General features: G+C 44.7%; 57 protein-coding genes and 5 tRNA genes. 7 read left to right on the top strand and 55 right to left on the bottom strand.

Annotated elements, in window-relative coordinates; translation table 11 throughout:
* Window positions 1-69: 69 nt before the first annotated feature.
* The 13 genes from FFM77_RS11465 to FFM77_RS11405 all read right to left on the bottom strand — a co-directional run bounded on the left by FFM77_RS11465 (window position 70) and on the right by FFM77_RS11405 (window position 11,390).
* The gene (locus tag FFM77_RS11465; RefSeq protein WP_379893460.1) at window positions 70-927 is read right to left on the bottom strand and encodes an alpha/beta hydrolase; all 858 of its coding nucleotides are present in this window, start codon (window positions 925-927) and stop codon (window positions 70-72) included.
* A 53-nt stretch (window positions 928-980) separates the two neighbouring features.
* Window positions 981-1,529, bottom strand: a complete 549-nt coding sequence (nusG, locus tag FFM77_RS11460) for a transcription termination/antitermination protein NusG (RefSeq protein WP_137635899.1) — start codon at window positions 1,527-1,529, stop codon at window positions 981-983.
* Between the two features lie 106 nt (window positions 1,530-1,635).
* Window positions 1,636-1,821, bottom strand: a complete 186-nt coding sequence (gene secE / locus FFM77_RS11455) for a preprotein translocase subunit SecE (RefSeq protein WP_137635898.1) — start codon at window positions 1,819-1,821, stop codon at window positions 1,636-1,638.
* Between the two features lie 11 nt (window positions 1,822-1,832).
* Window positions 1,833-1,982, bottom strand: coding sequence for a 50S ribosomal protein L33 (gene rpmG, locus FFM77_RS11450; RefSeq protein WP_137635897.1), 150 nt, complete (start codon window positions 1,980-1,982; stop codon window positions 1,833-1,835).
* Between the two features lie 68 nt (window positions 1,983-2,050).
* On the bottom strand, window positions 2,051-2,608 hold the full coding sequence (locus FFM77_RS11445) for a sigma factor (protein ID WP_137639495.1): 558 nt from the start codon (window positions 2,606-2,608) through the stop codon (window positions 2,051-2,053).
* 190 nt (window positions 2,609-2,798) lie between these two features.
* Entirely contained in the window at window positions 2,799-3,350 is a 552-nt protein-coding gene (locus tag FFM77_RS11440) for a YacP-like NYN domain-containing protein (protein WP_137635895.1), read from the bottom strand.
* A gap of 2 nt (window positions 3,351-3,352) precedes the next feature.
* Window positions 3,353-4,138 (bottom strand): 23S rRNA (guanosine(2251)-2'-O)-methyltransferase RlmB, encoded by a 786-nt coding sequence (rlmB, locus tag FFM77_RS11435; protein WP_137635894.1) that lies wholly within the window; start codon window positions 4,136-4,138, stop codon window positions 3,353-3,355.
* Window positions 4,128-4,538 (bottom strand): Mini-ribonuclease 3, encoded by a 411-nt coding sequence (locus FFM77_RS11430; protein WP_137635893.1) that lies wholly within the window; start codon window positions 4,536-4,538, stop codon window positions 4,128-4,130. The genes rlmB and FFM77_RS11430 overlap by 11 nt, the downstream gene beginning before the upstream one ends.
* Before the next feature lies 1 nt (window position 4,539).
* Entirely contained in the window at window positions 4,540-5,952 is a 1,413-nt protein-coding gene (cysS, locus tag FFM77_RS11425) for a cysteine--tRNA ligase (protein WP_137635892.1), read from the bottom strand.
* 457 nt (window positions 5,953-6,409) lie between these two features.
* Window positions 6,410-7,900, bottom strand: coding sequence for a glutamate--tRNA ligase (gene gltX / locus FFM77_RS11420; RefSeq protein WP_137635905.1), 1,491 nt, complete (start codon window positions 7,898-7,900; stop codon window positions 6,410-6,412).
* A gap of 246 nt (window positions 7,901-8,146) precedes the next feature.
* Window positions 8,147-9,343 carry a PIN/TRAM domain-containing protein gene (locus FFM77_RS11415; RefSeq protein WP_137635891.1) on the bottom strand — a complete coding sequence of 399 codons (1,197 nt, stop codon included), beginning with the start codon at window positions 9,341-9,343 and terminating at the stop codon, window positions 8,147-8,149.
* A gap of 20 nt (window positions 9,344-9,363) precedes the next feature.
* Window positions 9,364-10,740 (bottom strand): DNA repair protein RadA, encoded by a 1,377-nt coding sequence (radA, locus tag FFM77_RS11410; RefSeq protein ID WP_137635890.1) that lies wholly within the window; start codon window positions 10,738-10,740, stop codon window positions 9,364-9,366.
* A 113-nt stretch (window positions 10,741-10,853) separates the two neighbouring features.
* Window positions 10,854-11,390, bottom strand: a complete 537-nt coding sequence (locus FFM77_RS11405; protein ID WP_137635889.1) for a dCTP deaminase/dUTPase family protein — start codon at window positions 11,388-11,390, stop codon at window positions 10,854-10,856.
* 265 nt (window positions 11,391-11,655) lie between these two features.
* Between FFM77_RS11405 and FFM77_RS11400 the strand changes: the two genes are divergently transcribed.
* The 3 genes from FFM77_RS11400 (at window position 11,656) to FFM77_RS11390 (ending at window position 14,041) form a co-directional block, all read left to right on the top strand.
* Window positions 11,656-11,937: a GNAT family N-acetyltransferase gene (locus FFM77_RS11400; RefSeq protein WP_137635888.1), complete on the top strand. Its 282-nt coding sequence runs from the start codon at window positions 11,656-11,658 to the stop codon at window positions 11,935-11,937.
* A gap of 20 nt (window positions 11,938-11,957) precedes the next feature.
* Window positions 11,958-12,641, top strand: coding sequence for a ribose-5-phosphate isomerase RpiA (rpiA, locus tag FFM77_RS11395; protein WP_137635887.1), 684 nt, complete (start codon window positions 11,958-11,960; stop codon window positions 12,639-12,641).
* 68 nt (window positions 12,642-12,709) lie between these two features.
* A complete protein-coding gene (locus FFM77_RS11390; protein ID WP_137635886.1) occupies window positions 12,710-14,041 on the top strand; it encodes a C1 family peptidase in 1,332 nt (443 codons plus the stop codon).
* A gap of 146 nt (window positions 14,042-14,187) precedes the next feature.
* Here the strand turns inward: FFM77_RS11390 and FFM77_RS11385 are convergent, their stop codons facing one another.
* From FFM77_RS11385 to FFM77_RS11365, 5 genes are all read right to left on the bottom strand, one after another.
* A complete protein-coding gene (locus FFM77_RS11385; RefSeq protein ID WP_137635885.1) occupies window positions 14,188-15,654 on the bottom strand; it encodes a multicopper oxidase family protein in 1,467 nt (488 codons plus the stop codon).
* A gap of 184 nt (window positions 15,655-15,838) precedes the next feature.
* Window positions 15,839-16,150, bottom strand: a complete 312-nt coding sequence (locus FFM77_RS11380) for a hypothetical protein (protein WP_137635884.1) — start codon at window positions 16,148-16,150, stop codon at window positions 15,839-15,841.
* A gap of 100 nt (window positions 16,151-16,250) precedes the next feature.
* Window positions 16,251-16,928, bottom strand: coding sequence for a 2,3-bisphosphoglycerate-dependent phosphoglycerate mutase (locus FFM77_RS11375; protein ID WP_137635883.1), 678 nt, complete (start codon window positions 16,926-16,928; stop codon window positions 16,251-16,253).
* 163 nt (window positions 16,929-17,091) lie between these two features.
* Complete coding sequence (locus tag FFM77_RS11370; RefSeq protein WP_137635882.1) at window positions 17,092-18,120, bottom strand: DMT family transporter; 1,029 nt, start codon at window positions 18,118-18,120, stop codon at window positions 17,092-17,094.
* Between the two features lie 80 nt (window positions 18,121-18,200).
* Window positions 18,201-19,154: an AEC family transporter gene (locus FFM77_RS11365; RefSeq protein ID WP_137635881.1), complete on the bottom strand. Its 954-nt coding sequence runs from the start codon at window positions 19,152-19,154 to the stop codon at window positions 18,201-18,203.
* A 278-nt stretch (window positions 19,155-19,432) separates the two neighbouring features.
* On the opposite strand from FFM77_RS11365, the gene FFM77_RS11360 reads away from it, so the two are divergent.
* Window positions 19,433-20,590 (top strand): LCP family protein, encoded by a 1,158-nt coding sequence (locus tag FFM77_RS11360; RefSeq protein ID WP_137635880.1) that lies wholly within the window; start codon window positions 19,433-19,435, stop codon window positions 20,588-20,590.
* Window positions 20,591-20,981: 391 nt separating this feature from the next.
* On the opposite strand, the gene accA is transcribed toward FFM77_RS11360, so the two are convergent.
* From accA to FFM77_RS11230, 26 genes are all read right to left on the bottom strand, one after another.
* Entirely contained in the window at window positions 20,982-21,755 is a 774-nt protein-coding gene (accA, locus tag FFM77_RS11355; protein ID WP_137635879.1) for a carboxyltransferase subunit alpha, read from the bottom strand.
* Window positions 21,748-22,554 carry an acetyl-CoA carboxylase carboxyltransferase subunit beta gene (locus FFM77_RS11350; RefSeq protein WP_137635878.1) on the bottom strand — a complete coding sequence of 269 codons (807 nt, stop codon included), beginning with the start codon at window positions 22,552-22,554 and terminating at the stop codon, window positions 21,748-21,750. The genes accA and FFM77_RS11350 overlap by 8 nt, the downstream gene beginning before the upstream one ends.
* Window positions 22,551-23,873 carry an acetyl-CoA carboxylase biotin carboxylase subunit gene (locus tag FFM77_RS11345; RefSeq protein WP_137635877.1) on the bottom strand — a complete coding sequence of 441 codons (1,323 nt, stop codon included), beginning with the start codon at window positions 23,871-23,873 and terminating at the stop codon, window positions 22,551-22,553. Before FFM77_RS11345 ends, FFM77_RS11350 begins: the two co-directional genes overlap by 4 nt.
* 2 nt (window positions 23,874-23,875) lie before the next feature.
* Window positions 23,876-24,262, bottom strand: a complete 387-nt coding sequence (locus FFM77_RS11340; protein WP_137635876.1) for an acetyl-CoA carboxylase biotin carboxyl carrier protein — start codon at window positions 24,260-24,262, stop codon at window positions 23,876-23,878.
* A gap of 10 nt (window positions 24,263-24,272) precedes the next feature.
* Window positions 24,273-25,244 carry a beta-ketoacyl-ACP synthase III gene (locus tag FFM77_RS11335; RefSeq protein ID WP_137635875.1) on the bottom strand — a complete coding sequence of 324 codons (972 nt, stop codon included), beginning with the start codon at window positions 25,242-25,244 and terminating at the stop codon, window positions 24,273-24,275.
* 215 nt (window positions 25,245-25,459) lie between these two features.
* A complete protein-coding gene (locus tag FFM77_RS11330) occupies window positions 25,460-25,621 on the bottom strand; it encodes a cyclodeaminase/cyclohydrolase family protein (protein ID WP_137635874.1) in 162 nt (53 codons plus the stop codon).
* A gap of 2 nt (window positions 25,622-25,623) precedes the next feature.
* Window positions 25,624-26,211 carry a hypothetical protein gene (locus tag FFM77_RS11325; protein ID WP_137635873.1) on the bottom strand — a complete coding sequence of 196 codons (588 nt, stop codon included), beginning with the start codon at window positions 26,209-26,211 and terminating at the stop codon, window positions 25,624-25,626.
* A 204-nt stretch (window positions 26,212-26,415) separates the two neighbouring features.
* Window positions 26,416-26,922 (bottom strand): PTS sugar transporter subunit IIB, encoded by a 507-nt coding sequence (locus FFM77_RS11320; RefSeq protein ID WP_137635872.1) that lies wholly within the window; start codon window positions 26,920-26,922, stop codon window positions 26,416-26,418.
* Window positions 26,919-27,338 carry a PTS sugar transporter subunit IIA gene (locus tag FFM77_RS11315; protein ID WP_137635871.1) on the bottom strand — a complete coding sequence of 140 codons (420 nt, stop codon included), beginning with the start codon at window positions 27,336-27,338 and terminating at the stop codon, window positions 26,919-26,921. Before FFM77_RS11315 ends, FFM77_RS11320 begins: the two co-directional genes overlap by 4 nt.
* A gap of 62 nt (window positions 27,339-27,400) precedes the next feature.
* The gene (locus FFM77_RS11310; RefSeq protein ID WP_137635870.1) at window positions 27,401-30,280 is read right to left on the bottom strand and encodes a sigma-54-dependent transcriptional regulator; all 2,880 of its coding nucleotides are present in this window, start codon (window positions 30,278-30,280) and stop codon (window positions 27,401-27,403) included.
* Between the two features lie 170 nt (window positions 30,281-30,450).
* Window positions 30,451-30,834 carry a DUF956 family protein gene (locus tag FFM77_RS11305; protein ID WP_137635869.1) on the bottom strand — a complete coding sequence of 128 codons (384 nt, stop codon included), beginning with the start codon at window positions 30,832-30,834 and terminating at the stop codon, window positions 30,451-30,453.
* A gap of 149 nt (window positions 30,835-30,983) precedes the next feature.
* Window positions 30,984-31,898: a PTS system mannose/fructose/sorbose family transporter subunit IID gene (locus tag FFM77_RS11300; RefSeq protein WP_137635868.1), complete on the bottom strand. Its 915-nt coding sequence runs from the start codon at window positions 31,896-31,898 to the stop codon at window positions 30,984-30,986.
* A gap of 18 nt (window positions 31,899-31,916) precedes the next feature.
* Entirely contained in the window at window positions 31,917-32,726 is an 810-nt protein-coding gene (locus tag FFM77_RS11295; protein WP_137635867.1) for a PTS mannose/fructose/sorbose transporter subunit IIC, read from the bottom strand.
* 32 nt (window positions 32,727-32,758) lie between these two features.
* Window positions 32,759-33,736, bottom strand: a complete 978-nt coding sequence (locus tag FFM77_RS11290) for a mannose/fructose/sorbose PTS transporter subunit IIA (protein WP_137635866.1) — start codon at window positions 33,734-33,736, stop codon at window positions 32,759-32,761.
* A gap of 293 nt (window positions 33,737-34,029) precedes the next feature.
* Window positions 34,030-34,866, bottom strand: a complete 837-nt coding sequence (locus FFM77_RS11285) for a C39 family peptidase (RefSeq protein ID WP_137635865.1) — start codon at window positions 34,864-34,866, stop codon at window positions 34,030-34,032.
* Window positions 34,867-35,097: 231 nt separating this feature from the next.
* Entirely contained in the window at window positions 35,098-35,484 is a 387-nt protein-coding gene (locus FFM77_RS11280; RefSeq protein WP_223876828.1) for a type II toxin-antitoxin system PemK/MazF family toxin, read from the bottom strand.
* Complete coding sequence (locus FFM77_RS11275) at window positions 35,459-35,728, bottom strand: AbrB/MazE/SpoVT family DNA-binding domain-containing protein (RefSeq protein WP_137635864.1); 270 nt, start codon at window positions 35,726-35,728, stop codon at window positions 35,459-35,461. The genes FFM77_RS11280 and FFM77_RS11275 overlap by 26 nt, the downstream gene beginning before the upstream one ends.
* Window positions 35,729-36,145: 417 nt before the next feature.
* Window positions 36,146-36,230, bottom strand: a tRNA-Leu gene (locus FFM77_RS11270).
* Window positions 36,231-36,285: 55 nt separating this feature from the next.
* Window positions 36,286-37,161 (bottom strand): homoserine kinase, encoded by an 876-nt coding sequence (gene thrB / locus FFM77_RS11265; RefSeq protein ID WP_137635863.1) that lies wholly within the window; start codon window positions 37,159-37,161, stop codon window positions 36,286-36,288.
* Between the two features lie 9 nt (window positions 37,162-37,170).
* Window positions 37,171-38,457 carry a homoserine dehydrogenase gene (locus FFM77_RS11260; protein WP_137635862.1) on the bottom strand — a complete coding sequence of 429 codons (1,287 nt, stop codon included), beginning with the start codon at window positions 38,455-38,457 and terminating at the stop codon, window positions 37,171-37,173.
* Window positions 38,458-38,527: 70 nt separating this feature from the next.
* Complete coding sequence (locus tag FFM77_RS11255) at window positions 38,528-38,977, bottom strand: SprT family protein (protein ID WP_137635861.1); 450 nt, start codon at window positions 38,975-38,977, stop codon at window positions 38,528-38,530.
* Window positions 38,970-41,147, bottom strand: a complete 2,178-nt coding sequence (locus tag FFM77_RS11250; RefSeq protein ID WP_137635860.1) for a Tex family protein — start codon at window positions 41,145-41,147, stop codon at window positions 38,970-38,972. Before FFM77_RS11250 ends, FFM77_RS11255 begins: the two co-directional genes overlap by 8 nt.
* 145 nt (window positions 41,148-41,292) lie before the next feature.
* On the bottom strand, window positions 41,293-41,727 hold the full coding sequence (locus tag FFM77_RS11245; protein WP_137635859.1) for a hypothetical protein: 435 nt from the start codon (window positions 41,725-41,727) through the stop codon (window positions 41,293-41,295).
* Between the two features lie 48 nt (window positions 41,728-41,775).
* On the bottom strand, window positions 41,776-44,427 hold the full coding sequence (locus FFM77_RS11240) for a cation-translocating P-type ATPase (RefSeq protein WP_137635858.1): 2,652 nt from the start codon (window positions 44,425-44,427) through the stop codon (window positions 41,776-41,778).
* 417 nt (window positions 44,428-44,844) lie between these two features.
* Window positions 44,845-45,672 (bottom strand): ammonia-dependent NAD(+) synthetase, encoded by an 828-nt coding sequence (nadE, locus tag FFM77_RS11235; protein WP_137635857.1) that lies wholly within the window; start codon window positions 45,670-45,672, stop codon window positions 44,845-44,847.
* Between the two features lie 15 nt (window positions 45,673-45,687).
* A complete protein-coding gene (locus FFM77_RS11230; RefSeq protein WP_137635856.1) occupies window positions 45,688-47,154 on the bottom strand; it encodes a nicotinate phosphoribosyltransferase in 1,467 nt (488 codons plus the stop codon).
* Between the two features lie 160 nt (window positions 47,155-47,314).
* On the opposite strand from FFM77_RS11230, the gene FFM77_RS11225 reads away from it, so the two are divergent.
* Entirely contained in the window at window positions 47,315-48,049 is a 735-nt protein-coding gene (locus FFM77_RS11225) for a WecB/TagA/CpsF family glycosyltransferase (RefSeq protein WP_137635855.1), read from the top strand.
* A gap of 48 nt (window positions 48,050-48,097) precedes the next feature.
* Here FFM77_RS11225 and FFM77_RS11220 read toward each other — a convergent pair whose 3' ends face one another.
* Both FFM77_RS11220 and FFM77_RS14030 read right to left on the bottom strand, forming a co-directional pair.
* Window positions 48,098-48,703 (bottom strand): CPBP family intramembrane glutamic endopeptidase, encoded by a 606-nt coding sequence (locus FFM77_RS11220; protein ID WP_171001615.1) that lies wholly within the window; start codon window positions 48,701-48,703, stop codon window positions 48,098-48,100.
* Window positions 48,704-48,974: 271 nt separating this feature from the next.
* Window positions 48,975-49,142, bottom strand: a complete 168-nt coding sequence (locus FFM77_RS14030; protein WP_171001614.1) for a hypothetical protein — start codon at window positions 49,140-49,142, stop codon at window positions 48,975-48,977.
* Window positions 49,143-49,419: 277 nt separating this feature from the next.
* Here FFM77_RS14030 and FFM77_RS11215 point away from each other — a divergent pair, with 277 nt between their 5' ends.
* Window positions 49,420-49,665 (top strand): hypothetical protein, encoded by a 246-nt coding sequence (locus tag FFM77_RS11215; protein ID WP_137635853.1) that lies wholly within the window; start codon window positions 49,420-49,422, stop codon window positions 49,663-49,665.
* Window positions 49,666-49,756: 91 nt separating this feature from the next.
* Here FFM77_RS11215 and FFM77_RS11210 read toward each other — a convergent pair whose 3' ends face one another.
* The 3 genes from FFM77_RS11210 to proC form a co-directional block, all read right to left on the bottom strand.
* The gene (locus FFM77_RS11210; protein ID WP_137635852.1) at window positions 49,757-50,458 is read right to left on the bottom strand and encodes a GntR family transcriptional regulator; all 702 of its coding nucleotides are present in this window, start codon (window positions 50,456-50,458) and stop codon (window positions 49,757-49,759) included.
* A gap of 23 nt (window positions 50,459-50,481) precedes the next feature.
* The gene (gene nagA / locus FFM77_RS11205) at window positions 50,482-51,621 is read right to left on the bottom strand and encodes an N-acetylglucosamine-6-phosphate deacetylase (protein WP_137635851.1); all 1,140 of its coding nucleotides are present in this window, start codon (window positions 51,619-51,621) and stop codon (window positions 50,482-50,484) included.
* 192 nt (window positions 51,622-51,813) lie between these two features.
* Window positions 51,814-52,608, bottom strand: coding sequence for a pyrroline-5-carboxylate reductase (gene proC, locus FFM77_RS11200; RefSeq protein ID WP_137635850.1), 795 nt, complete (start codon window positions 52,606-52,608; stop codon window positions 51,814-51,816).
* Between the two features lie 156 nt (window positions 52,609-52,764).
* Between proC and FFM77_RS11195 the strand changes: the two genes are divergently transcribed.
* The gene (locus FFM77_RS11195; protein ID WP_137635903.1) at window positions 52,765-53,256 is read left to right on the top strand and encodes a GNAT family N-acetyltransferase; all 492 of its coding nucleotides are present in this window, start codon (window positions 52,765-52,767) and stop codon (window positions 53,254-53,256) included.
* A 182-nt stretch (window positions 53,257-53,438) separates the two neighbouring features.
* Here FFM77_RS11195 and FFM77_RS11190 read toward each other — a convergent pair.
* The 6 genes from FFM77_RS11190 to FFM77_RS11165 form a co-directional block, all read right to left on the bottom strand.
* Window positions 53,439-53,510: transfer RNA gene (locus tag FFM77_RS11190), tRNA-Gln, on the bottom strand.
* A gap of 9 nt (window positions 53,511-53,519) precedes the next feature.
* Window positions 53,520-53,602: transfer RNA gene (locus tag FFM77_RS11185), tRNA-Tyr, on the bottom strand.
* A gap of 63 nt (window positions 53,603-53,665) precedes the next feature.
* Window positions 53,666-54,517, bottom strand: coding sequence for a metallophosphoesterase (locus FFM77_RS11180; RefSeq protein WP_137635849.1), 852 nt, complete (start codon window positions 54,515-54,517; stop codon window positions 53,666-53,668).
* Between the two features lie 76 nt (window positions 54,518-54,593).
* Entirely contained in the window at window positions 54,594-56,066 is a 1,473-nt protein-coding gene (locus FFM77_RS11175; protein ID WP_137635848.1) for a peptide MFS transporter, read from the bottom strand.
* A gap of 1,330 nt (window positions 56,067-57,396) precedes the next feature.
* Window positions 57,397-57,469 (bottom strand) — tRNA-Thr (locus tag FFM77_RS11170).
* Window positions 57,470-57,517: 48 nt separating this feature from the next.
* Window positions 57,518-57,590: transfer RNA gene (locus tag FFM77_RS11165), tRNA-Asn, on the bottom strand.
* Window positions 57,591-57,671: the final 81 nt, after the last annotated feature.

The following is a 57,671-nucleotide window of genomic DNA, read 5'->3' as shown; positions in this document are numbered from 1 at the left end:
ATGGAGCTGAGTTTTTGCTCCTCCCACGTGAACGTGCATACGTGACGCACAAACGATATTTTACCACATCTATTTTTCATCAGCAACTGTTTTCGTTTTATTCGGATATAAAAATTGCACAATCTGCCGATCGACTTCATAATTTTCATGCAACCGCGAATGCCGGGCATTTTTACCATGGACGACAAACTCTTGATACTGACTGACAACCGGTCGTAATAAGAATCGTAATGATAAGGCACTGTTTAAGGCAACAGCCCCATCGCTCTGCGCATCATCGCCAATATTACCCGCAATATTCAAATACGAAATCGTGTTCGGCAAACGCTGCAACGTCCGTAAGAAATAATTATAAACCGGCGTGGTCTCCGTTGGGCCACTCGCAGTCAATGGATGATTTTCAATTGGATACGTATTTTGACCCACTTCATGATCATTAAATGGTGCCCCAATCGTGACGACCTTACGCACTTCTGGCAAATTAACCAAGCGCGCAGCTGTCGTCAAATATTGAAACAAAACCACCCCACCCATCGAATGTGCCACCAAATTCATGGTTTGAACGTGCTCGTGGGCTAACAAGTATTTAACCACAGCTAAAACCCCCTGTGCCTGTTGCCGGACACTCACCCGGGGTGTGGCAAAGATTAACTGAACCATTGGCCGATAAGGATCTAAATGGCCGGTCACATGGGGGCGATTATGGCGATCAATCATCACGACTAACGACTTATTGGCAATTGACCCCGTCACAAACCGCTGTAGCATACCACCAAATGAGAACCGATTGCCAGCATATCCTGGAATAAACAACGTCACGGCACTATCATCAGCTGACTTGGGCTGTAAAGCAGACACCAGGTGCTGAGGGCGACCATATTGGATAAATTTAAAACTAATGCGTCCAAGGATGCCGATAATCATCATGACAAGTACGATTAAAATCAGTTGTCCCACCTTGTCCACCAGCTTACTTTAAATTATTGGATTTGATCAACTTGGTCGAAATCAAGTTCCGTACTAGTTTCACGGCCGAACATATTGATATTAACTTTTAACTTCATCTTTTCGTTATCAATTTCAGTGACTTCACCGGTCAACCCAGAAAAAGCGCCGTCAATAATCGTTACTTGTTCGCCAACTTCGACATCTAATTCGGTATGACGCGCACTCATCCCCAATTGATGCAAGATGCTTTCGGCTTCTTCTGGTAAAAGTGGCGTTGGTTTACTCCCTTGACCATGTGAGCCTAAGAACCCAGTGACACCAGGGGTATTCCGAACAATGTACCAAGCTTGGTCGGTCATGACCATTTCCACTAAGACATAACCAGGGAAGACCTTCTTCATTTCAACTTTGTCTTTCCCATTTTTAACTTCATGGGCTTCTTCTTCGGGCACAACAACACGGAAGATGTTATCTTCCATGCCCATTGATTGGACCCGAGATTCCAAGTTAGAACTAACTTTGTTTTCATAACCAGCGTAAGTGTGTAACACGTACCACTTTTTTTCAACAGATTCGACCATGATTAAACTCCTTTAAAGTATGTTTTTAAGTAAAATAAAAAAACCTCGTCGCAACGAAGTTTTCTCTCAATAACCGTATTATAACAAATTTCTGGTTAAAAAACCATTAATGCCATGAGGTTAACATGGTCAATAGTAATTGGATAATCCAGTCAAACAAAGCGAAGAAGGCGATAAAGAACAGTGAGACTGAGATAACTGTCCATGAATCCCGCCGATTTTCTGCCCAAGTTGGCCAGGTTACTTTTTTCATTTCGGTTCCTACAAGACCAAAAAACTTAAATAAGCGCATATAAAATCCCCCTACCGCGTTTCACGATGAAGTGTATGTTGTCCACAGAATTTACAAAACTTCTTAACTTCTAAGCGGTGAGTCCGATTTGGGTTGGCATCAATCGTGTAATTTCGAGAACCACAAACGGTACATGCCAGTGCAACTTTTTTTTGTGCCATCGATACTGACCTCCATAATTAATCAAGCTTAACAGTATCATGGAATTTTTCGAATGTCAATCGAAGGCCTAGCTTGCTAACTGTTGCCGCAACTTACGCCGACACCGATCAATCGCATTGATGACCCGTTCCAAATCAACTTGTAACTCAGCCGCAATCTTAACCGGCGCTTTGCCAAGTAACATGGCCGCAAAGACTTCCGCTTCAAACGGCGAACAATAATGCACAAAGTCAGCCAAAACTTGCCGCACATGCACAATGTCAACCGCCGCCCCATTGGTAACCAACAAGGCTTCTGTAATTTCTTCTGTTTCTAACGCTAACGATAAAATATCTTGATTCGGTTGCCGCTTTGACGCGCATGATCGCCGAATCAAATCCACAATCCGATGATTGAGTAAAAGCCGATAAAAGGCCCCAAAGCTGTGGGTCTGCGCATGATCATAAGTCAGCGCTGCATGATACACCATCAAACGGGCCTCTTGCACCCAGTCATCGTGATCGTAATTCTTAATAAAGTAGTTTTGGCGTAGCTTCAGCATGACTGGCAGATACTGTTCAGTCAAGACGCGAATACTTTGATTATCGCCTTGCGCCGCTAGCCCGATTAATTGCTGTTCCTCCATACCGTTTTCCTCATCTCTAGAGTCTAGAAACGGCACCCCAACGTATCTGTAAATCCAATATACACGGGGGTTCATGGACCGGCAAGCGAACAAACGTTTTAGTTTTCTCATCAAACTTTCGTTATAAATTTGCTAAAACAAAAAAGTTAGCCAGGTTTGTAAAAATACAAGCAACCGGCTAACTAATGAATTAATTTTCTGAATGATGATGCTTCGAATGACCACGTTCTAATTGCTGACGTAATTGATCCAACGCCGATAATTGGGTGTCATTCCACGGTGACTTGCGCACCGAACCACGATCTTGCGTTTTGATAGCAGTATGACGCACTTCTTGTAATGCCTCACGCACCCGTTTACGTAACTCTAAAGCTGGGATTCGTAAAGCCCCTTCTGAAAAGATCACCCACTGTTCTGCCTGATCACTTGTCGCAACCGTGACTTGCAAGACCCGCGACTGTTTATCAGCTGCCAGCTTTTCAATATAGCTATCAGCCGTTTGGTCTTTACTAGTCCAGACGATTTCTAAGTCAGCTTGCCGATAACTTTTAGAATTGCCCGGCACATACATGGCATCAAAAATCACACTAATATTTAAACCCGTGATTTTTTTATACTCACTCAATGCGGCTAACAACTCATCACGCGCTTCCGGTAATCGATCCGTCTGTTTCAGATGATCCAGCTCTGGCCAATTACCAATCATATTATACGCATCTACAATTAAAAGTTGTTGTTTCATAATTAATGACCTAGGGGATGCCGTGACGTATAGCCCTGATAAATCAGTAGGCTAGCCGCGACACTGGCATTCAAACTCTGAACATGACCAATCATCGGAATCGTCAACATTTCATCAACCGTCTTCTTCAGCAATGGCGAAATGCCTTTGCCTTCATTTCCAATAATCAATCCAACGGCCCCGCTAGCATCCCATTGACGATAATCGGTCCCGTTCATATCAGTCCCGAAAATCCAAAGACCTTGTTCCTGTAATTGTTTGACGGTTTGGACCAAGTTAGTCACTCGCGCGACTTTCACATGTTCAATAGCACCCGTACTGGTCTTCGCTACAGTACTCGTCAACCCAACTGCACGGCGCTTAGGAATGATAATCCCATGTGCACCGGCGGCATCAGCAGTCCGCATGATCGACCCTAAATTATGCGGATCTTCAATATTATCTAAAATCAAGAAGAATGGTGCTTCATCCTTGGCCTTCGCAACGGCAAATAAATCATCGATTGTGGCATACTCAAAAGCTGCTACTCCCACCGCAACGCCTTGATGATTGGCATTGTCGGTCAAACGATCTAACTTTTGCTTCGGAACATATTGCACAATAAGATTGCGTTTCTTCGCAATTTTCGCAATATCATTTAACACGTCGGCTTGAAGACCGCTTTGGATAAACACCTTGTTAATCTGCTGATCACTCTTAATTGCCGCCATCGCTGGATGACGACCAATCACGAAATCAGCGGGTTCTTTTTCCGGCGCCATTTGATTCTGTTCATGATTACTTGACATTTGAAACCCTCCCTTCATCAACTTGTTCAATACACCAATGGGCTAACTCCGCAATCCGCGCTGATTGTTTGGTCAATTGTAAATAACCAAAAACCGCCTCAAAACCGGTTGAGATCCGATACGTCAAGACATCAGTATGTTTAGCTGAAGTATGACTTTTAGCATTACGTCCCCGCTTGAAGACATCAATCTCCGTATCGGTTAACAGATTAGTTGCTTGCATCTGCGCAATCAAGGCTGCTTGGGCTTTAGCGGACACATAATGGGTGGCATGGTGATGTAACTTCGTTGGCTTCGTATAGCCTAATTCAATCATATGTTGTCTAATAAATGGTTCATAAACGGCATCGCCTAAATAAGCTAAGGCAATCCCATTTAATTGTTGATAATCAACTGTCATCTTATTCCTTTCTAAACCGAACCCCTTGGGGTGTATCTTCTAAAATAATCCCTTGGGCCTTCAAATCATCGCGAATCTGATCAGCCTTGGCAAAGTCTTTAGCTTGGCGTGCCGCTTCACGATCATCAATCAAGGCCTGAATATCGGTATCAGCCAAAGTCGCTGGCGCCGCTTCAAAAACAACGCCAAACACACCAGCTAATGCCGTCAAAGCCGTAATTAATGCTTGGACCGTCACTTTTTTAACCGTTGTCTGAGCCGCATAGACATTCGCTAGCTTAGCTAATTCGTAAACTGCCGCAATCCCATTTTGAACGTTAAAATCATCGTCCATCGCTTGAACATAGTCAGCTTTCAATTTTAGTAGCTGTTCAGCTACATCATTATCGCTGCCATCAGTGGCATCCTTTAGCCGATACGTCAAATTCGTATAAGTGTTTTGCAACTTGCTCAGATTATTAGCCGCGTCATCCAAGTTACTTTGCGTATATTGAATCGGTCGCCGATATTGCGTCGTCGCCATAAAGAAGCGTAACGTCTGCGGATCGATTTGTTTAATAATATCATGAACCGTCACAAAATTACCGAGCGACTTACTCATCTTTTCATTATCATCGCCAACCGTGACGAAGCCGTTGTGCAACCAATAATGCGCAAATGGCTTGCCGGTCTTCGCCTCACTTTGCGCAATTTCGTTTTCATGATGTGGAAATTCCAAATCTTGACCACCACCATGAATATCAAAGGTCTCACCTAAATATTTAGTCGACATTACTGAACATTCAATGTGCCACCCGGGGCGCCCGGATCCCCATGGCGATGGCCAAGAAATTTCATCTGCTTTAGCCGCTTTCCAAAGGGCAAAATCAATCGGATCTTCTTTCCGATCGGTTTCTTCATCGGCCGTATGCTGGCTAGCGCCGACTTCTAAATCATCAATCCGTTGATCAGACAATTTACCATAATCTTTAAACTTCCGGGTCCGGTAATAGACATCGCCAGCCGATTCATAAGCATAACCTTTATCGATTAAAACCTTAATAAAGTCGATAATTTCCGAAATGTTTTCAGATGCCCGGGGATGGGCTGTTGCCGGTTCAATATTAACCGCAGCAGTATCTTCCAAGAACGCTTTAATAAACCGATCGGCAATTGCCGGGACCGTGGTATGGTCTTCTTTTGCCCGTTTAATCATCTTATCGTCCACATCGGTGAAGTTCGACACATACGTCACTTGGTAGCCCCGATATTCAAAATAACGACGAATGGTATCAAAGGCAATCGCTGAGCGTGCATTTCCAATATGAATATAGTTATAAACGGTTGGACCACAGACATACATCTTAACAACGCCTGGAGTGATCGGTTTAAAAGGTTCTTTGGTGCGCGTTAGGGTATTAAAAACTGAAATCATACTGCCAACTCCTCTCAAAATTCTGATTTACTTAGTTTAACATGTTTAGCCTGACTTTGGCGTTAGTTGATTAGGGGCACTCGCGGCAGTCCATTTTAAAGATAAGTCAGACTGACCGAAATCATTGAGACTGCTAATTACCCCGCCTCGCTAATTAATTTTACCGCCGACACTGATTAACCCTAGCTACCGCGGCTAGCCTGACCACTTAAATTTTTATCATTAATTTTTCGGAATAAAAAACGTCTTTTGGCATGTAGGATCGTTCTCCTACACGCCAAAAGACGCTTCCGCGTGCTTCCACTCTGGTTCACCGTAAAAACCGGCCTCATTACAGGGATAACGACCACCCGGCTGTTCTTCGTGATAATCGCACTTCAACTGACCCGACCGACGACGTTTTCAGTAGCCGTCGCTTCCTGCACAGTCCTGTCAATTTACTCTTATTATCGAACAGTTATTTGGCGAGTTCCGCGATCATCGCATCTAAATGCTTGATCGTGGTTTCGCGACCTAATAATTCAATCGTTTCTGGCAATTCTGGACCGTGCATTTCATGTGAAACGGCGATTCGAATTGGCATGTACAATTGACGGCCCTTAATCTTAGTATCTTTTTGAATTGATTTAATCGTCTTTTGAATTTCAGTAGCTTCAAAGACATCAATGTCTTCGACCCGTTTCCGAAATTCTTTTAAGACGGTTGGCGCCGTTTCAACCGCCAATTCAGCTTTGGCTTCATCATTGATTTCAGCCGGACCATTGAAGAATAAGTCTGCTAAATCAACGATTTGACCCGTATAGCTCATTTGGTTCTTGAACAATGAGACTAACGTCCGCGTCCATTCGATTTGGGCTTGGGTTGGGCGTTTTGGTAACCGACCAGCCTTGATTAATTGTTGGATTGACATTGAGAAGACTTCATTTTCATTAGTCTTCTTAATGTATTGGTTATTAACCCATTCCAACTTTTTACCATCGAATGACGCTGGTGATTTGCTCAAACGCTTTTCATCGTACATCTTGATGAATTCCCGTTTCGTGAACAATTCACTTTCACCGACCGGCGACCAGCCCAACAAGATGATGAAGTTGAGCATAGCTTCTGGTAAGTAACCTAATTCGCGATATTGTTCGATGAATTGTAAGACCGTTTCGTCACGTTTACTTAACTTCTTACCAGTTTCGGTATTAATAATTAAGCTCATATGACCAAACTTAGGCGGGTTCCACCCAAAGGCTTCATAAATCATCAATTGCTTAGGCGTATTGGCCACATGGTCATCACCACGGAAGACGTGGCTGATTTGCATCAAATGATCATCGACAACGACGGCAAAGTTATAAGTTGGCATCCCGTCCCGCTTTTGAATGACGAAATCGCCACCCACAGTCTTGGATTCAAAGGAAACTTCTCCTTTAACCATGTCATCCCAAGCATAAGTCTTACCTTCTGGGACGTGGAAACGAATAACTGGCGTAATGCCAGCAGCTTTAGCTGCGGCAATCTTAGCTTGCTTTTCGTCTTCCGTCATACCAGCAAATTCATAGACGTAATGTGGCATTTCTTTACGCGCTTTTTGAGCTTCGCGTTGTGCTTGCAATTCGTCTTCAGTCATGTAAGACTCGTAGGCCTTACCTTCATCAACTAATTGTTGAATCAGCGGATCATAAATTGACTTCCGTTCTGATTGCCGATAAGGACCAAAATCGCCGCCCTTATCAGGACCTTCATCCCAGTCAATCCCTAACCAAGTCAAATTATCCATTTGACTCTTTTCACCGTCAGCGACGTTCCGCTTTAAATCGGTGTCTTCAATCCGTAAGATGAACTTTCCTTTATTATGCCGGGCAAATAAATAGTTAAATAACGCTGTCCGGGCATTACCAATGTGTAAATGGCCAGTTGGACTTGGTGCGTAACGCACACGAATCTTGCTCTTTGCCAATGTCATTAACGCCTCTTTCGTTTTTTTGTCAAAGTTAATACAAATTGGAGCTGACTAAACTCCCGGTTTTCGGTGGTTGCCGAAACGTGTTCGGGCCGACTGTGCTCTCCGCTTGCTACGCTAGGACAACCGTCCGGAAAAACACCGGACACTTATCCTAGCTAGGCAATGCTCAAGCACAACCTGTCGGCCCTCACACTCTACCTATTTAGTTTACAATTTTTACCACTAAAAATAAAGTTTCCCTTACGATTTCGTCGCGGCTGAGCGATTATTCTTATGGTTGGCTTTGTTATTAGCTTGTTTTTTTGATTGTTCATGTGGCTTGGCATGTTCGGTCTTGTCTGGGATTCCGCGATTAGCGTGGGCTAACCGGGCAAAAATCATCCGCCCAGCATCGGTCTGCAAGGCACTGGTGACGACCACGTCGACTTTCTCGTTAATGTAGAATTTCCCATCTTCGACCACGACCATCGTCCCGTCGTCCAAATAACCGACCCCTTGTTGCCGTTCACTCCCGTTTTTTACGACCATGACGTTCATTTCTTCACCAGGAATGACCCGTGGCTTCAAAGATTTTGCCAATTGGTTGATATTCAAGACTTGGACATTTTGAAATTCAATGACTTTATTCAAGTTGTAATCATTAGTTACAATGACCCCGTTGACTTTTTTAGCTAATTGGATCAGCTTCGTGTCAACTTCTGGGATATCTTCAAAGTCGCCCTTATACATCTCAACCGGAATAATATTTTCACTCTGTAGCTTGTTTAAAATATCCAAGCCTCGGCGACCACGCACCCGTTTAATACTGTCCGCGGAGTCGGCGATGTATTGTAATTCATACAAGACAAAGTTAGGCACTAACAGTGTGCCTTCTAAGAAACCAGTCTTGACCAAATCATAAATTCGCCCATCAATTAAGATATTAGTATCCAAAATCTTATAATGATGATAGTTTTGGTCCGGTTGGGCATCCGTAATATCCGGCTGTGGCTCTTTTTCGCGCCGCCGAAAATTGAAGACCTTCCGCCATTCGTCGATTCTCGTGGTCCCAACGCGGGCACCAATGTAACCGAAAAATAGCATCAATATTATTGGGACGACCGTGTTCAGTAAGAATAGTGGACTGCGACTGAATAATTGCGATATCAGAACCGCGATCAGTAACCCAATAATGAACCCCACACTACCAAACAAGAGTGTCATTGGATTTTGTTTCGACAAATTCTTTTCGACACGATCAACCAAATGCATCGCCGCGTTAGCTAAGAATAGGGACAAAATCCAAAGGAACAAAGCTCCGATTAGGAAGTTGGTAAAAATATTATTTAATAATGAATTTGGTTGCGACCACAACGTTGTCCATAAATATGGCAAGTAGGTTAAGCCTAACGTCCCACCGACCACAATGAACACCAATCGCACCGTTAACTTTTTCATGGCGTCAGCCCCTTTTCAGTTTAATTTGGCTGTTGTAATGCTAGTTGGAGTGCTTCTTTTAACGTTGACACCCCAATAACTTCAATCCCTTTAGGAATATCCCAGCCTTGCAAATTATTCTTCGGGATAAAGATACGTTTGAATCCTAACTTAGTGGCTTCACCAACCCGTTGCTCAATCCGATTAACCCGCCGAATCTCACCGGTTAACCCAACTTCACCAACAAAGCAGTCACTTGGCCGCGTCTGCTGGTCACGATAACTAGAGGCGACACTCATGGCGATGGCTAAATCAATCGCCGGTTCATCCAGCTTGACGCCACCAGCTGCTTTCAAGTAAGCATCCTGGTTTTGCAACATTAAGTTAGCGCGTTTTTCTAAGACGGCCATAATCAAAGAAACCCGGTTATGATCTAAACCGCTAGCCGTGCGTTTCGCATTGCCGAATACCGTCGGCGTGACTAAGGCTTGGACTTCGACTAAAATTGGTCGCGTCCCTTCCATTGAAACCACAATGGCCGAACCCGTCGCATCCTTCAACCGTTCTTCCAAGAAAATTTCCGATGGGTTAGCCACTTCAGCTAAGCCGGCAGTCCGCATCTCAAAAATACCGAGTTCATTCGTCGATCCGAACCGGTTCTTAACGGCCCGCAAAATCCGGTACGTATGATGCAAATCACCTTCGAAGTACAACACCGTATCCACCATATGTTCCAAAATTTTCGGTCCAGCAATCGCGCCGCCTTTAGTCACATGGCCCACGATAAAGATTGTGATGCCATTAGTCTTGGCAATCTGCAATAGTTCAGCCGTAATCTCACGAATCTGTGAGACGGAACCAATTGCGGAAGTAATGTCGGGTTCTTGCATCGTTTGCACCGAATCAATCACCACGTATTGGGGTTTGATGGATTCAATCGTGGCCCGAATATTACTCATATCCGTTTCGGGATACAAGTAAAAGTCTTCACTTTCAACTTTTAACCGATCCGCGCGCATCTTCACTTGGGAGGCACTTTCTTCACCCGTGACGTACAAGACTGAACCACCAGTTTCAGCGAGTTGCCCCGAAACTTGCAAGAGTAACGTCGATTTACCAATCCCAGGATCCCCACCAATTAAGACTAAGGAACCCGGTACCACGCCACCACCCAAGACCCGGTTGAATTCACGTAACTTGGTCTTCACCCGTGGCGTCTTAGACATGGTCACTTCTTTGAGCCGTTGCGGCTTGGCTGCTTTACCAGCAAAGCTGACTCGGGATTTGCGATCGGGTTTGTTATCAAAATGTTCTTCTGCTAACGTATTCCATTCACCACAGTTTGGACAGCGTCCCAAATACCGGGGCGTTGAGTAACCGCAATTAGAACAAACAAATTGCGTTTTTGCTTTTGCCACTAACTCTTTTCCTCCAATCCAACCGCTCGACCAATGATTAAACACGTATAATTATATTTTACCATTAATAGCGGTGAAAACCGTCAAAATCACTGGTTTTAACCTTTTTTTAGCTATTTACCACTAGAACCGAAACCGCCTGTGCGCGTTGCTTGCACTTCCGCTTCATCAGTTGCCGTCAAATAAGTCGTAAAGATCCCTTGACCAATCCGTTCACCCTGCTTAATGTGCACATCACGAATGCCCAGATTGACCAATTGAATGAAGATTTCGCCTTCGTTCTTAGGATTATCATAATAATCCGCATCGATGATACCAACCCCATTAGGTAAGATCAGCCCGCGTTTGAGCGGATTGCTTGACCGATTGGCAATCATTAAGTATTCACCATCATTCATATACGCTTTAATCCCGGTTGGCACTAAGTATGGCTTCAAGGTTTTAGCTGCTGCATCGAGATCAGCGGTTGCGCTCGTTTCGCCATGCCGTAATTGCCATAAGACTTTGACAAAGTTCAGCTTCCAGATTGATGGCAACGTAAAATCCGTTGCCGCTTCAAAATCGTAACCGGCCGCTTGTTTCGTAGTCCGATACGGGACATGTAAGTCGGCCTGTGCATATTTACTAACAATTTTAAATCCACGTGACATTGGTTGACCCCTACTTTCAATTTATAGTCCTCATTCATTGGATTAGCGATGATGGTGTCGTAAACCTACGCTTAATCCCTGACACTAATAGTTACGTTTTAATCGTCTTAAATCATTAACCTGTTTAGGTTTAATCACTACTAAATTTTAGTTATCGATAGTGTTCACATTCTACCATACTTTCAAGCGAAGTTTCGTTGACAAAACCGGCAATAACCCGTTTAATGAACTTGAGACTTAAAACCCTTTCAAGGTGGTGACGGTAATGGAATTTACACGCGAACCAAACCGGTTTTATTTTAATGATGATGAGGGCCGGTTAGCCGGTGAAATCACTTTTCCGGCAATTGATGATGGTCAAGTGTGGGTAATTGAGCATACGTTTGTCCGCGATGACTTCGGCCATCAAGGACTCGCCGCTAAATTGACTTTAGCAGTGATTGACGCCGCTAAGGCCGAACACAAACAGATTCAGCCACTCTGCACGTATGCCAAGGCCTTTTTTGACAAACACCCAGAGTATGCAGACTTAGTGGTAACTAAATAACTTTAAGGAGTTCACATTTTATGAATCAAGATCAATTAAAACAACTCGTCGGTCAAAAAGCTGTGGAATACATTAAAGACGGCATGCAGGTCGGTCTTGGGACTGGCTCCACCGTTAAATTCATGGTCGATGCCCTCGGCGAACGCGTCAAAAATGAACATTTAAACATTGTGGGCGTCTCTACGTCTGACCGGACCGCCGCCCAGGCTAAAAGCTTAGGGATTCCAATGAAGTCCGTTGACGATGTCGACCACTTGGACTTAACCATTGATGGTGCCGATGAGATTTCAACGGACTATCAAGGGGTCAAAGGTGGCGGGGCGGCCCTCTTATTCGAAAAGATTGTCGCCATCAACTCCGATAGGGTCATGTGGATCGTCGACGAAAGCAAGATGGTCGACCAACTTGGCGCCTTCGGACTCCCAGTCGAAGTGATTCCTTATGGGAGTCAGCACATCTTTGAAAAGATGGCCGCTAAGGGCTATCATCCTGAATTTCGAAAAGTTAACGGTGATTTTGTCCGAACTGATTCTAATAATTACATCATTGATCTACATTTGAATCCAATTACCAACCCACATGATTTGGCTGAAGATCTCATCCACATGGTCGGCGTCGTTGAACATGGTCTCTTCTTAGACATGGTCAACACCATTATCGTCGGTCATGCAGATGGCCCTGAAGTCATTACGGCGCGCGCATAATCGTTAGACTTGCCGGAAATTAATGAAACCGATACAATGAGAATAACATTAAAGGAGTGTGAAGATTTTTGAGTAAAGCAATTAGTATGGATCAAATCGCCAACTACCAAGCTGACCTTGATCAACATCCCGCTGCTAAAGTTATCGAACGCAGCGTCACCAAAAACGGGATCTTAGCCAGCAGCCAAGATATCCCAGCTATGAGTCAAACGACCCCCGTCTTCTCCATTGATTTGGATACTGGTGGTGTCGCTAACCAAAAGCAAAGTGGACGTTGCTGGATGTTCGCCGCATTAAACACCATGCGGCATGCCTTGGCTGACAAGTTCAAGTTAAAGAACTTCGAATTGTCACAAAACTACACGTTCTTCTGGGACAAGTTCGAAAAAGCCAACTATTTCTATGAAAACGTCTTAGCCACTGCTGATCAACCAACCAGCAGTCGGAAAGTCGCTTGGTTAATGACCACCCCTCAACAAGATGGTGGTCAATGGGACATGTTAGTCGCAATTATCCAGAAATATGGGATTGTGCCTAAGAGTGTCATGCCTGAAACTTATAACAGTTCCAAATCGGCTGAAATCAACAGTACGTTAAACTTAAAGTTACGCAAAGATGCCGTTGAATTGCGGGAATTAGTTGCGGCAAAAACGTCCGCTGACGATATCCAAGCGCGTAAAGAAAAGATGCTTAACGAAGTTTACCGGATGTTGGCTTACGCTTTTGGCGAACCCGCAACTGAATTCGACTGGGAATACCGCGATGATGATAAGAACTATCACATCGACAAGGGCTTAACCCCACAAAGCTTTTTCAAAAAGTATATTGGCTGGAACTTAGATGACTACGTTTCAATCATCAACGCCCCAACCGACGACAAGCCTTACAACCACACCTACACGATCGAAATGTTAGGTAATGTTTTAGGTGGTCGCGAAGTCAAGCATTTGAACGTCTCAATGGCAGACTTCAAACAACTCGCCATCAAACAATTACAAGCTGGCCAAAGTGTCTGGTTCGGTTGTGATGTTGGTCAATCTTCTGATCGTCAAAAGGGCGTGATGGCTACCGACGTTTACAGTAAAGACGAATTGTTCGACGTTGATCTCTCTATGTCTAAAGCTGAACGTCTAGACTACGGCGAAAGCTTAATGACCCATGCCATGGTCATCACCGGGGTCGACTTAGTTGATGGTCAACCAACCAAATGGAAGGTTGAAAACAGCTGGGGCGATAAAGTCGGCGAAAAGGGATTCTTCGTGATGAGCGATGCCTGGATGGACGAATATTGCTACCAAGTTGTCGTTAACAAACAATTCTTATCTGACGACTTAAAAGCTGCCCAAGCTGAAGAACCAACTGTTTTGGCCCCTTGGGATCCAATGGGTGCCTTAGCCTAACGTGAGTAGACCAGCGGATTGGGGACGAGCAGTGGTTTGATGTCACAAGCGAAGTTTCCAGTCCGAACACGTTTCAACAACTAAAGAAACAAACGGTCAGTGTGGTAATCCCTATCGATTACTGCACTGACCGTTTTTGTGTTCCTTTAGCTCACCTTAATCTGCCCCATCATCCCTTGTTCCTCATGTTCCAAATTATGACAGTGGTACATATAAATCCCGCGATTTTTAAATTTAAACGTGATCTTCACGACCCCATCTGGCGGCAACGCGACGGTATCTTTCCACCCGCGTTCATTAGCCGCTGGCCGCGTGCCGTTAACACTCAAAATTCGAAATTGCACCCCATGTAAGTGAAACGGATGACTCATCCCGCCCATCATGCCACTCAAGTTTTTCAACGTCCAAATTTGTGGCCGATTGCGTTGCGCCGTCAGATCAATCCGGTCAGGGTCAAACGTCTGCCGATTAATCGTGACCATGTGACCCATGCTGCTAAATGTTAAGGTGCGCTTTTGCGCCAGCTTCGGGGTCCTCGCAGCCGGTAACGAGACTAATTTCGTCGGCAATTGTCCCAACTGACGTCTAGTGGCTGTCGGTCGCAACTGCAAGACTGCCTGTTGCCCATTCATCACTGTCACCGGTTGGGTCAACTTAGCCGTATCAATAACCACTTCTGCCCGTTCACCGGGAGACAGCCGCAAGCGTTGGACTGCGACTGGCCGTGACAGCAAGCCACCATCATCAGCAATTTGCTGCATCGCTTGGTGGTTGCTAAGCGTTAGCTGATAATTACGAGCATTCGATCCATTAACTAATCGGAGCCGAACTAACTTAGTCGTGACTTTTAAATAAGGATTCAACGTCCCATTCACTAGTAAGGTCGACCCCAGCGTCCCATCAGTTTGATAGGCCTTATCATAGTCAAATTGATGCTGCTTAGTAAACTGACGATCCTGAATGATGACTGGAAAATCATTAACACCATAAGTTTGTGGTAAATGTAAGCGTTGGCTGGCTTGATCACGCACGTAGATTAAACCAGCTAAGCCTTGATAGACTTGCTTCGCCGTACTTCCCATCGCATGTGGATGAAACCATAACGTCGCTGCCGGTTGCTGGACTTTAAACGCCACCTTTTTAGTTGCTCCGGCCGCCACCGTCTCGTGAGGACCGCCGTCAGCCTTACCTGGTAAGATGGCGCCATGCCAATGAAAGCTGATTGCTTGCGTTAATGTATTTTTGGTCGTGATCGCTAATATCTGTCCCCGGTTTACTTGTAACACTGGACCTAAATAATTACCGTTATACCCTAGCGTTTTGGTCGTTTGGCCGGCTCTAAATGCCATCGTCCCGGTTCGAGCAATCACCGTATAAGCCACCCGCCGTTGCGTTTGTTGCGTCGGCTTTAAAAGCGGTGGTACCGCTAATGGCCGAGCCGGCGTTTTAATTGTTGTGGGTGCCGCGGCAGGCTGCGTTGATGACTGCCGCCCCATCATTACATGCCTTGGTATCGACCGCTGATTAGCACGGGTCCCTTGATAATAGCTAATCCCCATACCAGTTAGGCCAATCCCCAAAATACCCACTAATAGCCATTTTTTTAATTGCATGTGTTCGCCCCCCCTTTTGTCTTCATCATCATTATGGCTACAATTGTAAACAATACTTGCTTAATCTACAAGTGTAAACAAGTTGACTAAAAAAAGAACCTCATCACAAAGTCATGATTACTGGCTAGGGGAGGACTCTTAATGGACCAATGTAACAATTTTACTCACAGGATCACATTGATGCTTAAACAGGATCAGTGGCGGGACTTGCATCATAAAAGAATAAGACTTTGTATACGTTGAAACTATTTGCCTCAAATCCATCAGCTTGAAAATGATATGGCTTAATCTCGTATTGCTTGCCACCAGCTCTAAGAGAACTGGTTGGTGTTGTGGATACTTTAGGATTCACTTTCATGAATGTCCGAAATTGTCCATATGTTAACATGTCCATTTTGATGGCAATTATAGGTGACGTTGCGAGTATTAAAATTGTGATAATGAAAATACCTAATATCGTAATTAGCGATTTCAGCCAAATCTTACGCTTGATCATGAGAACTTACCACCTTACTAAGGCTAAATTATTCAACTAAAAGTTTAGTTAACGTCAAATATCCATCAAGGGGACTGTCACACACAACGGGTTCTCAACTTTAAATTTCAGTTTTACTTTTAATTCGCAACTGGTCATCTAAATCGTAACAAATGGGCACCCCATTCGCCACTTCAACACCATCAATCCCGGTGTCACTAATATGTTCCAAGTATTTAATCAACGCGCGCAACGTACTGCCATGCGCCACGATCAGTTGATTTTCGCCTGCCAACAGTCGTGGGGCGATCACGTCAATCCAATACGGCATAATCCGGTCATACGCCATCTTCAAGCTTTCACCCCGGGGTTCAACATTGGGTCCATACTTCATATAACGCCGGTCATGACTTAAATCAGTTGGCGCTAATAACGGTGGGACCGTATAGAAACTACGCCGCCATTGTTGCACTTTGGCTTTACCATAAATCCGCCGGGTCTCGTCTTTGTTTTGCCCACGCAAGGCCCCATAATGTCGTTCATTTAGCCGCCACGTCTTATATTCTGGCAACCACAATTGATCGATTTCATCTAGAATAATATTCGCCGTGACCACTGCTCGCTTCAAAACGGAGGTATGAACCGCCCCAAACTGAATGCCAGCTTCGCGCAACCGCTTGCCAGCGTGATGGGCTTGTCCGACCCCCACGTCAGTCAACGGGACATCACTCCAGCCGGTATACGTATTATCACGGTTCGCCGTACTCTCACCATGTCGTACAATTACCAATTCTGTCATTATTTTCTCTCTCCACCTGTTGCCTTCAATAGTCTCTATGATAAGCGATTCTTAGGGTTAAACGCAAGCACTCCGCCGAAAAAAAGGCCCCTAGCAACTTTGGCTACGGGTCTTTTGAAACTGTTATTTTATTCAACAATGTACTGGGTTGCAACCCAGTTAACTAATCTTCTTGCTCCGAAATCGCATTAGAATGACTTGCCACGCGCTCATGCACCGCTTTACTTTCAGCTTGCTTGGTCGCTTGACCCATCGTACTGGTACGTTCTCTGAATCGATTGCCCACAAAGGTGACGACCGACCCGATTAAAATGACAACAATCCCAACAATCGTCGTTGGGACAATCTTTTCATGTAAAATAATAGCTGCTAAAATTGGGGCTAACCCTGGCTTGATGAAGAAAACCAACGATGCGGTTGACACATCGGTCTTTTCCATTGCTAAAAAGTAAAAGGCGAACCCACCACCGGTCACACAGACCCCGATGAAGAATAATAACCAAAAATAAGTCATATTAACATTAACCAAGATTGGAATGGCTGCGAATTGACGCAAGCCCATCGCCGTTAAGCCACTGGCAACGGCCGGAATCTTTGTTAGCCAAGCTAAAATCAATAATTCAAATGCCCCGGCAAAGAAGGTGAAACAAGTCATCGTCAACCCGTTTAGCCCCCGTTTAACGGAACCGTAACGTGAAATAATACTATATAAGCCAAAGGTAATGGCGGAACTAATCGCCAAAACTAGCCCTAAGCCATTCGTTAAATGAGCTGGATTAACAATAATCAATAATCCAATCACTGAAATCACAACCGAAATCAAGTTGGCTCGGCCCAAACGTTCATGGAGAATCAAATATGAAAAGAGCAACGCAAAGACGGGATTACAACTAAATAGGACCGCCACCGTTGACGCTTGATCGACCGTAATCGCCAACTGGTACAACGACATACTTACAATCACACAAACTAGCCCGGTAATCGCAAATAACCGCCAATCAGCAGCCACTAGCTTCCGGCCAGCTTGTTTCAACGCCACCACAGCAAATGGTAGTAAGACCACGGCTCCAATAAAGAACCGGATCAAGTTTAATTGAATCGGATTAAAGGCACTACCGGCCATCTTTAGCGCAATTTCCATTGAACTGAACATCAATGTTGAGATTGCGATATAAAGATATGCTTTCTTCACGAATCGTTCGCTTCCCTCTTAATAAAAATTTAAATAGTTAACGTTTGCTAGTATAGCACCATTTTCAAGTCGTTTTCAAATTAGTGAATTAAATTCGACTGCACAATCATCATTAAAACCGGAATCACAATCAGACTTAATAAAGTCGTTTCGGTGACCATAACCGCGGCATAGTCCGCATCGGCGCCATAGAGTTTTGATACCACTGGGGCATTGGTCATGACTGGCATAGCTGATTGCAAGATGAAAACTTGTTTCATTTCAACTGGCATCGACATCGGAATCAGCATTAAGGTCATTAATACTGGGGCAAAGATAAACCGCCCAAGCAAAATTCCGATGCTATCGCGATCAAACCGCATGCTCCGCAATCCGGCATTGGCCATTGATATCCCAATGAAAATCATCGATAATGGCACCGTCATTCCGCCAATATAACTGAAATCTTCCATTAAAAAGTTAGGCAGTTGAATCTTCAGTAAAACGAGAACAACCCCAATCATAAATCCAAGTAACGGTGGTGAAAAGATCTTCGACAACGTTTGCTTCAGATTAAACTTAGCCGCACTGACACCGTCACGTTGAATCAGATATACCCCTAACGTCCAAAAAATCGTCGTGTTCGCCATATAATAGACCAGCACATATGGCAACGCACTGTTCCCAAACAACGCTTCATTAACGGGTAAGCCAATAAAAACGGTGTTGGAATTCAAAAACATCGATGAAAACAAGCCCCGATGTTCCTTTTTAATATTTAGCGCTCGCATCACGCCAAACGACAACCCAAATAGGATCGCCATATTGAGGACTGGAAACCGCAATCCTGGCAACGTTGCCAGTAGCTTCTGCGCCGTAAAGTCCTTGGTAATCGTCGCAATCATATATGCCGGTAAAGCAATCTGCGTGACTAAACGCGCCACTAATTTAGTGGAATCTTCACTAAACCAGCCCCACGACGCCAGCAGATAACCCAACGCAATCATCACAATAATAATGACGACCCCTTGAATACTATGTAAAAAGATGGCCATGCCAATTTCCTCCTAGCAGAAAATAATAATTCAATGAGAATTATTTAAGTATACCACTGTTTTTCAGGCGCTTGTAGCCGTTAAAAGTTTGTAAACGTTTGACTAGTGACCTAATTTTACTTATAGTGTTCTTTGATTATGTCAAAAAAAGCGGTTGAACGCCCACTAATCTTGCCAGAAGAGTTTAAAATCTTCTTAAATCAACCCTAAAAAACGATGCAGCACTTAGAATCGGCATAGAATAGGTTAGTGGAAATATGAAATAACGAGGAACGGATATGTCAGAAAATAATCAAGAACCAATGGGCCCACGTGAGCGCCGTCGTCGGCAACAGAACCCACATTTGCGGCCTAAACGTCATCGGCCGTGGGTTATTACCCTATTGATTTTATTAGCTTTCGTCGTTGCAGGTGCCGCAGCTTGGGGCTTCAAGACTTGGAATACAGCTAAAAACACCATGAACACAACTTTTCAAGCTACCGGTACGTCGAAAGAACGTAACGTTGATGCCGTGATCAAAAACAACAAACCGTTTTCAATCTTATTATTAGGAACGGATACTGGGGCGTTAGGTCGAAGTGCCAAGACAAACTTCTCGGCCCGGACCGATACGATGATTATCTGTACGATTAATCCGAAAAAGGAAACCATGTCATTGACCAGTATTCCGCGGGATACTTTGGTGACCATTGACGGTCAATCGGAAAAGATCAATGCTGCTTATACGATTGGTGGCGCGAGTGGTGCCGTTAAATCAGCTGAAAAGCTCTTAAATGTCCCAATTGATTTTTACGTTTTAATCAACATGGGTGGCTTAAAACAAATCGTTAATGCCATGGGTGGCGTCACGGTCACCCCAAAGTTAACCTTTAAGTATGGCCACGCTAACGTCAAAAAGGGCGTGAAAACCAAGTTAAACGGCGCTGCAGCTTTAGATTATTCACGCATGCGTTATGATGATCCTAAGGGCGATTACGGGCGTCAAAAACGGCAACGCCAAGTCATTATGTCAATGGTCAGTCAATCCAATTCATTAGGCTCAATTGCCAATATTGAAAAGATCACGAAACAATTGTCCAACAACATGCGGACTGATTTAACTTGGAATGACATGGTCGCCTTAGATACGAAGTACAAGAATGCGACCCATCATGCCAAGTCCTATACGCTACAAGGCGAGGATGCGATGATCGATAACTTATCTTACCAAGTTGCCTCGGCTAAGGAACGTTTGAAGATTTCCAAGAAAATTCGAACCCAATTGCAGTTAACCACTAGCGATTTAACGGTTAATGACTATTCAGAAACAGCCTCCGTTTCAACTGGAAACAGTTCATCATCGAGTGCCGATTCGTCAACAACCGATGGCACCACAACTGATACCACTCAAGCTTCTGGCGCCGATGCCACGACAACAACTGGTAATGGCCAATAATAAGTGAACTTACAAACTGAAAATTAATCTCAAAAAAACGCGTTAGTCGACTTGGACTAGCGCGTTTTTTGATGGTTGCTATCGCTCTGATTGGCTTAAGGTGCCGCTCTGGTTGGGCCAGCATTGGCTGGAACGTGGTGGCCGCGTTTAAGAGCCACAAAACGGTCTCATAAGCCGACCCGGAAAATCACTGGCTAAGTCAAACGACACCACTGAGCCAATGCTGACCCGCCCGGCGATAATGAACTGATCATTTGTGAACAAGTTTAAACCGTAACTTTAGCACCCAACCGGCAGGCGATAATTTTAACTAGCACCAAGCGTACTAATAACCTATTGTTTAACAAAAAATGAATCAAATTTGAAACATGACCAAACACTGACACCCGATTTAATTAATCGGCCACTGTGCCAAAAAGGCTTGAAATTTGGCTTCACGTTGGGCAATCAACTCAACTGGCGATAATGCTTGGAGCTCACTAACCGCCGTCACAATCCGTTGATTGATCACCGCCACTAGATCAGCTTGGCGATGATCAATCACCGTATCCACCAAGCCGCGCTGGTGTAAGTCGGCGGCTGTCATCGGTAACAGATCAATCGCTTCGCTAACAGTCTGTTGCCCATGTAAAATAGCCGCAACCGCTTCTGGTGAGGCGACATTAAACAAACTGTCATCTAGCATGATGATCCGATTCGCATTGGCAAAGGCTAATGCCCCGCCACTATGGCCCTCACCCAAGAAGACCACTAGATTAGGCACCGTGAGTTGTCCCATCGCCGCAATCAAGTCAGCGATTGCCTGACTTTGATTAAAGCGTTCTGAAATCGGACTCGCATCGGCTCCTGGCATATTGATTAAACTTACGACCGGCAACTGGAACTTAGCCGCGTGCTGTAGGACTCTTAACGCCGTACGATAGCCCGGCACCGTTAAGGCTCCACCATTTTTTTGTCGCCGACTCACTAGGTCAGTCCCACGATCAATCCCTAATACGGCTAAGCCTAAATTTTCAGCCGTGCGACCAAAACCGGCCGTTAACGCGGCATCGTCACCTAACAACCGATCACCATGCTGCGCCACAAACGTTGGCAATAGTGCGTTAATCACTTGTGGCGCCCGCAAACGATCAGCCGCGCGTAGCCGTTTTAAACGTTCATCCACGTGGCGTCACCCCCGAACATTGATACGCGGCCAAAATAGTCGTTAGCTTATCCCGTAAAGCTGGTCGCGCCACGACCGCATCGACTGCGCCCTGCTGATATAAACTCGCTGCCGTTTGAAAGTCTGGTGGTAACGTGACCGGCATAGTTTGCTGAATCACCCGCGGTCCGGCAAAACCAATCTTGGCGCCAGCCTCAGCCAACACCATATCGCCTTTAAAAGCGAAACTGGCCGAAACACCGCCCATCGTCGGATCAGTTAGGACGGTGATTAACGGTAATTGTGCCGTGGCCAACCGGGCAACTGCAGCTAGCACTAAATTCATGCCAACTAACGCATATAACCCTTCTTGCATCCGTGCACCGCCCGAAGCCGTGACTAAAATAACCGGTAATCGTTGCGCTTGCGCCTGGTCTAACGCTGTGATCATCCGCCGCGTCACTGCCGTATTCAAGGTGCCCATCATAAAATGACTATCCATCACAATTAGCATCACCGGCCAAGTCGCGATGGTCGCTGTGCCAGTAACCACTGCTTCTGTAAGGCCGCTAGTAGTTGCCGCTTGCGCTAGCCTTTTAGTATACCCAGGAAACCCCAACTGATTTTTGGGGCGTTCGGGTGTCGGTAACGCTTGGAAGCTATCCGGATCAACTAATTGTTGAATCCGTTGCGTGGCGGTCAGCCGTTGCCAATGTTGGCAATAGGGACACTGTTGCCATGGTCCCCATTGGCCGGTATGAACGTGCCGACCACAGGCAGGACAAGTTGTCCACACGCCTTTTTTTGGATAATGACTCATGAATTTGCCTCCCAAGCCGCTAGACTATGAATGGTCACCTGATCAGCAACATACGCCGGTCGTGCCACCGTCTGCCGTAAAAAGTTCAGATTAGTTGCCGGCCCAACTAACTTAACGGCGGCTAACGCCGTTTGCAAGTGCTGTACGGCTTGCGCGCGAGTCGTACCGGTCACCATTAATTTGGCAATTAACCCATCATACATCGTCACAAAGTGGTCACCGGCGCGATAACCCGTATCCACTCGGCTAGTTGCCGGCCAACTAAATTGTTCAATTAACGTGTGCTCAACCGGTAAAACGGCTGTAATCCGAGCTTCAATGGCCGTCTTAGTTGGTACTAGGTCAACTGTCGATGCTAAGTGTAGTGGCACACCAGCGGCTTGTTTAATCTGCGCCACTACAATATCGATACCTGTCGTTAGCTCAGTCACCCCGTGTTCCACTTGCAATCGTGTATTCATTTCCATAAAGTAAAACTGACCGTCAGCAAATAAATATTCAATCGTCCCTAAGCTCTGATAACCAGTCTCAGCTAACAATTGCTGCGATAATCGATACAAGTCACGCCGTTGCGCAGGCGTCAAAATACTAGCCGGACTTTCTTCCAAAACTTTTTGTTTATGTAACTGTAAACTACAATCCCGATCGCCTAAAATATGCACGGTCGCCCCGGTGCCTAAGACCTGTACCTCAATATGCCGCGCACTGGGCAAAAAATGTTCCAAATACATCGCATCATTTAGAAACGCGGCGGCCGCTTCGGCTCGCGCCACCCGCAATTGTTGGTGTAACGCCTGGACATCATCAATCACGCGAATGCCTTTGCCACCACCGCCATGGCTCGCCTTCAACACTAACGGGAATCCCATTCGCAGTGCCGTCTGCTTAATCTGCGGCCACGCTAACCCCTGAATCGACCGACCAGCTAAGACTGGCACGCCTTGCTGCTGGGCGAACTGCTTCGCCCGCGACTTATCGCCCATTAGTCGAATCTGGTCAGCTTGCGGTCCAATCCAAGTAATCCCGCATTCGGCACACATCGCCGCAAAATCAGCATTTTCTGCTAGAAACCCGTACCCCGGATGAATCGCATCGGCATGCGTATTAATCGCCGCCATCAAAATAGCTTCAGCATTTAAATAAGACCCAGTCGCCGCGGCTGGACCGATACACACGACTTCATCAGCGAGCTGGGTATACCAAGCCTGACGATCAATTGTTGAACAAACGGCCACCGTTTGAATATGCAATTGGCGGCACGCTTTAATAATGCGCACCGCAATTTCACCACGGTTCGCGATAAGCAGCTTGTGAAACATCCCTACCGATCCTTTCGTAACTTAAATAAAGGCTGGTCATACTCAACCGTAGCCTGATCCGTCACCAAAATGGCCGCCAACACCCCGTTAGTTGGGGCCGTCAGTGGATTAAATAGCTTCATACTTTCAATCTGACCAAGTTCTTGTCCTTGGGTAATCGCTTGTCCCACCGTGAGATCAGGCGCTAAATGCACCACGCCGACCATCGGACTAGTGACGGTCGTGTCTGTAACGGCGGTTTTATCAGCAGTCGCGGTTGGTGCTTTAGCTACTGGTGTCGCAGCTGGTTTGGTTACTTCAATCTCTAACTCACCAGCTTTAACCCGGATTTGTTGATAACCTTGCCGCGCATACTTCTCAACTAACCGATCTAAATCTTTTAATTCCATGCTGTACCCCCTACTTCTTGATCAACACGGACCCATACGCCAAGCCACCGCCAAATGCGGTCAACAAGACTGGCCCAGTGAGGTCATCAAAAACCGCCGCTAACGCCATCGCAACACCCGCCGATGAAGTATTCCCAAACTTTTGGACATTATGGGGGAACTGCGTCATTGGCAAGCCTAGCTTCGTCGCAATTTGTTCAATGATACGTAAGTTAGCTTGGTGGCAGATCACGTACTGTAAGTCAGTCGACGCCACCCCAGCTGAGGCTAATAACCCTTGCATCTGTTGCGGCACAACCGTAGTCGCAAATTGAAAGACATCCCGTCCCGCTTGATAAAACGCATCGGTTTGCGGATAGTTGCTAGCCGCGATTTTTGTAATGGGCTGCACACGACCAGAATGAATAACGGTAGCATTACCTTGAGTCTGTAACTTTTCAGCTAAAATACTATTTTCAGCTGGATCAGTCGTCGCTTGTAACAACGCCCCGCCAGCGCCATCGCCAAAAAAGACGGCCGCGGTTCGATCTTGAAAGTCCATCATTTTTGAATTGACTTCCGCACTGATCACCATCACATTTTGATACTGACCACTCCGAATAAACTTGTCCGCGGTAGCCAAGCCGAACGTAAATCCGGCACAGGCGGCACTCATATCAAACGCAAATGCCTGGTCCGCCCCAATATTAGCCTGTACTAAACAAGCCGTAGCGGGTGTTAACGCATCTGGTGTAATCGTCGTCACAATAATTAAATCAATCGCACTAGCGGCTAACCCACTTTTCGTCAACAGTTGTTGCGCCACCTGGGTTGCTAAGTCAGAGGTATTTTCATCGTTCATCGCATAGTGCCGAGTCACAATCCCTGTATGCGCCTGAATCCATTCATCACTGGTCTCCATAATTGCGGCTAATTCATCATTTGTTACCACGCGCTGCGGCACATACTGGCCCGTGGCGGTAAGCTTAGTATAGACTGCCATCTGTTTTAACCCCCGGTATCCTCGATATAAATATCCTAATGTTCTAATTTTATCAATAAAACGTGTGGGGTCAAAGTTTGAAGGCTAATTTTAGTCAAATCCTTAGACTAAATCGTTCATTACACGTATTTGAAACCACTAATTGCAAAAAAATATCTAAGCAATGAACAACCATCCCTTAGATATTTCCTATCAACTTAATTGTTATGTCTTTGTTAATTCTCAACGGATTGTGAGTGACCATCATCAATTTTCAAGTCAGCTTCATTCAATGGCAACCCAAATGCGGCTAAAAGTTTGAGATAACGTTCTTGGTCTTCATCAGTAAATGGCGCCAGTTCTTTTGCAACCTCGTCAATTGGTTTTAAATACTTCATCATTATCCTCCATGCTTAACTATCTGAATTGTCATTCTTTGAATGCGATTGTTTGAACGAATCGCATATTCAATTCCATTCGGCAATCTTTGCGAATTCGGCTGATTAGCTAGTACCGTATGCGTTGCACTACAAACGGCATCAACTCGTTCAACCAACCGATGGCGCAACAATTCAACGATATAGATTTCAATCATTGCACCATCTAACTCTGCTTGACTTACCTTGTTGTGATATTGCTGCCTTAAGCCCTTAAATAACCGTTGTCGTCTATCGTCAGCTTGCCACTGGCTAAATAATTGCATATCTGTGAGACTATCAACAAAATTTAACACACATGCAAACTCCAAACAAACCTGGAATTGAACAATCATGCCAGTTTGAGTGAACTTGTTAATAAACTTAGCTACTAAGCCAGCATCATCTTGAAAACCATACAATCCATACCCCAACGATCCGGGGCGTCGTTTGCTTTTCCCTAGCATGACTTGATCAATTCTAGGAATTCTAATTTCATCAAATCCATTTTGGATAATCTCATGTGCCCGTGTATTAGTAGTACCGTGATAAAGTGTAATCATCGTTGACATGACTAACGACCCCATATTCTATATTTAAGAGACAAGCAGCATTCGTCTACTCATTTATCAAATACGCTATCACGAATTCAAATCATTATTTTGCTAACACTAATTTTTTCTAGCATACACCCCTACCAACCAAAGACAAGACAAACCACTCACAAAAAACGAGCAACCGAAAGTTCAGCTACTCGTCCAATATCATTCTAAAATTTAAGCTTTAAACCCATTCTTCGCCAATAGCGGCATAACATCAACACGTTTATCCGTCGGTACTTTCTGAGCAAACACCTTTAATCCGGCCGCATGTAGTTGATACAACGCTGCCGCTTCCGGTTGACCAACTGCAATGGCATTAGTCACCATCACCATCCCACCAGAATAAGCCAAGCTACCGATATTAATGCCAACTGCCGAAAAGTCTAAACCACCGGCCACCAATCGCGCCATATTTTGCGGCGTGTCCGTTAGAATCAATGGCTTAATCGTATCGAACAACGGATCATGATAGATTTCAATCATCTTATCCACTGTAATCACGTTCGCCTTGACTTCCGGCGGTGCCGCTTGCACGATCAAAACTTTGCGCAGTTCATCACGCGCCACCATATCTGAGACAACCAGAATCCGGGTTGGCGCAACCGTCTTCGTCCAGACCGTTGCGACCTGACCATGTAATAAGCGGCTATCAATGCGGGCTAAGCGCACATCCATTGTCATAGCAGCTCATCTTCCTCGTTATCTTTTAAGAGTTCCAAATGCTTGATACCAATCTTACCGGTTTCTTCCAAGTGGGCGATTACTTCATTAATCGGCTTGTCCCGTACCGTATAGGCTTCAATTAACATCGGCAGGTTCAGACCAGTAATCAAACCCATCCGATCAGTATGTTCTGCCACAATCCGACTAGCCGCATTAAATGGCGACCCACCCCAGAGATCAACGAGGAATAACACTTCGTCATTATCATCAAACGTCGCGACGGCGGCCGCTAATTTTTGTGCTAATTCGGCCGGACCCTCGTCTAAGTCAAACGTCACCGTCTGAACTTTTTGTTGCGGTCCAAAAATCATATATGAAGAGCTCACGACCCCTTTTGCAAAGTCACCGTGACTCACTACCACAAACGCTAGCATGCAACTGCCTCCCTTTTTTACTTGTCATTGGAATACATGCAAAAAGCATGCCAATTAGTGTATCATTTCAATTCTGCTTGATGTGTTTCTAACAATTGCACAATATAATACGTTTCGGCGGCCGAAAAGGAAAGCTGCAACTGATCGGTGATCTGTTGATTAGCCGTCGTCACAATTGGATACCACGGCGATTGATCCAGCGTCGTCATTTCTTCCGCTGGCGCCGTAATCTGGTCTTTAATCGCGGTGCGTTCTAACGCGCCCGCCAGATGCATAATTAGATCAATCCGAAACGCATTCGGCATCGGTTTCGCTAGTTGCTTACCAATCGTTTCACTATACTGCCATAAAATGGTCGTTAACTTGCGCGGATTCAGGAACGTAAAGTAATCTCCTAAGTACCGTTCACACAATTCTGGCGTCAATTCCTTTAAGTCCGTCAGCTTGCTTTGTGGCGCGTTTAAGCCCATCGCTAGCTGGTCGATGAACTTCTCCCCACCACCTTGTAATAGTTCTTCTAGTGAGATAAAGGGCACGTCTAGGTCGGGCTTAGCAATCCCCGTCGCCGCAATAATCTGATAGGACTGATTAATCTGTGCTAAACGTTCCTGCATATTCACGACTGACACTGGGAACACGGTAATACCTTCAATAAAATTCTGAGCTAATAAGCTATCCAAGATCGTCTTGATGCGTTCCGCCGTCCCGACACCGGTTGAGCAAATCGCAATAATCGCGCGATGATTAGCATCAACGGTCGGTTCTGGTTGGGGCGCATCCACCGGCGTCTCCGTCGGCAGATTGCGCGAAATCCGCGAGTAGCCTTTAAAGCCAACTAACTCATGATAAATCGTATCCAGATCGCTATCAATCAAACTGGCTTTACGGACCGCCTCTAGCACAACTGGGGTGGTGACCATATCGATCGTGCGAATCTTGATATTGGTCGCCGCTTGAATGCGTTTGCCAAAGGTCGTCAACGACCCCATATCAACCAACATTAAAACCCCGTTACCTGCATCAAGCTTAACAATCTGCTCTTTGATTCGGGTATACGCCACGTTGGGATCCATATCTAGCGGCATATCAAACGCGCCCACATCATAATCATCTAAGAGCTGGCCCACCACTTGTGCCATAGATGATGCCGTACTCATCCCATGCGCTGCGACTAAGACACCGATCTTGCCATCCATTTGCATCGATTTTAATGAAATTAATAAAATAGCTAAATAATAAACTTCCGATTGCGGAATGGGTAAATGATAACGCTCGTCTAACGCCTGTTTTAAATACTGGGCTGCCTTGATTTCAGCCGGATAGTCCTTGACCATCGCTAACATATCTTGGCTCATCTGGCGCATCGGCTTTCCCGCCTGAATGCGCTTGATGAACGAACTGATATGCAAGCTAACCGCATAAATAAAATTATCTTTGAAGTTGTAACCAAGCATCTCCTGGATCGTTGCTTGAGCCGTTTTGGTAAAGTCAATCACATCTTGATCAACAATCTCAGCCAACTTATTTTCCGGTGAGATTTCCATCTGCGTCTGCTTGTAAAATGACTTCAAATGCAAGTTAATATCGGTCGTAATAAATCGATTGATATGTTCTTTATCCAAGCCTTCGCGCCGTAACAATGACGCTTTATCGCCAATAATTTCGTATAAATTATAGGGTAATTCATAATTATCATTTTTATTGCGTAGTGGCATCGGCCCATCATTCGGCTTCACAATCAGAAAGGGATCTAACAATTCCGAAATAGCTCCAAGTTCATGCCGATTCGAGGCGACGGTCACTAAGCCACCCCGAATATTTTCCGGTAGATCATCCATCGTGATATCGATTTCCGAATCATTCTCAATACTATTCACGAAGCCTTGCGCACAGACCAACTGAATATTGGACTTTAATTGGCCAACATTCCCAAACGTCACCGAACCCAGGAGCGCTTGCACGACATCTTCAGTTAAGCGAATCTGCTTGTTAATCCGGTTAGCTTCGATTGAAAGCAAGGCTTTTAACAATTCCAACCGTTCTTTTGCCGAACGGTCATTAAAGGCTGGCAACTGAATTGTAATTGGAATCCGCCGCACGAACGTCTGTAACAATGAACTCTTCGGGTCTTCGGTCGTCGCACAGACTAACCGCACATTGGCATGATGGCTTTTAGTCGTCTCACCTAAACGCGAATACGTCCCGTGGTCCATAAAGTAGAAGATCATTTCCTGACCTTCTGGTGGAAGCCGGTGGACTTCATCTAAGAACAACATGCCGCCATCTGCTTCTTGAATCAAACCATCTTTATCTTCATTGGCGCCCGTAAAAGATCCCTTAATGTACCCAAATAAATGCGACATCAACAATTCCGGGTTATGGGCGTAATCCGCACAGTTAAAGGTAATTAGCCCTTGCGGATTGGTTAACACGTTCTGCGATTCGGCAAATTGATACATCGTATTCGCAAAATAAGTTTTCCCGGATCCAGTCGGGCCAATCACTAAGGTGTTCAAGCCCCGCGGTGGATAAAGAATCGCCGCTTTCGCTTGTTCCACTTGACCATGTAAACTTTCCTTAGCCCCAATCATGCTGTCAAAGAGATCATGGGTCGTGTCATAAGTCACGGAGGCTTGGGGTTGGACCTTAGCTGGCCGCGACTTGGTAACCGTCGTTCTAGCCACCGTCGTCGTTCTAGCCACCGTCGCCGTTCCAGTGGTAGCAGTTGCCTCCGATGCTGCTGGTATGACTGTCCCCGATGGCACGTAACGCACTGGCCGACCCGATAACTTTTCTAGGTCGCCATCGCGTACTAACGTATTTAATTCTTTACTTACGTTCGAGCGGGCTAACGCCAGTGCTGCGGCCACCGCTTTAGTCGTCAGACCAGTCGCGTCCCCATACTGACAAACGTAGTCGTAAATTCGAGCTTTTCTAGTCAATCACGTTCGCTCCTTTTGATCATTCAGTAACCGGTTGCAATTTTAAGTGTATTGATACACGTTGATACTCTACAGTTTAACACACAGTGTGTTGATACACTATTTACTTGGACGCAAAAACGACCGGTAACTGAAAAAAGAAGCCATTCAACTGAATGACTTCCTCGTAACTACTTCAAATAACTATCACGATTCTTACCTTTAAACAATCGCTTCATCACATCAAAGAAGCTCAGTGATTGCAACATGCGATCCGGTGAGATATACTTCCGAATCACGCGCAATACTTTTTTCGGGTTCTTCGAAGAAAACGCGTAAGTCCCATTCTTCTTAGTCTTCAGTGCGTATCGTGGAATCCAGCGCCCTTTGAACATCACCGAAACAATCACGATATCCACCTCATCCCATGGAATCTGGATATAGTTACGAATATTGCGGTCATCATAAAATTCAAAACCCTTATCACCGATCATAATTTTGCCATAATCGGTTAACCCTAGATGAGAATTACCGGCAATTACTAAGTCGACTTTTGTATTGATTGATTGGACCATTTGACTTACTCCATTTCTTTCTCTTGATAACACCGATTATACGGCGCCGGCAGCTTTTTGGCAAAGGCGCCGTTTAAACAAAAAGGGATGAACCCATTGGAGTCCATCCCTCGATCTAAGTCAGTGACTCAGATTGAATCAAATGCTTTTTACATAACACCAAGGACATGCATGATAACACCAAAGGCGAATAAGCCGAAGATGATGATGATTGGTGAAACTTTCTTCTTTAATAACCACATGCAGAGGAAAGTAATAATAAGTGCAGCTAAACCTGGAATCAATTGATTCAAGTTATCTTGCAAGGTCGTAACCTTGTACTTGTCCAATGATAAACCAGCTTTTTGTTGAACTAAGGCTTCTTTGACACCTTTAGCACCGGCTGGTAATTTGTTCCAGTCAATATAAGCACCAGAAGCTTGCTTGATGGTCGAAACTTTAACCGGACTGAAGTCAACATTGACCCACCGTTCGATTAAGGCTGGCAAGATGAACATCCCTAAGATTGAAGCACCTTTAGTGATGTCTTGCAAAATACCACCAGATAAGTCATCGGTAATCGCAGACCCAGCTTTGTAGCCAAGTTCTTGTGTATACCACATGAAAGCCATCCGAATGATGTTCCAAACAACGAAGTACAAGATAGGACCCATGATACTACCACCCAAAGCAAGGGAAGCAGCTAAGGCACCAATAATAGGCTTAGCAGTGAACCAGAACACAGGGTCACCAACACCAGCCAGCGGACCCATCATCCCAACTTTAACCCCTTGAATCGTAACGTCGTCAATGGGAGCCCCATTAGAACGTTCTTCTTCAAGCGCCATGGTAACACCAATAATTGGTGAAGCCACGTAAGGATGAGTGTTGAAGAATTCCATATGACGCTTCAAAGCAGCGGCACGGTCTTCTTTAGTTGTATATAACTTCTTTAAAGCTGGGATTAATGAGTAAGCCCAACCACCGTTTTGCATACGTTCATAGTTCCAAGAACCTTGGAGGAACGTCGAACGCCACCAAACATGAATACGATCACTTTTAGTTAATTTAATTTGATCAGCCATTTTAGTTTTCCTCCTTCACTAATACTTGTCGATAATGTCGCCGACAGGGTCACCAGTATTGGAACCACCGCCACCGTTACCTGAACCACCCATCTTAGAAAGGTTCAAGTAGATTAAGGCCATGGCAACACCGATACCACCTAAGGCAATCAAGGTTAATTCAGAAATCGCAGCTAAGACGAAACCTAAAACGAAGAATGGCCATACTTCACGAGTAGCCATCATGTTAATAACCATGGCATACCCAACGGCAACAACCATCCCACCACCGATTGACAAACCATCAGTCAACCAAGTAGGCATCGCGTTCAACATTGCTTTAACAGGACCAGCACCAACAGCTAAGATTAAAGCGGCTGGAATGGCGATACGAAGACCTTGCATGGCAATGGCAATCATTTGCCACATGTCGATCTTAGCAAAGCTACCTTCTTCAGCAGCACGATCCATGATGTGGACGATCAAGGTTGCAAGTGTACGAGCAAGGATGGTGAGTAACAAACCAGCAACGGCCAAAGGAACGGCAATCGCAATGGCTGATGAAACTCCGGCACGGCCTTGGCCACCAAGTACTAAAATAATTGCAGATGCAATGGCAGCTAATGCAGCATCAGGGGCAACGGCAGCACCAACGTTTGACCAGCCTAAAGCGATCATTTGAAGACTACCACCTAAGATGATACATGGGACTAATTGTCCGGTAACTAAGCCGATTAAGGCGCACGCTACAACTGGTTGATGGAAATGGAATTCATCCAAAATACCTTCCATACCAGCTAAAAATGCGACTAATACGACTAAAATCATTTGAATCGCGTTCAAATTCATGATTTAATCCTCCATTTTTCTCCGATAGTTAATTAATTGTTTGCTTGTTCTTTCAACATCTTTTCAGCTTTATCCATGATGTGATCGAGGTTTTCTTGACCATCAGTTGGCACTTTACGAACGTCCATCTTGACGCCCATCTTTTCCAATTCATGGTAAGTATCGATATCATCTTGGCTAAAGGCCAAAACTTTGTTTGGTTGAACTTTACCAGCAGAGTGTGCCATTGACCCAATGTTTAAGGTATCCAATGGAACACCACCCTTGATGGCTTTCAAAGCATCTTGCGGTGTTTCGAATAAAAGCAAGGCCTTTTGACCACCAAAGTGTTTGTCATCCTTAGCTAACTTGATCATTTGATCAATTGGTACCACGTGGGCTTTAACCCCATTTGGTGCCGCCTGGATAATCATTTGAGTCCGTAGGTTGTCTTTAGCAACGTTATCGGAAACAACGATGATCCGAGTTGGGTTAACTGTTTTACTCCAGGCTGTTGCAACTTGACCATGAAGTAACCGTGAGTCAATCCGAGCCAATACATAATCGAATTTCCCAGGACGACCAGCGTTAGCTGAGTTATCAGCTGCCGCTTTAGGCGCTTCCTTAGGTGCTAATGCTTCAGGGCGAACCTTCACACCGTCTTTTGCTGTCTCAATAATATGAGTGGCAATTTCGTGTGCTGAGTTCATTGAGAGCCGTGATGCATAAGCTTCAATCAACATTGGTAAGTTCAAACCGGCAACAATCGCCCATTTGTCCTTATGTGCTTCAAACAAGCCGTTGACTTGGTTGAATGGTGTGCCGCCCCAAAGGTCGACTAAGAATAAGACTTGGTCTTGGTCATCGAAAGAAGCAATCGCTTTTTCCAATTTGGCCTTGATGTCATCAGGTCCTTCACTAGGCATCAATGTAACGGGTTGAACATTTTCTTGTTCACCGAAAATCATTGATCCGGATTGGTAGATGCCCTTGGCGAATTCACCGTGACTAGCAATGATAATGCCTACCATCTTTGTACCTCCTATTTTTTTAGTTACAGTCAGCAAATATGAATAATAATGTCTAAAAAGCCTGCAACTTAAATTTAATGTGATACTGTAAGCGCAATCTTTTTGCACTCACTAATATATATGCAACTTCCGTGCCAAAATACACTAATTGGTAAAGACCGCTATGAAAGGGTTTATATTGATACACAAAAAGTGATACAGTCTTCTGTATCACTTTTTGTGTATCAAATTAGCGTATTTTTTATGTTTTTTTATAAAACTTGGCTGATTTTTAAGGATTGCTTTAAACTTCCTTAGTAACTGAGGGCCCGGTAATGGTTACGTTGCCAATATTTAAGAAATTGGGCGTTAGTGAGACTGGTTTTACGGTTAGTCCAGGGGTCGTTATACCTGATCCGCGTTTTAGAATAGCCGGTAACCGTGACACTATGCGTGTTAAAGCCATCTAGCCCTGCCATCCAAGTAACGACGGGATGATCATTATTCAACTGGCGCTTTAATTGTGGCAGCCGACTGCCGGTCAGGTCAACAGCGGTACCAAGATAGTGTTTGACAGTAGTTAACAAGCCCTCTGGGTAGACATAATGGCCATGTCCCCGATTATTGTAAGGACTGTTGACGAAACCATAATTCGGATTAGTGCTGCGCGGCACGCGTTTGGTGACTTGCAGCTTGGTTGCTTTGGAACCAGCATATTGCAGCATCATGGTGGTGGCAACAATTTCACAACCAGTCGGTAATTCTGGTCGTTGAGCGATCAGTGGCACGTTTAATTTGAGCATTCCCGTTGGTTTAAGATAGCCATGCCAGACCCAACCGGTTTTACCAGTTTTGTTTTTAACATAATAATATAGATAGGTTTTGCCATGCTTAGTCAGATAGCTGCGTTTGATTCGGGTCCATTTGGTGTGTGGAAAGTTGGCTAATTGGTGTACTGGCTTCAGCGTTAAATGTTCGTTAGTGCCATTAAATTGATACAGCTTACCAATCGTGCTAGCTGTTAAATAAGCCCGCTTAGCCGTAGTGGACACTGGCTTGACCGTGTAATGAGTCGCCGCCTGCCCAACTAAAACGCCCCCGCAACCGATTAATCCCCCAATACTGATTCCTAGTAGCCATTTATTGATCATGTTGATGACCTGCTCTCTTTTGGTTAGTTTAGTTAGCTTGATAACTGGTTTTATCATATCACTGGAATTAGGGAGTCGGTCAATTTGTTTAACTTGCGAACTGCTGAGTTGGGTTGTTGGGCTTTTTAATTAAACTTAATAGCGGAATATGCAAAAAAATGAGGTAAACCTGGTTATCTGACTGGATGATAAGGCTACCTCACTTTTCTATTGATCTGTTTCTTTATTTTATTAATTTTCTTCCTCGAAAACATTTCGAACCTGAGCTAAAATTGATTTGAATTGCCTTTGAGAATGGATATGCCCAACAACCTCACCATGTCGTGCCAAAAAATCATATGACAGTAGCTGAAGCAACAGTGCATCACCATTAATCTGACTTTCAAAATCCACTATTGAAAATCTAAAAGGTGACTCACGATGAACATGAGTAATCGCCAATCCAATCACTAGTCCCGACTTATTACTATAGCTGCTACGACTCATCACTAAGAAAGGTCGACGGATATTATTTTTTCCTAAATCATGTCCACCCATTTCATGACCAGCGTGAGGCTCTGCATCAATAAAAATGAGATCACCTTGGTGTACATCAAGCATTTGTTTTTTCCTTTCCAACTGGTGAAACTTCACGTGGATTATACCCCAAATCATCTAACTCTTCTTGACGTAACTTATCATAATCAATTTTATCTAATTGAGAATCTGACCATAGATCATAGTTGCCCTTGTTAACTGGCTCATAAACAATATTACCATTGCCATCTTGATAAACATTAAATTCAGTATCAGTAGAAACTTTTATACTTTTAGGAATTGTTAAAATAGTAGAATTACCTTGATGTCTCGCTTTTACAACCATGATGAATACCTCCTTTAATTTACACTGTTAGTGTACACTGTATTCACGGTGAATACAAAAAATTACTTTCAAAAAAATTTTTACGTTTGATTTGTTAACTCTTTATCCTTCAAAGCCCCATACATTCATAAAAATTAACTCAGTACCTTTGAGTCGTTAGACGATAAGATACTGAAATATTTTCATGAATAAGTTGAGCGCACTTATCTCAAGCAGAATTGTCAGTAAAAGTATTCGATGTCGGGAGTATTTTAGACTTATAAAACGGATAAAGTAGTATCGCAAGTAGTATCGATTTTGTCCCAAGTAGTATCGCTTTTGCTTGATTCTATTCCCCGCTATTCCCGATAGAAAATACAAAAAAACCGGTATATCAAGGGTTAATCCCTCTCAATACCGGCTATTCCATATATAAAGTGCGGCCAAGAAGATTCGAACTTCCACCGGGTTAACCCCGACAAGATCCTTAATCTTGCGCGTCTGCCAATTCCGCCATGGCCGCATCACAACTCACAAAAACCATTCTAACAAAATCTTGTGAGTCTGACAAGCTAAATTTAAGATTTATGAACGTTTATCCCGGTTGCATCGACTGGCAACAGGTGGTATTGGCCCGTTAAACTAGCATTTAACTTTAATTGTTGTTGTAATTTTTCTAAATCCGTCTTTTGGCCCAGCGTGACTACCGTTGGCCCGGCACCGCTTAAATAGGTTCCAACTAAACCCAAATCATGCGCGGTCTGCCGAATGATTGCCAAAGCTGGCACGAGCTTAGTCCGATACTGTTCGTGGAATTGATCTTGTTCAACCAACTGCAATGCAACCGGCCAATTCTGCGTCGCCAAAGCGGCCACCAGCGTATTTCCTACACTACTACCCGCAATGGCCTGCTTGAATGGTAAGTCACTGGGCAACGCCTCGCGACTAGCTGAGGTTAATAATTCTTCATTCGGCACATAGACACTCGCATATAAGTCCGGCGCTGGCAACGACACAGCCTGAACTTGGTCATGGTCATAGGTGGCAACGACTAGTCCACCTAAAATTGCCGGAGCCACGTTATCTGGATGGCCTTCTAATTCAGTTGCCTTTAGTAATAACTCCTGCTTAGTAAACGGTGCTTTCGCCAATTCATTGGCCAACACCAAGCCGGCGACAATCGCCGTTGAGCTACTACCTAAGCCACGTGCCAGTGGAATGTCTGACGTCACTTGCACATGCTGGGGCTGCAAGTTAGGCACCAACGACAACGCCGTCTTAATCATCAAGTTACGGGCATCGCTAGGCACATGGGGCCCATACGGATGATCCACTTGCCACGTTTGGCTCGGGCCAAGCACCGTTAACGTCAGTTGCATATCCAATGCTAACCCAATCGAATCAAAGCCGGGACCTAAGTTTGCAGACGTTGCCGGAACTGAAATTGTTAACATCACGCTCACCTACGCATTCTTTAAAACTTTGTAACTAGCCAACAATTGCATATTCGCTTGGCCGGCAATCGCCGCCGTAATATCAGCTAACTGTTGGTCGTTCATTTCATGGGTAATAATCACGACCCGCGCGTTGCCGTCGCCCAATTGATTTTGAATAATCCGGCTAAATGACACTTGGGCTTTGGTCATGATTTCCGTTAACCGGAGCATCATCCCAGAAACATCACGCATCTTCAAGGCAATGAAGTGTGGATAGACCACATCAGTTGGATCAGCTAAGACGGTTTCCTGCCGGTAAGAATTAAAGGTATTTCCCGTGGTATTCAACGCAATGTTTTTGGCTACCGTCGTAATATCACTCAGCACACTGTTAGCCGTTGGGAGTTCCCCGGCCCCAGGGCCATAAAACATCGTGTCCCCCACGGCCGTCCCAGTTACCATGACCGCGTTATTTTCATTTTGCACCGTCGCTAAGGGATGGTGATCTGAAACCAAGACGGGTCCAACTGAAACAGCAATCCGATCATCAATTTCTTCGGCAATTCCGAGCAGTTTAATCGTATAACCTAACTGGTGCGCTTCGGCAATATCCTCCGCACTAATCTTCGTAATCCCTTGCACTTGGACATGATCCATCGACAGGCTCATCCCAAAGGCAAACTGGGTCAAGATAATCATCTTGTAAGCCGCATCAAGCCCTTCAACGTCATTCGTCGGATCACTTTCAGCAAAGCCTAAATCTTGCGCCGAACTCAAGGCTTGATCATAAGACCAATTCTTCGTCAACATTTGGGTCATGATGTAGTTGGTCGTCCCATTGACGATCCCCATCACCCGCTGAATCTTATCCGCCGCAAAACTGTTATCAATTGTCCGTAAGATTGGAATCCCACCAGCCACACTGGCTTCGTAGAATAGATCCCGGTGATTTTCGCGCGCAATCTGCACCAATTCACGCCCGTATTGCGCAATTAAGTCCTTATTGGCGGTAACCACGTGTTTACCAGCTTGCAAGGCTCGAATAATGTATTCCTTAGCTGGATGGATGGAACCCATCACTTCGACCATGATTTGAATTTCAGGATCATCGATCAACGTGTCAATCTGGTCGGTCAATTGGACGTCCCCTAAGTCGGCCGTTTGGTGCTTCTTTAAATTATGAACCACCACACAAGCAAGCTCTAGATTACGACCGGTAATCTCTGAGATCTTTGCTTGATGGGCTTGTAACATTTTAACGACCCCGTTACCCACGGTGCCTAGGCCAACGACCCCAATTTTGATAGTTTCCATCGATAATCCCTCCAAAATTCTTAATAGTTAAGCTAATTCTATCGAATCCCCGCTAGATAAGCAAACCTTTTCAAACCAGCTTAATTCGACCACGACAACGACCACAAGTATAGCGGCGCGTGTCCATCCGGCGTTTGCGATGATACACTTGACCGCAATTTTGACATTGATACGTATAGCGATACGCTTGTACGGCCACTCCTGACTTCGGTTGCGGTGCATAGCGTGACCCACCGACCCGTGCTAAGAGCTGTTTAAAAGCGGCATCGCGATGTTGATAGCCCCGACCTGATAAGTGCAAATGATAGTGACAAAGTTCATGCTTGATGACCCCAATCAACGTAGCTTCATCAAAGTCCGTCAGCATCTTTGGATTGATATCAATATTATGACTCTGTAATTGGTAGCGGCCGCCCGTTGTTCGCAGTCGGCGATTAAAGAACGCATGGTGCAAAAATGGCCGGTGAAATTCAGTCACTGACAACTGCTCCACTAAATGCTGTAAGTCTAAATTAGTCATGGACTGGCACGGGTGGTTCAATCATTGTTAACGCAATCCGTTGCCGTTGTTCATCAACTTGTTCAACCCACACCGTCACAATATCGCCAACTGCCACGGCTTTACGAGGATCTTTTAGGAATGTATCGGTAAGTTTCGACACATGGACGAGACCATCCTGTTTGACACCAATATCAACAAAAGCCCCAAAGTCCACAACATTGCGGACCGTTCCCTGGAGTTGCATGCCCGGCTTTAAGTCACTCATCTTTAAGACATCTTGCCGGAGCAATGGCGCTGGCATTGAATCCCGTACATCACGACCCGGCTTTTGTAGGCTGGCAATAATATCTTTTAGCGTTAAGACGCCTACACCAGTTTGTTCGGCAATCGCGGATAAATTCACTCGCGTCAAGGCGGACGCTTTACTTGTCCCGACATCGCTCAATCGTAATTCCACAGCCTGCAGCAATGTCTTAGCGGCAGCATAGCTTTCAGGATGAATATCGGTATTATCCAAAACCGTCTTTCCGTGTAGAATCCGTAAAAAGCCAACCGACTGTTCATAAGCTTTCGGTCCCAACCGGGGAACTTTTTTTAACTGTGGCCGACTCACAAATTCACCGTTGTCATTGCGATAGGCCACAATATTTTGCGCAATCGTCTTCGATAACCCAGAAATATGGGTCAAAAGTTCCGGACTAGCTGTATTCAAGTTAACACCCACCTGGTTAACGGCCGTTTCAATCACAATATCCAGTTGCGTCGTCAAGGCTTTTTGTGAAACGTCATGTTGATATTGACCAACGCCGACCGATTGCGGATCAATCTTGATGAGTTCGGCAAGGGGATCTTGAAGTCGCCGGCCAATACTAATCGCGCTGCGTTGCTCCACATGTAATTCTGGAAATTCAGCTCGCGCATTATCACTAGCCGAATAGACCGAGGCCCCTGCTTCATTGACAATCACGTAGTAGACCGGCCGTGTCATTGTTTTTAAAACATTGGCCACGAATTCTTCAGATTCACGGGAAGCCGTGCCATTCCCAATCGCAATCATTTCAACGTGATACTTATCTAAGAAAGCCTTGAATTCACCGGCAGCTGCTTGGCGTTTGGCCGTTGCGGCTGGCTTATGCGGATAGATCACTAATTTATCTAGAAACTTCCCATTAGCATCCATCACAGCTAACTTACAACCGGTTCGATACGCCGGATCAAAGCCCAACACAACCCGCCCTTTTAATGGCGCTTGCATCAATAAATGGTACAAATTATCGCCGAACACTTTAATCGCTTGCTGTTCCGCTGCATCGCTTAATTCATTGCGCAATTCCCGTTCGATTGCCGGGGCCACAAACCGTTTATAGGCATCTTGATAGGCGGCCGTAATCACCGCCACCGCGGGACCTTGATGCTGCCCAATAAAGCGGAAATGTAAATAACGGTCAACCGCATCCTGATCGACTTTTAAGCTAACTCGCAAGACTTTTTCTTTTTCGCCCCGGTTAATCGCTAAGACGCGATAAGACACTAATGCCGCAATCGGACTCGTGAAGTCGTAATACTGTTGATACACACCTTGTTCATCGAGTTCTTTGGCTTTAGGCTTGGCCTTAACAACCAACTCACCTTTGCTACGCGTAAAATTTCGAACCCAGTTACGCAAGCTGGCATTATCTCCAAAGGCTTCCGCCAAGATCTCATGGGCGCCTGCTAACGCTGCCTCGGCATCCGGTACCGTTTCGGCATTCACAAACTGTTGCGCATGAGCGTCAATCCCGCTCGTTGGAAAACGCAGTAACCATGCGGCCAACGGTTCCAACCCAGCTTCTTTAGCAATCGTGGCTTTGGTACGCCGCTTTTGTTTATACGGCAAATACAAGTCTTCGACATCTTGCAACTTTTCGGCTGTATTAATGGCTTGCCTTAAAGCCGGCGTTAACTGCTGCTGTTCATCGATCAGCTTGATCACATCGGCTTTACGCGCGGTTAATGTTGCCAACCGATCATAGTTATCTTTAATATCACGAATTTCAACTTCATCTAAGTTACCCGTACGTTCCTTCCGATAACGGGCAATAAACGGCACCGTATTGCCTTCGTCCATCATACTAAGGACCGCTTTGATTTGTTGTGGTTTTAAGGTCGTCAAGGTTTGCTCAACGAGTTTAATAATTGCATTATCCATAATTTCACCCAATCTCTTTGGTTAAGCCGTTGTTGGCTAATCAACAACGACACTCTACTATAGTATACGCGCTTCCCATGATTTTTTTGCGAAAGAAAAGCGTAACGCCCCTGAATTGGGAGCGCTACGCTTTTGCTTAAAAAAGTTACATCACCATCGCCATAATGCGTTGCACATCATTGGACACATGGGTCATCGCCGTTTCTTGATCCTTTTCGGCTTGATTGAATGCGGCAACGTCAACGGTCGTATCTTCAATCTTCAGACTAGCCGTCATCGCAGCACACGCATCAACATATTTTTCATAAGCCGCAATCAAGTTACGGTGCTTTCCAATCAACCGCGCCGGAACCTGAGCTTTTTTCAAGTTGGCTAAGTTTGTTTGGTACTGTTCCGTGCCATCGGTGAATTCCATCTGAATATCGTTGAATTCGGCAGGCACCATCTTGGCCACCGCATCGTCATCAATCGCTTTACGCATCTTTTCAAACGATGGATTCATTTGTTCACCCATTTTTTCAGTCGTTTCGATGACTTTCGTTAAAACAGGCATATAAGTTGCCATACTAGCTTTTTTCATGAGTTGGTCTCTTTTCTATATAAGGTTGGTGGTTCAAATCGACTGTTCCTATTTTACCACCTTACGCTGAAAGAATTTAACAATTTCAACGATGATAACCATTGATAACGATGCCGCGAGAATAATCCCCCATTGGTATGCATCAAGTGGTGTCACGTGGAAAATACTGTTAAACCCAGGCACCACGACGGTCATTGCTAGTAACGCAAAGGCAATCACAATCGCCCAGTTAAAGAACTTGTTGCGGAACAAGCCAACCGTAAATAAGGATTGGTGAATCGACTTTGAGTTAAAGGCATGGAATAACTGAATCAAGCCTAACGTGATAAAGGCCATCGTCAAGGCATCCGCATGCGCTAAGCTTGCACTAGCATGCACTGGATACGTTAAGGCTAACCAGTAAACTAACAAGGTAATCCCACCTTCGAGTAAACCTTGATAGATAATACTTGAGAAGACGCCACCGGAGAAGAAGTTCGACTTCCGCCCACGTGGCTGATGCTTCATAATATTCTTTTCTGTCGGTTCCACACCTAACGCAATCGCTGGCAAGGTATCCGTCACTAAGTTAATCCATAAGATATGCACCGGCGCTAAGATTTGCCAGCCTAACATCGTCATCATGAACAAGGTTAAGACTTCTCCTAAGTTAGCGGATAGCAAGTATTGGATTGCCTTTTGAATATTGGCAAAGACTTTCCGACCCTCTTCAACCGCCACCACAATCGTCGCGAAGTTATCATCGGCTAAGACCATATCACTGGCCCCTTTGGAGACTTCGGTCCCAGTGATCCCCATCCCGATTCCGATATCAGCGGCTTTCAAGGCCGGCGCATCATTTACGCCATCACCCGTCATCGCCACAACTTTACCACGATGTTGCCAAGCATTGACGATTCGAACTTTATGCTCCGGTGCCACCCGCGCATATACCGAGTAATCACTAACTTTTTTGTCAAATTCCGCGTCACTCAGCTCATCTAGTTCGGCCCCAGTAATCACAGCGGCATCATCGCCAGCATCAATAATGCCTAACCGAACGGCAATCGCTTCCGCCGTATCGCGATGATCACCAGTAATCATTAATGGTCGAATCCCGGCTGATTTTGCTTCAATCACCGCTTGTTCAACTTCTGGTCGTTCCGGATCAATCATCCCGACCATCCCAGCAAAGACTAAGTCGGTTTCAACCGTTGCTGAGTCAACCGTAGTCGGCACGGCACTGATTTCTTTGTAAGCAAACATTAATACGCGCAATGCCTGCGTCGCTAACTCATGGTTAGTTGCTAAAATGGAATCACGTAATGCTTTAGTAATTGGCGTGACGTCACCGTTAATTTCAACTGCTGTAACGCGTTTTAACAGTTCATCCGGGGCCCCTTTAACCGCAACTAAAAACTTGCCATTAGTGAGCGGATGAATCGTTGACATTAATTTCCGTTCAGAATCAAACGGCACTTCGCTGACCCGTGGATAATTTTGTAATAACTGATCAACCGGATAGGCTTGGTCCAAGTTGTATTGAACTAACGCCGTTTCCGTTGGGTCACCGGCCAAACCATCGCTCATAATCTTAGTATCATTACTTAAAATCATGACTTGGGCTAGGTGACTATCCGTTGCTAAATGGGTTGGCTTAGCATCGACTAGTTCCTGGTTCACATAAAGCATTTCAACCGTCATCTTATTTTGGGTTAACGTCCCGGTCTTATCCGAAGCGATAATATCGGTACTCCCCAACGTTTCGACTGCGGGAAGTTTCCGTACTAACGCGTGGCGCTTCGCCATCCGCTGGGTACCTAAGGCTAAGGTAATTGTGACAATTGCCGGTAACCCTTCTGGAATCGCCGCAACCGCTAACGAGATCGCCGTCAACAGCATGTTGATCAAGCTTTCGCTGCCACGTACCATCCCGATTCCAAAGACGACTGCCGCAATGACTAAAATTAAAATCGTTAAGGATTTTCCTAATTGCGTTAAGTTCGCTTGCAATGGGGTGGTCGTTTCGTCGGCCGCTTCAATCATGCCGGCAATCCGGCCAACTTCAGTCTGCATCCCCGTGGCAACCACGATCCCTGTCCCGCGACCATACGTCACATTACTGTTCATATAAGCCATATTGACTCGGTCACCGATAGCTAAATCGCCAGCAGTCAAGGTTTCAGCTTGTTTCTCAACGGGAACTGACTCCCCAGTTAGCGCTGACTCTTCGACTTTTAATGACGCACTTTCAATTAAGCGCAAATCGGCGGGGACAATATCCCCAGCTTCAAGGGAAACGATATCCCCCGGAACTAGGTCATCACTTTTGACCGTCTGCAGCTGACCATCTCGTAAGACGGTAGCATCCGGCGCGGCCATTTCTTTTAACGCATTAATCGCTTCTTCGGCCTTGGCTTCTTGGAAGACCCCAAAGACCGCATTCAATACCACGACTAACAAAATGATGATGGCATCGACGGCTTCGCCAGTAAATGCCGCGATTAAAGCCGCGACGAGTAACACAATGATCATGAAGTCTTTAAACTGAGCGATAAACTTCTGTAATAACGACGTTGACTTTTGTTGATTCAACGCATTATGACCATACTGTTCTAACCGTTTGGCCGCCGCTGCTTGGCTCAGACCGTGTTCATCTGTCTGCAATTCTTGATAAATTGCGGGTAACGCTTGTTGGTACTTAGGTGTTACTTTCGACATAAGATTTCCTCCTCGCATCTGAGCCTCATCTTCTAAAAATAGAAAATGAGACCCATGTATGCACGCAAAAGTTGTGAACATACATAAGTCTCACTATTTAAGACAATACCGGATTGGTTTCTTGTTGACGATAATTGCCGCAGTTAACCTGCTAGTTACTCCCTTATGATTGTACCGTTAGTATAACGGATAACGGAATTACTGTCTACTAATACTGTTTCCTAACTACTTGATAGGCTAGTTATTTCAAGCTGAAACTAGCCGCTCTAGTTGGCGCAGCTTTAGCATGAAAACGCTCTGTTGACCACTTTTGGGCTACAAATCTGTCCACCACTTCAACAGCGGACGGCCAAGTACCAAAAGATCCACTACCATTCCTCTAAACGGAGCTGGTAGTGGATCAGTTATCAAGCAACTTTATTTCCAAAAATCATCAAAAACATTAATTGCGGCATGGCGTTTATGCGCCGTCTTCAAATACCAAGCTTCGATCTTTTCAGCGGCCTTTTCATCGATGTCCTTACCTTCCAGGTAGTCATCGATATCATCGTAATGCACGCCTAACGCGACTTCGTCTGGTAATGCCGGGCGATCATCTTCCAAGTCAGCAGTTGGCACTTTTTTGTATAGATGTTCCGGCGCGTCTAAAGTCGCTAACATCGCGCGACCTTGACGCTTATTCAACCGGTATAATGGCACGATATCTGCACCACCGTCACCATATTTGGTATAAAACCCAGTGACAGCTTCCGCAGCATGGTCGGTTCCTACAACCGCACCATGGCGTTCGCCGGCGATGCCGTATTGCACGATCATCCGTTGACGCGCCTTGATGTTGCCCTTATTAAAATCATGAATGGTGAGGCCAGTTGCTTCTAAAGCCGCAACCATGGCATCGGTTGGGCCTTGAATATCCACGCGGTCAGTTTCATCAGCTTGCATGAACGCAATCGCATCCATCGCATCCGCTTCATCCGCCTGATCACCATATGGCAACCGCACAGCGATGAATTGATAGTCATCATCACCCGTTTCAGCGCGCATTTCAGTGATAGCTAATTCCGTTAACTTGCCAGCTAACGTGGAGTCTTGCCCGCCAGAAATGCCTAATACGTACGTTTTTAAAAAGGGGTTCTTCTTTAAGTAAGCCTTTAAAAAGTCGATACTCCGGCGAATTTCAGTTTTGGAGTCGATGCTAGGTGCTACGTGTAGTGCCTTGATAATTTCAGTTTGTAATGGCCGCATTGGTCAAAATGCCTCCTAATAATCCTTCTTACTTACCCAATCACGAACGGAATGGATAATGTTCATTTTATGATCGTACAGTTTTTGTGATAAATCAACCGGGTAATCTTGTGGATTCAAGTCCCGCTTGTATTCATCCCAAAGTGATTCCAAACTATCATGCGCGTATTGTTTGATTTCGTCAATCGCCGGCAGGTCATAAACTTGCTTGCCTTGATCATAAATGGTCGTCAAGACTGGGCGCGCATCAAAATCACTGACCGTTTTATTAATATACGTGAAGCTCGGATGGAACATATAGATTGATTCTTCATTGCGCGGATCTTCATCATATAGGGTAATATAATCCCCTTCAGACTTAGCATCCGCCCGTTTCGTGATCCGCCAGACTTGTTTGCGCCCTGGTGTCGACACTTTTTCGGCGTTATTGGAAAGCTTGATCGTATCGACCATCTTATGATTATCGTCTTCAATCGAAACCATCTTATAAACCGCACCCAGAGCTGGTTGGTCAAAAGCAGTGATCAGCTTCGTCCCAACACCCCAAACACTGATTTTAGCGCCTTGCATCTTCAAATTTTGAATCGTTTTTTCGTCTAAATCATTCGATGCATAAATCTTGGCATCTGGAAAACCAGCTTCGTCTAATTGTTCACGCACCCGCTTCGAAAGATAGGCCATATCACCACTATCAATGCGGACACCTTGGAAATTAATCTTGTCGCCCATTTCTTTTGCCACTTTAATCGCACTCGGCACCCCACTACGCAAGGTGTCATAAGTGTCGACTAAGAAGACACAATCATGATGAGTCTGGGCATAGGCCATAAAGGCTTGATAATCATTCCGATATGTTTGGACCAACGCATGCGCATGGGTGCCGCTAATCGGAATACCAAAGATCTTGCCGGCCCGCACATTACTAGTGGCGTCAAAGCCGCCAATATAAGCGGCCCGGGTGCCCCAGATAGCGGCGTCTAATTCTTGTGCACGCCGCGTCCCAAATTCTAGTAACCCATCTTCGCCGACAACGGATTTGATCCGAGCCGCCTTGGTGGCAATCAACGTTTGGTAGTTGATAATATTGAGGAGCGCCGTTTCGATCAGTTGACAGGTCGCCAATGACCCTTCAACTTGCATCAACGGTTCGTTATTAAAGACGAGGTCACCTTCGCGGGCTGACCGAATCGTGGCATCGAACTTAAAATGCCGCAAATAATCTAAAAAGCCTTCCGAATAGTCTTGCGATTCACGTAAATACGCGATATCACTATCCGTAAAGTGCAGATTATTGATATAATTAACTACTCGCTCGAGACCAGCAAAAATGGCATAACCATTTTGGAATGGCATTTTGCGGAAAAAGACTTCGAAGACCGCATGTTTGTTATGAATCCCCTGTTCCCAATAAGTTTGCATCATGTTGATCTGATAAGCATCCGTATGCAAGGTTAAACTATCATCCGGATAGATTTGAGTCATGAGTTTTGTTCTCCATTTCGTATTTGTGAACGTTACATTCAACTAGGTTATGCCTATTCTATCATTTTTCTAGGCGCGATTGAATGTAGGTACTTGAAAAAATACAAAAAAGTAACTTTTACCTAAAATTAACGATTAATTTCTGAAAGTGAGGCCGCTTATGCCAGCACCATTTACCACCGTTAACATTCTCGACGTCCCGTTTATCAAGACAACTAACACCGCGTTCTTGCAACAACTGCAGACGGATATTTTGGCCCATCGCAATCGTTTTGTGATTACCGCCAATCCAGAAATTCTAATGTATGCCCGTGAACACCCCGACTATCAACGTGTGTTGACGCAAGCCGACTACATTACTCCGGATGGCATCGGCGTCATTCAAGGGGCTCAGATTCTAGGCACGCCGTTGCCAGAACGGATCACCGGCTATGATACCCTGCTTAGCTTACTGACTTGGGGCGCGCAACATCGCCAACGCATCTTTCTACTGGGCGCCAAGCCAGCCGTTTTAAAGGCCGTTGTCGCTAAAGTTAAGGCAACGTATCCCAACCTCGTCATTGCGGGCGCACTAGACGGCTACTTTGATGATGAAGCCGCCGTCGTTGACCAACTAGTGGCTGCAAAGCCTGATATGATCTTTATCGCAACTGGTTTTCCCAAGCAAGAATTTTTTATTGCTAAGTACCGTCACCGCGTTGATGGCCTCTGGATGGGTGTCGGCGGTAGTTTTGACGTCCTCGCAGGAGCCGTTAAGCGAGCACCACAATTCTGGCAACGCCACCATATTGAATGGCTGTATCGGTTAATTCAAGAACCAAGTCGCTTTAAGCGGATGTTAGTCTTGCCGCGGTATTTACAACTGGTTAAAAAGATTGCCAAGCAGCAAGGCTAAAAAACGACTAAGCTATCAGGCAAGCTGCCTTGATAGCTTAGTCGTTTTTTAAACCAAGAAAATATTAATCACCGTAATTAGCCAATTATTAAGCACATGGCCAAACATCGCAGTACCTAAATTATTTGTCTTAATCGTCAGCCATGATAATACACAACCAGTAACGAAAACGCCAATTAAATTAGCGCCACTATACCCGTGGGAAAATGCAAAAATCAAATTAGTTACCGTCACCGCTAATCCCATGTTGAACTGCCGACTGAAAAAGTTTTGAACAATCCCTCTAAAGAAAAGTTCTTCCATGATAGGACTAACAACATTTGTACAAATCAACGTGACCAATCCTAATCGACCTTTAATTAGCGCAATCAGCTCGCTACTTTCAGTCTCTGGACTACTAGCCCCAAAATACGCTAGCAACATCATGACAAAGATTGATAACATTATACCTAAGGCAGCCAACAACATTGTCTTTATTGCTGGCCACTGCATTACCACTGTCATATTCTTTTGATACACTGACCACAAAACCTTAAAGGTAACTATTGTTAGAACAACTAAGGACAACCAATGCCAAAATGAATTAACATTTTGAGTACTTTCACCCCACCAATCCCAATAACCAACTGCGAGCATCGGCAACTGCATTACCATCAAGAGTCCCAATCCGATGACGATTTGGCCACCAAGTCTCAATCCCTTAATTATCATTATTGCTATATAGATTACTCATTTTTATCGACCCCGTTTTTTCCGACTTTTATGTTTAGCACCACTTAGGCCGTCAACTAGTCCCCAAATAAGATCCCGAGTTGCTGACCAACCAGGGATTGGCAAACTAATCTTTCCACCCCTTGTTTGAGCCAATTTATCGTCATTTAAAATAGGGTACAAGCCTAATTTATTATTCATTACAATCCCCCATTTAAATCCATGCGTCCCTACCAAATTTCAATCCTGCACGAACAAATTTACGAATACCTCGCCCAACACCATATGCAAAATTATAATCATATTGACTGCCGCCAGTGACCTTTTCAGCATCGGCATCAGTCAAATCAAGATAATTCTTAAAGATAACATTTAACTTCAATTTTATTTCCCCCTTTCCTCTCAATTGTACTGACGCTATTGCAACCTGGATTAAAATATTTATTATCGTTCATATTTTAGCTTTTTCCGTACCATGACAAGTTTCATCGGTGTTTTTAACTCGTAACCAAACTGTTTTAGCTGCGTATTTCAGTTATTACCCAGTTCTAGAATTGTTCTTCATCTTTGTTCACTTGCCATACAAAACTTCTTCTAAATAACTGGTGCCGCGAACAGGCTAAACTGAAGTCACCTAATAGGCGAGGAAGTGACTCAAAATGGGTGCTTTTCTACTAGTCGCCGTCTTTTTGATTCTCTGTTTACCAAATCATTGGGAAGATCATTTAATCTTACGGTTTGGCAATTACCGGTATTTAATCTTCTTACCAATTTATCTGGTGCTATTAACAGCAGTCTGGTGGACAAATACGTTATTAGTGCCGTTAACAGCGATTTTGTTCATCTTGGCAACTTGGCTAGATCTTCATCGGGCAGCCCAACTGCATCATCATCGGCCAGAATAAGGCGACAAAGAAGGTCCACGTAACCCCTTTTTCGGAGTTACGTGGACCTTCTTTTTTTTGGCATTCGACAAGCTAGGCTTACCGAACCCGTTTATTTTTCTAAATAAAATTCAAACCGATTGCCAACATACTGCGTCCGCACGTATTCAAACGGATCGCCCGTCTGTAAGTACGAAATCTGTCGTAACCGCAATAACGCATCGCCACGACGGACGGATAAATATTCAGCAATCCGCTCTGAAGCAGACATCGCTGAAACCGTTTGTTGGGCTTTGCCAGGGACTAAGCCGGCTTTTTCTTCCAACGCTCGATATAGCGAACTAGTCACTTCATCTTTGGTAAATTGCTTAACTAACCGTTCAGGAACGGTGGCGACTTCAAAACAAATCGGCACATCATCCCCGTAGCGAATCCGTTCCATCCGTAAGACTTGTTCGTTAGGCTTTAGTGACAACTTTTCACTTTCAGAAAGTGACGGACTCGTCACATGATAGGAAATCGTTTTGCTTGACGGAACTTTTCCTTGGGCCAGCATTAAATCAGTAAAGCTGGTCACCCCAGACATCTTTTCTTGGACTTTTTGATTGGCCACAAAGGTGCCGGCGCCGACTCGCCGCTCTAGTATCCCTTCATCAACCAACGTTTGAATCGCTTGGCGTAACGTCATCCGACTCACATCAAATTGACCAGCTAGCTCGCGTTCAGATGGAATCCGATCGCCGACTGCCCACCGACCCGCTTCAATGGCTTGTTTAATTTGGTTATGAATTTGAATATAAATTGGCGAACTCATTGGTACTCATCCCTTACTAATAATTATTTGTTTTCAGCTTTTTTACCGTAACTGTAAGTCGCAACTAAGTCTTGGTCAGCATCTAAGACGTTAATATCAGCGTCTTTGCCAGCTTCCAAAGTCCCTTTGCTAGTTAACCCAAATTCACGGGCTTGGTTGACTGAAGACATCTTAACTGCTTCAAAAATGCCACAACCAGTGAACTTCTGCACGTTCTTAAAGGCATTGATATAAGTTAACACGGAACCAGCTAAGTTACCAGCTTCGAGCCGGGCTTGGCCGTCTTTAACAATCACTTTTTGACCACCTAATTCACTAATGCCATCGGGTTCACCCTTAGCACGCATCGAATCAGTAACTAATTCGATGCGATCCGCACCTTTTTGTTCATAGGCTAACTTGATCATGTCTGGGACAATATGGAAGCCGTCACAGATCAATTCACAGGTCATATTGTTTTCCAACATCGCATGGCCAGTCACACCTGGTTCACGGTGCTTGAATTCACGTTGCGCATTGTATAAATGAGTAACGTGGGTCGCTTTACTTGCTAATAATTGTTCCCGAGTCGCATTACTGTGACCAACTGAAGGCACAATACCATTTTCTAGGCAATACTTTTCAAATTCACGCGAACCAGGATCTTCAGGAGCATAAGTAATTAATTTAACGCGGCCACCAGACAATTTGTTCCAGTTGTCTAATAAAGCAACGTTTGGATTCTTGATATACTTTTCAGGTTGGGCGCCTTTAAAGGTTGCTGAAATGAAAGGTCCTTCCAAATGAACCCCTTGAATAACTGGATTTTCTTGGGCCGCTTTGTTGATTCCGGCCATTGAATGATCCAAGTTTTCATTAGATTGGGTCATCGTGGTACAGAAGTATGACGTAATCCCTTCACGGGCCACCATATCGTTGACCATTTCGTTAATTTCAGCTGGATTACCATCCATTGAATCAAAACTATAACCACCGTGGCTATGCACATCGATAAAGCCGGGGACAATTGTCTTCCCGCTGACAAATTCGATATCGTCGTCTGGTTCAGCGACATAGTCATCCATTGGACCAACCGCTTCAATTTCTTTACCAAACCGGATGTAACCGTCGTCGATCTTTTCTAGACCAGTATAGATGATGGCATGTTTTAATACTTTGCTCATGAACAAATTCCTCCTTGGATTTACTGGTTATATTATAATCGGTATAGACCAAAAATGCAAGCTGGAAAGCATGCGAGGATCGCCGGGGTGCTTTCGAGCATTGTCTAGCTAACCAATGATACCGGTGACTTTCCGGTATGGTTGGTTAGCGTAACAAGCGGAATCATCAACGCGTTTTGGCAAATAATCCCCTTAAGCGTCACCCAATTCTTTAGCAATCGTGGCATCAATCCCTTTAACCACCGAAGTCATAAAGCCAGCCTCCTCCATCGCCAATAATCCAGCGACCGTGGTCCCACCTGGTGAAGAAACTTGATCAATTAGGTCAAACGGAATCTTGTCTGAGGCCAAGACCATCTTGGCACTCCCTAGCGTTGCTTGTGCTGCAATTTTAGTTGCCGTTGCCTTATCCAAACCATGTTTAACCCCGGCTCGGGCCATCGCATCAATAAAGAAGTAAACGTAGGCTGGCGAGCTTCCGGCTAGCGCAGAAAAAGTACTAAAATCTCTTTCGGCTACTTCACTCGTTTCACCGATTGCATCAAATAATTTTTGGCCAGCTGCATACTGATCAGCCGTCAACGCATCGTTACCAATCAGCGCCGTCATCCCAGCCCCAATCGCGACGTTCACATTTGGCATAATCCGTAAGATTGGCAATTCGCCAACGACATCAGCATAATCGGCTAAATCAATTCCCGATACCATCGTAATGACCCATTTACCGGCTGTTAATGCCGATTGCACGCTCTTCAAGACGTGGAGGGCAATATTAGGCTTAACTGCCAAAACAATCACGTCAGCGGCTTCTGCCACCGCCAGATTTGAGGCCACTGCATGCAGTCCATTTGCTTGCGCGTACAGTTCATAGCTTGCCTGATGCGCACTGTGAATGTAGAAGTCAGTTGGGGCGACCGTCTTCGTCTTTAACCAACCATCAATAATCGCGCGGCCCATATTGCCGGCACCGATAAATCCAATTTTCATTTTCTCAAACTCCTTCAATTATGTCAGTCAAAAATAAGCTATCCTTACTATACCAATTCTAGAATTAAAATGCCTTGATAATGGCATAATTTCACCGATTTCCCGCCAAATCGCGTATGATTGAGTTAATAATTCAATATTGTGAGGTTTAGAATGATGACATTTACCTTTGCACCCGCTGAAATAACCGATTTACCCGAAATCATGACGATTGAACGGGCCGGCTTTACACCAGCCGAAGCAGCCAGTGACGCTAGCATGGCACAACGGATTGCCCAAATCAGTGACACGTTTATTGTCGCTAAAGACGACCACGGCTACGTCGCCGGTTATATCGTTGGCCCAGCTTCCGATAGTCGCTACATTACCGATGATTTATTTGCGACAGTGACGCCAAATGTGACTACTGCCAAATACCAAACTGTTTTAAGCCTGGCAGTCGCTCCTGAGACACAAGGAAGTGGCTTGGGCAGCCAATTGTTGGCTCACTTTGCAACCATCGCCAAAGCAGCCCATCGTCGTGGCATCACCCTGACTTGTTTGAAGCGACTGGTTCCTTTCTATGAAAAGAATGGCTATACGAACGAAGGTCAGGCTGAATCTGAACATGCTGGTGAGATTTGGTACAACATGGTTAAATTGTTCTAAGTATTCAAAAATCGCACTTATCGTTGATTATCGATAAGTGCGATTTTTATTCGATACGCCCGTTGTATCAATAAAAATCTGTTAGCAAAAAGACAAGTTACTCATTTCGCTAATATTAATATTAATCCAAAACCAACGCATGAAGATACAAAAAAACAGCCACCGGAGTGACTGCTCGTTAGTTGGGCTAGCTGGGTTCGAACCAGCGCATGACAGGATCAAAACCTGTTGCCTTACCACTTGGCTATAGCCCAATGATGAAATGGAGGGGAGTGGATTCGAACCACCGAACCCGAAGGAGCGGATTTACAGTCCGCCGCGTTTAGCCAGACTTCGCTACCCCTCCGTGAATCATTCAACTATATTAGAATACAAAATTTTGAATAAAAAATCAACCCTTTTTTCGAAATTATTTGAATTTTTTTGATAAATCTTCGGGTAAATCCAATAAAAACGTTTCCAATCGCCATTCAGCCATGAAATTATCGGTTCGCCACTCATTTAGTCGTTTACGACCATAGCCCACAGCCTGATCATAATACATCGTCCCATTATAATCACGTGGTGCCGGATGCAGATGCAAGTGACCAAATAACACATGGCTAACTTGATATTGCTCTGCTAACGCACCTAACCGTGGCGTCCCCATCAAAGCCCGAGCCATCTCCCAAAAGTGATGTCCCCGCCCTAACGGAATAAAATCAGCCCGTGGTACAAAATGCGTCATCAAGATTACTTGCTTATGTGCCGCCTGTGCGCGTTGTAATTGCGCAGTAACTTGATCCAACATCAATTGTGCCCGTTCTGGGTCACTCAGCGGCTGTTTAATCGACCGATCAATCCAATAGGCATATTTCCACTGTGCCAGATCTCGCGCCGTCACACCCGGTAAATTAGCCGCATATTGATAATCATACCAGCCGTTATGGCCAATAATCCGCCAATCAGTCTGTGGAATATCAATAAACCGATTATGAAGATACCCGTCAAAGCCCCCTGCTTCCAGCTCATCAAAGCTAACGCCATTCACCATGTCATGATTACCCGCTATCCATAAGACATGCGTTTGAGCGCCCAGAAGTGCCTGCAGATCAACCACATATTGCTGACTACGTTGAAAATCATTGAATAAGTCGCCCGCGATTAAATACCACTGAACGTGTTGTTGTGCTAAATACGCAGCTTGTTGCACCATCATTTCATGCGCGTCCAAGCGATTAACATCAAAATGATTGTCACTGCTAAATGCCACTCGCACCATGCTGATCACTCCCCCATTTTAACCAAAATAAAAAGGCACGCTACCTTTACGATAACATACCTTCAAGCTTTAACGTTTATCGAACACCTTGCATGGCTTTTTTAATCGTCGGTACCATCATGAAGAGGATAACCCCTAAGAGGACACTGACAATCCCAATTGATGCAAAGTAAGGGACTTCAGTCTTGGTTGAGTAGAAACGCACTAATTGCGCGTTTAACGCACTACCAGCCGAATCAGCTAGGAACCACATACTCATCATCTGTGACGCGAAGGCTTTTGGTGCCAATTTAGTCGTCACTGATAAGCCAATTGGTGAAATCAACATTTCCGCAATTTCAACGACAGCCCAGCTACCGACCAACCACATTGGGCTGACCTTGCCAGCAGTCCCAAAGAAGAATCCAGGCATCGCCATAATTAAGTATGACGCCCCAGCAAAGACCAATCCAACCGCAAATTTAGCTGGTGAACTTGGTTGCTTCTTGCCCCACTTCGTCCAAAGGAAGACAAATGGTGTGGTGTAAATCATAATGAACAATGGATTCAAGATTTGGAAATCAGAGGCTGCCAAATGCATGCCTAAGAAATTCAAGTTGGTCCGATCAGCCGCAAACAAGGCCAAAACAGCTGAACCTTGTTCTTCAATTGCCCAGAATAAGGCTGCGGCGATAAATAATGGAATATAAGCCCGTACCCGTGACCGTTCTTGGGCGTTGGTCTTATCAGAAGTTAACATCAAAGTAAAGTAAGCGATTGGTGTCAAAATAACAAGGACACTGATCAACGTAATAATATTAGGTAACGTCAACGCATGCATTAATTGCATTAAGAGTAAGACTAAGCCTAAACCAATGATCCCGATAATCACACGCCGCATAACTTTACTTAAGTCACCCGGTTCCAAAGGATCAGTTGGATATAGACTAGCGGTACTTAAGTTCTTTTTACCATCAAAGTAGTATTGTAATAACCCAAAGAACATCCCAATCGCAGCTAAAGAGAAGCCCAAATGGAAGTTAACACCTAAGCCGATACGACCAACTAAGACGGGGGCTACTAAGGACCCCAAGTTAATCCCAAAGACAAAGATACTAAACCCAGCATCACGCCGAGTATCTTCTTCAGTATATAATTGACCAACCATGTCGGAAACGTTAGGTTTAAGTAACCCAGTCCCAATCACAATCAACGCAATCGACACGAATAAGGCACTTACCCCAAAAGGTGTTGATAACACGATATGGCCGACCATGATGAAAATCCCACCAATGAAGACGGTCTTCCGACTACCCCAAACTCGGTCAGATAAAAAGCCACCGAGCACACTGGAAACATAGACCAGCGCTGAATAAATTGACATAATTGAAGCAGCAGTTACTTGATCAAACCCAAGACCGCCTTTAGCAACACTGTAGTACATGTAGAAAATTAACAGTGCGCGCATTCCGTAATAACTGAACCGTTCCCACATTTCAGTGAAGAACAATGTTCGTAAGCCACGTGGTTGGCCGAAGAACGAATGGTCCAGCTTTTGTTCTTTATCCAATTGAATTTCCTCCAAACTGCATCTAACAGATCATCTTCGTTTAAAAGTAACAAAACTTGTTTCTTAATTAAACATAATAATTATTATACTAGCCTTAATCTTATTCAACAACGTCTTTAACCGACTTCTAATTTATACACCATAAAGCTATTATTTTCTCATTTTAATAAATTAAACAAAAATAGCGTTAGCTCGCCAAAAACTAACTACCATTGGACATGTAACCGGTTTTATGAATATTATAATGACATCAATTTCTAATTTGTTTTTGGCTAGTAATTATTCGGTGGCGCCGACGTTAGATGTTTATTAAGAACTTAAAAAGAAAATCTTTCTTCTGCTAGTTGTCATATCGTTAGCTACGATGACGTTGATATCCCCTTATCATCCGTAGCACTCCGCTTCTGATTAGAAGTTTGCAATTATTATAAACAACAATACCAGACCGAAAACGTTCTCATTACCAAGCACTCCCCTTATTAAATACGATCAGAGGGATTACCGAATTGAAAGCAGTTATTGAAACGACACTACAAGATTTAAATACGAATGGTAAGGCTTATTTGGGCAATGATAGCTAACAGTTTTTGAATTCGAGAATCACCGCAGCTTCTTCTGGTTTTGATGACGAACTGATAATTAATCCCAAAGACGCCTGTAACTTAAACCGCTATCTTGCTTAACGTCCAAAGTCAGCATCACAATCAAGCAAATGCCCTTACTAGTCCCAGATCACAATCTTTTTAAAGACTCATGTGGGCGCTCCTAATAGATTGCTTAAGTCTTCGTATTCTCTATTCACACTTAATTTGGCAGCTACCATGGTACTCCGAAATAAATATTGACTACGCGCTTGGTACTGGTTGAAATCGCCGCCTGAAAATTGGTTCTTAAAATATCGGAACGCCAAGGTCGAGAAAAACACTCGCACTAGAGCCAACAATACGACTGAGCATTTTAGCAAGCAACCTTTCGGCTAAGTGACTAGACTACAAATAATCAATCGTTAATGCTTTAATACCGGTTATTTAACGTCGAATAGGCCATAATTGACCCAGTGGTGCCATTTATCTTGGTCAGTGATTTTCTGACTTAGATAAAGGCTGGCTTAGAAGACCACGCATCATTGGTTTCCAAATGCAGCCACCATTTCCAGCTGATTCTGGGCCAACCAAAGTGGTCATTAATTCAACTAGCACCGAACATATTTGACCGTACAATAAAAGCAGCTACCATCAACTTTACAATTGATGATAACTGCTACTTAATAATTTCTATTTTTCAGTTCAGCGGTAAAGAAAAAGGCGAGATAACATCTCACCCTCCTAAGTGCCGGCTACCAGAGTCGAACTGATGACCCTCGGTTTACGATACCGATGCTCTACCAACTGAGCTAAGCCGGCATTATGATATAAAAAAGATGTCAACACCGTGGGGGCTAACATCTGTCACTCCGACAGGCGGGCTCGAACCGTCGACATCTTGATTAACAGTCAAGCGCTCTACCAACTGAGCTATGTCGGAATATTCGCATGGCAACGTCCTACCCTCGCAGGGAGCGATCCCCCAACTACTCTCGGCGCTAAGAAGCTTGACTTCTGTGTT

The sequence above is a fragment of the Lactiplantibacillus songbeiensis genome, assembly GCF_005405125.1.
GTDB classification, from domain to species: domain Bacteria; phylum Bacillota; class Bacilli; order Lactobacillales; family Lactobacillaceae; genus Lactiplantibacillus; species Lactiplantibacillus songbeiensis.
The sequence above is the reverse complement of the archived record's forward strand: the minus strand, read 5'-3'. Positions and strand labels throughout refer to the sequence as shown.

Coding starts and splice junctions, on each gene's coding strand:
- secE (WP_137635898.1), bottom strand. CDS start 1,821: ATGCGCTTATTTAAGTTTTTTGGTCTTGTAGGAACCGAAATGAAAAAA.
- FFM77_RS11335 (WP_137635875.1), bottom strand. CDS start 25,244: ATGGCAGTCTATACTAAGCTTACCGCCACGGGCCAGTATGTGCCGCAG.
- FFM77_RS11325 (WP_137635873.1), bottom strand. CDS start 26,211: ATGTCAACGATGATTACACTTTATCACGGTACTACTAATACACGGGCA.
- FFM77_RS11465 (WP_379893460.1), bottom strand. CDS start 927: ATGATGATTATCGGCATCCTTGGACGCATTAGTTTTAAATTTATCCAA.
- FFM77_RS11415 (WP_137635891.1), bottom strand. CDS start 9,343: ATGAAAAAGTTAACGGTGCGATTGGTGTTCATTGTGGTCGGTGGGACG.
- rpiA (WP_137635887.1), top strand. CDS start 11,958: ATGAATCAAGATCAATTAAAACAACTCGTCGGTCAAAAAGCTGTGGAA.
- FFM77_RS11215 (WP_137635853.1), top strand. CDS start 49,420: ATGGGTGCTTTTCTACTAGTCGCCGTCTTTTTGATTCTCTGTTTACCA.
- rpmG (WP_137635897.1), bottom strand. CDS start 1,982: ATGGCACAAAAAAAAGTTGCACTGGCATGTACCGTTTGTGGTTCTCGA.
- FFM77_RS11230 (WP_137635856.1), bottom strand. CDS start 47,154: ATGACTCAAATCTATCCGGATGATAGTTTAACCTTGCATACGGATGCT.
- FFM77_RS11255 (WP_137635861.1), bottom strand. CDS start 38,977: ATGACTAATTTAGACTTACAGCATTTAGTGGAGCAGTTGTCAGTGACT.
- FFM77_RS11245 (WP_137635859.1), bottom strand. CDS start 41,727: ATGAAAAAAGCTAGTATGGCAACTTATATGCCTGTTTTAACGAAAGTC.
- FFM77_RS11385 (WP_137635885.1), bottom strand. CDS start 15,654: ATGCAATTAAAAAAATGGCTATTAGTGGGTATTTTGGGGATTGGCCTA.
- nadE (WP_137635857.1), bottom strand. CDS start 45,672: ATGCGGCCATTACAAACTGAAATTATCAAGGCACTACACGTAGCACCT.
- FFM77_RS11210 (WP_137635852.1), bottom strand. CDS start 50,458: ATGAGTTCGCCAATTTATATTCAAATTCATAACCAAATTAAACAAGCC.
- FFM77_RS11290 (WP_137635866.1), bottom strand. CDS start 33,736: ATGGTAGGCATTATCATTGCTAGTCACGGTGAATTCGCCAAGGGCATC.
- FFM77_RS11225 (WP_137635855.1), top strand. CDS start 47,315: ATGCCAGCACCATTTACCACCGTTAACATTCTCGACGTCCCGTTTATC.
- FFM77_RS11340 (WP_137635876.1), bottom strand. CDS start 24,262: ATGGAATTAAAAGATTTAGATCGGTTAGTTGAGAAGTATGCGCGGCAA.
- FFM77_RS11440 (WP_137635895.1), bottom strand. CDS start 3,350: ATGAAACAACAACTTTTAATTGTAGATGCGTATAATATGATTGGTAAT.
- FFM77_RS11405 (WP_137635889.1), bottom strand. CDS start 11,390: ATGTCACGTGGATTTAAAATTGTTAGTAAATATGCACAGGCCGACTTA.
- FFM77_RS11305 (WP_137635869.1), bottom strand. CDS start 30,834: ATGGTCCAATCAATCAATACAAAAGTCGACTTAGTAATTGCCGGTAAT.
- FFM77_RS11360 (WP_137635880.1), top strand. CDS start 19,433: ATGTCAGAAAATAATCAAGAACCAATGGGCCCACGTGAGCGCCGTCGT.
- FFM77_RS11375 (WP_137635883.1), bottom strand. CDS start 16,928: ATGACAGAATTGGTAATTGTACGACATGGTGAGAGTACGGCGAACCGT.
- FFM77_RS11380 (WP_137635884.1), bottom strand. CDS start 16,150: ATGATCAAGCGTAAGATTTGGCTGAAATCGCTAATTACGATATTAGGT.
- FFM77_RS11400 (WP_137635888.1), top strand. CDS start 11,656: ATGGAATTTACACGCGAACCAAACCGGTTTTATTTTAATGATGATGAG.
- nusG (WP_137635899.1), bottom strand. CDS start 1,529: ATGGTCGAATCTGTTGAAAAAAAGTGGTACGTGTTACACACTTACGCT.
- rlmB (WP_137635894.1), bottom strand. CDS start 4,138: ATGTCAAGTAATCATGAACAGAATCAAATGGCGCCGGAAAAAGAACCC.
- proC (WP_137635850.1), bottom strand. CDS start 52,608: ATGAAAATTGGATTTATCGGTGCCGGCAATATGGGCCGCGCGATTATT.
- FFM77_RS11220 (WP_171001615.1), bottom strand. CDS start 48,703: ATGGTAATGCAGTTGCCGATGCTCGCAGTTGGTTATTGGGATTGGTGG.
- FFM77_RS11315 (WP_137635871.1), bottom strand. CDS start 27,338: ATGCTAGCGTTTGTGGTAGTGAGTCACGGTGACTTTGCAAAAGGGGTC.
- FFM77_RS11365 (WP_137635881.1), bottom strand. CDS start 19,154: ATGGCCATCTTTTTACATAGTATTCAAGGGGTCGTCATTATTATTGTG.
- FFM77_RS11350 (WP_137635878.1), bottom strand. CDS start 22,554: ATGAGTCATTATCCAAAAAAAGGCGTGTGGACAACTTGTCCTGCCTGT.
- thrB (WP_137635863.1), bottom strand. CDS start 37,161: ATGTTAACAATTTCAGTTCCGGCAACGTCTGCAAACTTAGGTCCCGGC.
- FFM77_RS11250 (WP_137635860.1), bottom strand. CDS start 41,147: ATGGATAATGCAATTATTAAACTCGTTGAGCAAACCTTGACGACCTTA.
- FFM77_RS11240 (WP_137635858.1), bottom strand. CDS start 44,427: ATGTCGAAAGTAACACCTAAGTACCAACAAGCGTTACCCGCAATTTAT.
- nagA (WP_137635851.1), bottom strand. CDS start 51,621: ATGAGCAAAGTATTAAAACATGCCATCATCTATACTGGTCTAGAAAAG.
- FFM77_RS11275 (WP_137635864.1), bottom strand. CDS start 35,728: ATGGTTGTAAAAGCGAGACATCAAGGTAATTCTACTATTTTAACAATT.
- FFM77_RS11300 (WP_137635868.1), bottom strand. CDS start 31,898: ATGGCTGATCAAATTAAATTAACTAAAAGTGATCGTATTCATGTTTGG.
- FFM77_RS11260 (WP_137635862.1), bottom strand. CDS start 38,457: ATGGAAACTATCAAAATTGGGGTCGTTGGCCTAGGCACCGTGGGTAAC.
- FFM77_RS11180 (WP_137635849.1), bottom strand. CDS start 54,517: ATGGTGCGAGTGGCATTTAGCAGTGACAATCATTTTGATGTTAATCGC.
- FFM77_RS11195 (WP_137635903.1), top strand. CDS start 52,765: ATGACATTTACCTTTGCACCCGCTGAAATAACCGATTTACCCGAAATC.
- cysS (WP_137635892.1), bottom strand. CDS start 5,952: ATGATTTCAGTTTTTAATACCCTAACGCGCACCAAAGAACCTTTTAAA.
- FFM77_RS11330 (WP_137635874.1), bottom strand. CDS start 25,621: ATGAAGTATTTAAAACCAATTGACGAGGTTGCAAAAGAACTGGCGCCA.
- FFM77_RS11320 (WP_137635872.1), bottom strand. CDS start 26,922: ATGACAATGGATGTGCGCTTAGCCCGCATTGATAGCCGCTTATTACAT.
- FFM77_RS11295 (WP_137635867.1), bottom strand. CDS start 32,726: ATGAATTTGAACGCGATTCAAATGATTTTAGTCGTATTAGTCGCATTT.
- FFM77_RS11345 (WP_137635877.1), bottom strand. CDS start 23,873: ATGTTTCACAAGCTGCTTATCGCGAACCGTGGTGAAATTGCGGTGCGC.
- FFM77_RS11445 (WP_137639495.1), bottom strand. CDS start 2,608: ATGGAGGAACAGCAATTAATCGGGCTAGCGGCGCAAGGCGATAATCAA.
- FFM77_RS11285 (WP_137635865.1), bottom strand. CDS start 34,866: ATGATCAATAAATGGCTACTAGGAATCAGTATTGGGGGATTAATCGGT.
- FFM77_RS11430 (WP_137635893.1), bottom strand. CDS start 4,538: ATGACAGTTGATTATCAACAATTAAATGGGATTGCCTTAGCTTATTTA.